The 56747-nt window shown below is 66.4% G+C and carries 51 protein-coding genes and 2 CRISPR repeat arrays (2 of these 53 running past the window's edge); of the genes, 20 read left to right on the top strand and 31 right to left on the bottom strand.

Annotated elements, in window-relative coordinates; translation table 11 throughout:
- A protein-coding gene (locus tag LQF09_RS13555; protein ID WP_270067959.1) for an ISL3-like element ISIde1 family transposase crosses the window boundary here: on the bottom strand, positions 1–97 show its 5' end (the start). The gene continues 1226 nt to the left of window position 1, outside the view; 97 of the gene's 1323 nt are visible here — the first part of the coding sequence; its start codon is at positions 95–97; the stop codon falls past the left edge of the window.
- A 55-nt stretch (positions 98–152) separates the two neighbouring features.
- Here LQF09_RS13555 and cas5e point away from each other — a divergent pair, with 55 nt between their 5' ends.
- The 6 genes from cas5e to cas2e are packed head-to-tail and all read left to right on the top strand — an operon-like array spanning position 153 to position 3694.
- On the top strand, positions 153–914 hold the full coding sequence (cas5e, locus tag LQF09_RS13550) for a type I-E CRISPR-associated protein Cas5/CasD (protein WP_270068215.1): 762 nt from the start codon (positions 153–155) through the stop codon (positions 912–914).
- 2 nt (positions 915–916) lie between these two features.
- A complete protein-coding gene (gene cas6e, locus LQF09_RS13545) occupies positions 917–1630 on the top strand; it encodes a type I-E CRISPR-associated protein Cas6/Cse3/CasE (protein ID WP_270068214.1) in 714 nt (237 codons plus the stop codon).
- Between the two features lie 43 nt (positions 1631–1673).
- The gene (locus tag LQF09_RS13540; protein WP_270068213.1) at positions 1674–1997 is read left to right on the top strand and encodes a type II toxin-antitoxin system prevent-host-death family antitoxin; all 324 of its coding nucleotides are present in this window, start codon (positions 1674–1676) and stop codon (positions 1995–1997) included.
- Positions 1981–2481, top strand: a complete 501-nt coding sequence (locus tag LQF09_RS13535; RefSeq protein ID WP_270068212.1) for a DUF3368 domain-containing protein — start codon at positions 1981–1983, stop codon at positions 2479–2481. The genes LQF09_RS13540 and LQF09_RS13535 overlap by 17 nt, the downstream gene beginning before the upstream one ends.
- Positions 2482–2529: 48 nt before the next feature.
- Positions 2530–3417: a type I-E CRISPR-associated endonuclease Cas1e gene (gene cas1e, locus LQF09_RS13530; protein WP_270068211.1), complete on the top strand. Its 888-nt coding sequence runs from the start codon at positions 2530–2532 to the stop codon at positions 3415–3417.
- On the top strand, positions 3398–3694 hold the full coding sequence (gene cas2e, locus LQF09_RS13525; RefSeq protein ID WP_270068210.1) for a type I-E CRISPR-associated endoribonuclease Cas2e: 297 nt from the start codon (positions 3398–3400) through the stop codon (positions 3692–3694). The genes cas1e and cas2e overlap by 20 nt, the downstream gene beginning before the upstream one ends.
- A gap of 87 nt (positions 3695–3781) precedes the next feature.
- Positions 3782–5276: a CRISPR direct-repeat array (repeat unit 29 nt; unit sequence GCGTTCCCCACGGGCGTGGGGATGAACCG).
- Between the two features lie 347 nt (positions 5277–5623).
- Here cas2e and LQF09_RS13520 read toward each other — a convergent pair.
- Both LQF09_RS13520 and LQF09_RS13515 read right to left on the bottom strand, forming a co-directional pair.
- Entirely contained in the window at positions 5624–6808 is a 1185-nt protein-coding gene (locus LQF09_RS13520) for an IS91 family transposase (RefSeq protein ID WP_270068209.1), read from the bottom strand.
- Positions 6809–6820: 12 nt separating this feature from the next.
- On the bottom strand, positions 6821–7669 hold the full coding sequence (locus LQF09_RS13515) for a tyrosine-type recombinase/integrase (protein ID WP_270068208.1): 849 nt from the start codon (positions 7667–7669) through the stop codon (positions 6821–6823).
- A gap of 141 nt (positions 7670–7810) precedes the next feature.
- A CRISPR array of direct repeats spans positions 7811–14860; the repeat unit is 29 nt; unit sequence GCGTTCCCCACGGGCGTGGGGATGAACCG.
- A 589-nt stretch (positions 14861–15449) separates the two neighbouring features.
- Between LQF09_RS13515 and LQF09_RS13510 the strand changes: the two genes are divergently transcribed.
- On the top strand, positions 15450–16490 hold the full coding sequence (locus LQF09_RS13510; protein ID WP_011882900.1) for an IS630 family transposase: 1041 nt from the start codon (positions 15450–15452) through the stop codon (positions 16488–16490).
- Here LQF09_RS13510 and LQF09_RS13505 read toward each other — a convergent pair.
- The 13 genes from LQF09_RS13505 to LQF09_RS13450 all read right to left on the bottom strand — a co-directional run bounded on the left by LQF09_RS13505 (position 16411) and on the right by LQF09_RS13450 (position 27117).
- Positions 16411–16890: an RES family NAD+ phosphorylase gene (locus LQF09_RS13505; RefSeq protein WP_270068207.1), complete on the bottom strand. Its 480-nt coding sequence runs from the start codon at positions 16888–16890 to the stop codon at positions 16411–16413. The two genes, LQF09_RS13510 and LQF09_RS13505, sit on opposite strands and share 80 nt — an antisense overlap.
- A complete protein-coding gene (parS, locus tag LQF09_RS13500) occupies positions 16890–17345 on the bottom strand; it encodes a type II RES/Xre toxin-antitoxin system antitoxin (RefSeq protein ID WP_002932834.1) in 456 nt (151 codons plus the stop codon). Before parS ends, LQF09_RS13505 begins: the two co-directional genes overlap by 1 nt.
- Positions 17346–17971: 626 nt before the next feature.
- Positions 17972–18304, bottom strand: a complete 333-nt coding sequence (locus tag LQF09_RS13495) for a hypothetical protein (protein ID WP_270068206.1) — start codon at positions 18302–18304, stop codon at positions 17972–17974.
- Between the two features lie 119 nt (positions 18305–18423).
- Entirely contained in the window at positions 18424–18717 is a 294-nt protein-coding gene (locus LQF09_RS13490; protein ID WP_002932828.1) for a copper-binding protein, read from the bottom strand.
- 62 nt (positions 18718–18779) lie between these two features.
- The gene (locus LQF09_RS13485; protein ID WP_270068205.1) at positions 18780–19319 is read right to left on the bottom strand and encodes a cupredoxin domain-containing protein; all 540 of its coding nucleotides are present in this window, start codon (positions 19317–19319) and stop codon (positions 18780–18782) included.
- A gap of 84 nt (positions 19320–19403) precedes the next feature.
- Entirely contained in the window at positions 19404–20810 is a 1407-nt protein-coding gene (locus tag LQF09_RS13480; protein ID WP_270068204.1) for a multicopper oxidase family protein, read from the bottom strand.
- A gap of 2 nt (positions 20811–20812) precedes the next feature.
- Positions 20813–22123, bottom strand: coding sequence for a TolC family protein (locus LQF09_RS13475; protein ID WP_002932821.1), 1311 nt, complete (start codon positions 22121–22123; stop codon positions 20813–20815).
- A 183-nt stretch (positions 22124–22306) separates the two neighbouring features.
- Positions 22307–23062 carry a methyltransferase family protein gene (locus tag LQF09_RS19640; RefSeq protein WP_333482867.1) on the bottom strand — a complete coding sequence of 252 codons (756 nt, stop codon included), beginning with the start codon at positions 23060–23062 and terminating at the stop codon, positions 22307–22309.
- Between the two features lie 128 nt (positions 23063–23190).
- Positions 23191–23394: a hypothetical protein gene (locus tag LQF09_RS19635; protein WP_332307105.1), complete on the bottom strand. Its 204-nt coding sequence runs from the start codon at positions 23392–23394 to the stop codon at positions 23191–23193.
- Positions 23391–23681 (bottom strand): DUF2933 domain-containing protein, encoded by a 291-nt coding sequence (locus tag LQF09_RS13465; RefSeq protein ID WP_002932817.1) that lies wholly within the window; start codon positions 23679–23681, stop codon positions 23391–23393. The genes LQF09_RS19635 and LQF09_RS13465 overlap by 4 nt, the downstream gene beginning before the upstream one ends.
- A gap of 35 nt (positions 23682–23716) precedes the next feature.
- Positions 23717–25990 carry a heavy metal translocating P-type ATPase gene (locus LQF09_RS13460; protein WP_002932813.1) on the bottom strand — a complete coding sequence of 758 codons (2274 nt, stop codon included), beginning with the start codon at positions 25988–25990 and terminating at the stop codon, positions 23717–23719.
- A gap of 194 nt (positions 25991–26184) precedes the next feature.
- Positions 26185–26607, bottom strand: a complete 423-nt coding sequence (locus tag LQF09_RS13455) for a c-type cytochrome (RefSeq protein WP_270068203.1) — start codon at positions 26605–26607, stop codon at positions 26185–26187.
- Between the two features lie 45 nt (positions 26608–26652).
- Positions 26653–27117, bottom strand: coding sequence for a hypothetical protein (locus LQF09_RS13450; protein WP_002932808.1), 465 nt, complete (start codon positions 27115–27117; stop codon positions 26653–26655).
- Between the two features lie 200 nt (positions 27118–27317).
- On the opposite strand from LQF09_RS13450, the gene LQF09_RS13445 reads away from it, so the two are divergent.
- Positions 27318–29846 (top strand): heavy metal translocating P-type ATPase, encoded by a 2529-nt coding sequence (locus LQF09_RS13445; RefSeq protein ID WP_270068202.1) that lies wholly within the window; start codon positions 27318–27320, stop codon positions 29844–29846.
- On the opposite strand, the gene LQF09_RS13440 is transcribed toward LQF09_RS13445, so the two are convergent.
- Both LQF09_RS13440 and LQF09_RS13435 read right to left on the bottom strand, forming a co-directional pair.
- Positions 29821–31611 (bottom strand): potassium/proton antiporter, encoded by a 1791-nt coding sequence (locus LQF09_RS13440; RefSeq protein ID WP_232433311.1) that lies wholly within the window; start codon positions 31609–31611, stop codon positions 29821–29823. The two genes, LQF09_RS13445 and LQF09_RS13440, sit on opposite strands and share 26 nt — an antisense overlap.
- A gap of 91 nt (positions 31612–31702) precedes the next feature.
- Positions 31703–32023, bottom strand: coding sequence for a hypothetical protein (locus LQF09_RS13435; protein ID WP_002932800.1), 321 nt, complete (start codon positions 32021–32023; stop codon positions 31703–31705).
- Between the two features lie 315 nt (positions 32024–32338).
- On the opposite strand from LQF09_RS13435, the gene hflX reads away from it, so the two are divergent.
- A complete protein-coding gene (hflX, locus tag LQF09_RS13430; RefSeq protein WP_270068201.1) occupies positions 32339–33691 on the top strand; it encodes a GTPase HflX in 1353 nt (450 codons plus the stop codon).
- A 46-nt stretch (positions 33692–33737) separates the two neighbouring features.
- Here the strand turns inward: hflX and LQF09_RS13425 are convergent, their stop codons facing one another.
- The 11 genes from LQF09_RS13425 to LQF09_RS13375 form a co-directional block, all read right to left on the bottom strand.
- On the bottom strand, positions 33738–34865 hold the full coding sequence (locus LQF09_RS13425) for an aminotransferase class V-fold PLP-dependent enzyme (RefSeq protein ID WP_270068200.1): 1128 nt from the start codon (positions 34863–34865) through the stop codon (positions 33738–33740).
- A 205-nt stretch (positions 34866–35070) separates the two neighbouring features.
- Complete coding sequence (locus LQF09_RS13420; protein ID WP_002945704.1) at positions 35071–35313, bottom strand: hypothetical protein; 243 nt, start codon at positions 35311–35313, stop codon at positions 35071–35073.
- Between the two features lie 246 nt (positions 35314–35559).
- Entirely contained in the window at positions 35560–35991 is a 432-nt protein-coding gene (locus LQF09_RS13415; RefSeq protein ID WP_270068199.1) for a DUF1841 family protein, read from the bottom strand.
- Between the two features lie 25 nt (positions 35992–36016).
- A complete protein-coding gene (gene nth, locus LQF09_RS13410) occupies positions 36017–36649 on the bottom strand; it encodes an endonuclease III (protein ID WP_002927763.1) in 633 nt (210 codons plus the stop codon).
- 13 nt (positions 36650–36662) lie between these two features.
- Positions 36663–37382, bottom strand: coding sequence for an electron transport complex subunit E (locus LQF09_RS13405; RefSeq protein WP_002927762.1), 720 nt, complete (start codon positions 37380–37382; stop codon positions 36663–36665).
- Positions 37379–38053: an RnfABCDGE type electron transport complex subunit G gene (locus LQF09_RS13400; protein ID WP_002944740.1), complete on the bottom strand. Its 675-nt coding sequence runs from the start codon at positions 38051–38053 to the stop codon at positions 37379–37381. Before LQF09_RS13400 ends, LQF09_RS13405 begins: the two co-directional genes overlap by 4 nt.
- The gene (locus LQF09_RS13395) at positions 38050–39084 is read right to left on the bottom strand and encodes an RnfABCDGE type electron transport complex subunit D (protein WP_270068198.1); all 1035 of its coding nucleotides are present in this window, start codon (positions 39082–39084) and stop codon (positions 38050–38052) included. Before LQF09_RS13395 ends, LQF09_RS13400 begins: the two co-directional genes overlap by 4 nt.
- A gap of 7 nt (positions 39085–39091) precedes the next feature.
- Positions 39092–40807, bottom strand: a complete 1716-nt coding sequence (gene rsxC, locus LQF09_RS13390; protein WP_270068197.1) for an electron transport complex subunit RsxC — start codon at positions 40805–40807, stop codon at positions 39092–39094.
- A complete protein-coding gene (rsxB, locus tag LQF09_RS13385; RefSeq protein WP_002927753.1) occupies positions 40804–41355 on the bottom strand; it encodes an electron transport complex subunit RsxB in 552 nt (183 codons plus the stop codon). The genes rsxC and rsxB overlap by 4 nt, the downstream gene beginning before the upstream one ends.
- Before the next feature lie 13 nt (positions 41356–41368).
- The gene (gene rsxA / locus LQF09_RS13380) at positions 41369–41953 is read right to left on the bottom strand and encodes an electron transport complex subunit RsxA (RefSeq protein ID WP_002927750.1); all 585 of its coding nucleotides are present in this window, start codon (positions 41951–41953) and stop codon (positions 41369–41371) included.
- A 105-nt stretch (positions 41954–42058) separates the two neighbouring features.
- Positions 42059–42607, bottom strand: coding sequence for an NUDIX hydrolase (locus LQF09_RS13375; protein WP_083485748.1), 549 nt, complete (start codon positions 42605–42607; stop codon positions 42059–42061).
- 155 nt (positions 42608–42762) lie between these two features.
- Here LQF09_RS13375 and LQF09_RS13370 point away from each other — a divergent pair, with 155 nt between their 5' ends.
- The 11 genes from LQF09_RS13370 to LQF09_RS13320 all read left to right on the top strand — a co-directional run bounded on the left by LQF09_RS13370 (position 42763) and on the right by LQF09_RS13320 (position 54963).
- Positions 42763–44703 (top strand): sensor domain-containing diguanylate cyclase, encoded by a 1941-nt coding sequence (locus tag LQF09_RS13370; protein ID WP_270068196.1) that lies wholly within the window; start codon positions 42763–42765, stop codon positions 44701–44703.
- Positions 44700–46454 carry a putative bifunctional diguanylate cyclase/phosphodiesterase gene (locus LQF09_RS13365; protein WP_270068195.1) on the top strand — a complete coding sequence of 585 codons (1755 nt, stop codon included), beginning with the start codon at positions 44700–44702 and terminating at the stop codon, positions 46452–46454. Before LQF09_RS13370 ends, LQF09_RS13365 begins: the two co-directional genes overlap by 4 nt.
- Positions 46455–46598: 144 nt before the next feature.
- A complete protein-coding gene (gene flhD, locus LQF09_RS13360; RefSeq protein WP_002927739.1) occupies positions 46599–46916 on the top strand; it encodes a flagellar transcriptional regulator FlhD in 318 nt (105 codons plus the stop codon).
- Between the two features lie 10 nt (positions 46917–46926).
- Positions 46927–47490, top strand: a complete 564-nt coding sequence (flhC, locus tag LQF09_RS13355) for a flagellar transcriptional regulator FlhC (RefSeq protein ID WP_270068194.1) — start codon at positions 46927–46929, stop codon at positions 47488–47490.
- Positions 47491–47680: 190 nt separating this feature from the next.
- Positions 47681–48535 (top strand): flagellar motor stator protein MotA, encoded by an 855-nt coding sequence (gene motA / locus LQF09_RS13350; RefSeq protein WP_002927734.1) that lies wholly within the window; start codon positions 47681–47683, stop codon positions 48533–48535.
- A gap of 76 nt (positions 48536–48611) precedes the next feature.
- On the top strand, positions 48612–49616 hold the full coding sequence (gene motB, locus LQF09_RS13345) for a flagellar motor protein MotB (RefSeq protein ID WP_002927731.1): 1005 nt from the start codon (positions 48612–48614) through the stop codon (positions 49614–49616).
- 93 nt (positions 49617–49709) lie between these two features.
- Positions 49710–50678 (top strand): chemotaxis protein, encoded by a 969-nt coding sequence (locus LQF09_RS13340; RefSeq protein WP_002927729.1) that lies wholly within the window; start codon positions 49710–49712, stop codon positions 50676–50678.
- A gap of 9 nt (positions 50679–50687) precedes the next feature.
- Entirely contained in the window at positions 50688–51641 is a 954-nt protein-coding gene (locus tag LQF09_RS13335; protein ID WP_002927727.1) for a chemotaxis protein, read from the top strand.
- A gap of 41 nt (positions 51642–51682) precedes the next feature.
- Complete coding sequence (cheY, locus tag LQF09_RS13330) at positions 51683–52081, top strand: chemotaxis response regulator CheY (RefSeq protein WP_002927726.1); 399 nt, start codon at positions 51683–51685, stop codon at positions 52079–52081.
- A gap of 33 nt (positions 52082–52114) precedes the next feature.
- The gene (gene cheZ / locus LQF09_RS13325; protein ID WP_270068193.1) at positions 52115–53011 is read left to right on the top strand and encodes a protein phosphatase CheZ; all 897 of its coding nucleotides are present in this window, start codon (positions 52115–52117) and stop codon (positions 53009–53011) included.
- Positions 53012–53070: 59 nt separating this feature from the next.
- On the top strand, positions 53071–54963 hold the full coding sequence (locus LQF09_RS13320) for a chemotaxis protein CheA (RefSeq protein ID WP_083491500.1): 1893 nt from the start codon (positions 53071–53073) through the stop codon (positions 54961–54963).
- Positions 54964–55014: 51 nt separating this feature from the next.
- Here the strand turns inward: LQF09_RS13320 and tal are convergent, their stop codons facing one another.
- On the bottom strand, positions 55015–56091 hold the full coding sequence (gene tal / locus LQF09_RS13315; protein WP_270068192.1) for a transaldolase: 1077 nt from the start codon (positions 56089–56091) through the stop codon (positions 55015–55017).
- Positions 56092–56233: 142 nt separating this feature from the next.
- Positions 56234–56747, bottom strand: the 3' portion of a protein-coding gene (locus LQF09_RS13310) for a pseudouridine synthase (protein WP_002927716.1). The gene runs 266 nt beyond the window's last position; the window shows 514 of its 780 coding nt (coding positions 267–780); its start codon lies beyond the right edge, outside the window — the gene reads right to left on this strand; its stop codon occupies positions 56234–56236.

The raw sequence follows: 56747 nt of genomic DNA, 5'->3' as shown, positions 1-56747 counted from the left end.
TCCGCCGCTTGGCTGTGTTGAGCTCGACCTTGGCGACGTACCAGGGCGGCTGCAGGCCAAGTGCGGTGGTGAAGAGAGCTTCGATCTGGGTGTTCATCGGGCGCGAGGTCGGCGTCAGTGTCGGGCGGTTGTACCACCGAGGGTCATGTTTGTTGAGAAGTCAATTTCCACTGGAAACGGCACAGAGCCTATCGGCGTGGGGTGACACCGCGGTTGGAGAATACCGGCCGAGCCACGATTACCCCGGCATCTCCGCCCTGGTCGGCTTGCTGGGTGCGGCGCTCGGCCTGCGGCGCGAGGATGAAGCCGCCCACGCCACGCTGCGGGATGCCTACGGCTACGCAGTAGGGGTGCAATCTTCGGGCACCCTGCTGCGCGACTATCACACCGCCCAGGTGCCCAGCCAGGCCAGCCTGAAGAAGCGCCCGCATGCCTCGCGGCGCGACGAACTGGCCATCCCCCGGCACGACCTCAACACCATTCTGTCCACCCGCGACTATCGGCAGGATGCCGGCTTTCTGGTCGCCATTCAGGCAAGCGAGGGCAGCCCCTATCCGCTGGAAATGCTCGCCGATGCACTGCGCACGCCATGTTTCGTCCTCTATCTCGGGCGCAAGGCATGCCCACCCGGCGCCCCGCTGCATCCGCAGATCATCGAGGCGGACAGCGCGGACCAGGCTTTCGACACCTACCTGGAGCGCCTGACCGAGGCAATCACCAAGCTCAACGGCACCGTGCGCGGTGAATCACTCGAACTGCCGCCTCCGGTGGAGCGCATCGCCTGGGGACAAGGCATTGCCGTCGGCCTTGCGCCCGATCTTACCGTGACCCGCAAGGATCGCCCGCTTCGTCGAAAGGGGTGGCAGTTTGGCGACCGCAGCGAGCATGTGGCACTGATCCGCAAGGAGGCCTGAACGTGTACTTCAGCTTGATTACCCCTCGCCCCGGATTCGAGCGCCGCGCTGCGCACGAATGGTTGGGTGACGCCTATGGCGAACACCAATGGCTGTGGCGCTTCTTCCCCGCGCCAGCGGGGACGGAACGGGACTTCCTGTTTCGCCGACGGGATGCCGAGGGCCTGCCCCGCTTCTACGTTGTATCGCAGCGGAAACCCCAGCTTGATTCAGGCGCCTGGCAGATTCAGTGCCGCGAGTATCGGCCGCAGGTGCCAAACGGCGCGCGGCTGAGTTTCGAATTACGCGCCAACCCGGTGGTTTCGCGTACGGGCGACAAGGGCGCAGTGCGTCACGATGTGGTCATGGATGCGAAGAAACGCTTGCTTGCGGCTCGCGACCTGCCCAACTGGAAAGCATGGAAGCCGGACCGGACCACAGCCGATGGCCAGCCGGACCCGCCACCACCGCTCTACGACCTGGCTCATGCCGCATGCACCGACTGGCTCATTAGCCGTGCCGAACAGTACGGATTCGAACTCGACAAATCGACAGTCTCAGTGGCGGCCTACGAGCAACATGGCGGCAAGCGTGGTCAGTTGCGTTTCAGCACGGTCGACCTGGCGGGCGAATTGGTCGTGACCGACGCGGAGCGGTTCGTAAGCGCACTCGCAAACGGCATCGGGCGCGCGAAGGCGTTTGGTTGTGGCTTGTTGCTCGTTCGTCCTGCGACGTGATTTGTTCTATCATTTGATAGCACAAATCAACGCGAGCACCGCCATGGAAACCTTTACCGTACGAGACCTTCGCGAGCGCACCGGTGAGCTGATCCGGGGAGCTGAGGCTGGCAAGCTGTCTGTCGTCACCAAGCACGGCACGCCGGTCTTCGTTGCCGTGCCCTTCGACGACGCCTTGCTGAAAGAAGGTGTGGGGGTCGCGCTGGCCATCCACTTGTTCGACGAAGAACGTATCTCGCTGAGCCGAGCGGCTCGCATGGCAGGCCGCTCGGTGAGGGAGATGGTGGACCTGCTCGGTCGGTACGGCATCCCGGTCATCCGGACGACTGCGGATGAACTGGAGCAGGAGCTTGCAGATTTCGGCTGAACGTTTGTCGGTGGTCGTTGCCGATGCCGGGCCCCTGATTGCGCTCGGGCGTCTGCATCGTCTGGATCTGCTGCCGTTCCTGTTTGCCGACGTTCAGGTGACCGCGACGGTGCTGGATGAATGCCTTGCCCACCCGGACCTTCCGGACGCGCAGAGGATAGCGGATGCACTTTCGTCCGGCCTCATCCGGCGCTGCCCGGACGCTGCGGCTGCGGATGACGGCCCGCTGGATCCGGGTGAGTCGAGTGCGATTGCCCGGGCGCGCGAGATCGGCGCCGGCCTGCTGATGGACGACCGGGCAGCGGTGACGCACGCGCGTGCGCTTGGACTCAAGGTCATCGGCACACTCGGCGTGCTCGTCCTTGCCAAGCGCAGAGGGCAGTTGCAGGAGATCCGTCCCTTGATCGCGCAGATGCGCAGCACCGGACATTACCTGAGCGATGCGGCCGTGCATGCGGCGTTGAGTGCCGCCGACGAGGTCTGACGTACTCACATGCTTCCACCCCTGAAGCCCATCCCGATCAAGGAGCGCATGTCCATCGTCTTCGTCGAGAAGGGCGAGATCGATGTCGTCGACGGGGCCTTTGTCGTGGTCGATCAGCAGGGTTTCCGGGTGCGGCCGGTGCTCACCCACATCCCCGTCGGCGGTGTCGCGTGCATCATGCTGGAACCCGGGACGCGGGTATCCCACATGGCGGCGGCGCTCGCAGCGCGCGTGGGTACCTTGCTGGTGTGGGTGGGCGAGGCGGGTGTTCGCCTGTACTCGGCCGGTCAGCCGGGCGGGGCTCGCGCCGACCGATTGCTCTATCAGGCTCGGCTGGCACTCGATGAAGGCCTGCGGCTCAAGGTGGTGCGGAAGATGTACGCGATGCGCTTCGGCGAGGAGCCTCCTGCGCGCAGAAGTGTCGAGCAGTTGCGTGGCATCGAGGGCGTACGGGTTCGGAAGACCTATCAACTGCTTGCACAGAAGTTCGGTGTGACATGGTCGGGGCGCAATTACAACCCCGAAGCCTGGGATGTATCCGACTTGCCCAATCGCTGTCTGTCCGCCGCAACGGCCGCGCTCTACGGCGTTACCGAGGCCGCTGTCCTCGCTGCGGGCTATGCTCCGGCGGTTGGATTCATCCACACCGGCAAGCCGCTTTCGTTTGTCTACGATGTCGCGGACATCTACAAGTTTGAGACCGTGGTCCCGGCTGCTTTCAAGATCGCGGCGAGCAGCCCGCCGAATCCCGAACGTGCTGTTCGACTTGCTTGCCGAGACATGTTCCGGCAAACACGCCTTCTGGAGCGCATCATCCCTGATATAGAGGAAGTCCTCGCCGCAGGGGAGATCGCTCGACCTGAGGCTCCTGCCGATTCGGTGGGACCCGCCTTTTCCGATGGGGAACATCTTGGCGATGCTGGTCATCGTTCTTGAGAATGCGCCGCCGAGGCTGCGGGGACGACTCGCGGTGTGGCTGCTGGAGGTTCGTGCTGGCGTGTATGTCGGCCAGTATTCCCGCCGCGTTCGCGAGCATATATGGGCACAGGTGCAGGAGGGGATCGAGGATGGGAATGCGGTTATCGCGTGGCAGATGAACAACGAGGCTGGCTTCGAGTTCGAGACGCTCGGAGCAAACAGGCGTCTTCCTGCGGATTGGGACGGCGTGCGTCTGGTGAGCTTCCACCCTGAGGCACGCTCGGAAGATCTTTAATAATCTGAAATTCTCTTGGCATTGGTTTTGGTCGGTAGAATTTGGTGGGCTTGAATTTCCATGATTTTTCATGGGGATAGAGGAAGTGCGTTCCCCACGGGCGTGGGGATGAACCGGAGGCGACCGAGTGGCACCGCATCAGCTTCTAGCGTTCCCCACGGGCGTGGGGATGAACCGGTGACGACGGCATCAAACAAACGCCCTCGGGAGCGTTCCCCACGGGCGTGGGGATGAACCGCATGGCTGCAATGTGCCAACCGATGCCGTGGCGCGTTCCCCACGGGCGTGGGGATGAACCGCCCGCATCAGCGGGCAAGTGGGTTACGCCAAGGCGTTCCCCACGGGCGTGGGGATGAACCGACGCTAACCAATCCCGTGAGATCAGCGGCGTGGCGTTCCCCACGGGCGTGGGGATGAACCGTCGTATGCAGCTTTTACCGCGCTCGGGGTTGCGCGTTCCCCACGGGCGTGGGGATGAACCGGGTCCAGAGCGTGACGGCGAGTTCGTCGGCGTGCGTTCCCCACGGGCGTGGGGATGAACCGCGATGCGCACGCGCTGACCGATGAGCCCGAGCGCGTTCCCCACGGGCGTGGGGATGAACCGGTGTCACGGAACATGAACCGCCCTTCGGTACCGCGTTCCCCACGGGCGTGGGGATGAACCGATTTTGCAGCCACTGGTGCCAGCGCATCCCGAGCGTTCCCCACGGGCGTGGGGATGAACCGGTCGCGGGCCGCGTCGGTCGGGACTTTGCCCAGCGTTCCCCACGGGCGTGGGGATGAACCGGTCTGCGGAGGAGCGCAGCACAGAGGGAGACGGCGTTCCCCACGGGCGTGGGGATGAACCGTAGACGATGCGGTCAGTCGGGCCCGCGCCGGCGCGTTCCCCACGGGCGTGGGGATGAACCGCGGATGGGAAGTCCAAGCGTGTTTCAACGAAAGCGTTCCCCACGGGCGTGGGGATGAACCGAGGAGAGGCTTTGCTGGCGTACTGCACGTACACGCGTTCCCCACGGGCGTGGGGATGAACCGGCCATCGGCTGGGACCACTGCGCAGAGATGCCGCGTTCCCCACGGGCGTGGGGATGAACCGCCCATGGCGCTGGTCGGGAGGCCAGTGCGGCTGCGTTCCCCACGGGCGTGGGGATGAACCGGCGGCCCAGGGCGCCGGCGGCCTGACCGCTGAGCGTTCCCCACGGGCGTGGGGATGAACCGCCGGTGCATGTCAGCATCCTCGACCCAAACCAGCGTTCCCCACGGGCGTGGGGATGAACCGCTGCTGCCCCAGTAGCGCACAGCCGGGCGCTGGCGTTCCCCACGGGCGTGGGGATGAACCGAGGTTCTGTCCACCCGCATCATCGTCGGTCGCGCGTTCCCCACGGGCGTGGGGATGAACCGCGTGTCTAGGGCTGGGGTTGCTGCCATCCAGGGCGTTCCCCACGGGCGTGGGGATGAACCAGCGGACCACGATCGAGCAGGTACTGCTCGCGGGGCGTTCCCCACGGGCGTGGGGATGAACCGCATCAAGCTCGTGATCGGCTACTGCAAGGCGGGCGTTCCCCACGGGCGTGGGGATGAACCGTGCCGGATAACGAATAGGGTTTATCCCTCGCGCCGCAAGCGCCGTTCAGTGCGCGGGCGCCTGCCGCGAGGGATAAGCCTTGTTGAACTGAACCGCCGCGCTGGCGGTGATACTGGGGATTCTACGCGCGGCTCATCCACATTGGATAGAGCGCGACAGGCCCCTGGCATCAGCGGGTCGCCGCTCCCGGCTCAGCGCTCGCGGCCATCGCCGTAATCGGCCGCAATCGGGTGCCGACCCTGCGTCGGGCGGGTGGTGTCGGTCGCGTTCGCCAGTCCGGGAACGTGCCACGGCCTGCCGGTGCGAGCGCCGCATCAGCGAGGATTGAGATGGGGGCGCGTGAGTGTTCATGGTGGCCCATCCCGACAGCGCGGCGCCGGTGCAGGTGGGTCGTACCGGCGAGCCATGACGATCTCGACCGTGTGCCAACGCCCGACCCCGCAGTGCGGGCAGCATCGCGGGTCCTCCCCGCTTACGCGCGCGAGGAAGTGTTCGGCCGCTTCGATAGCGACTGCTTGTGGTGCCGGCGTCTGGAGCGCCGCACGGGCGGCGGCAAGCCGGGCACGCTTGTGGCCGCAGGCGAGCAGCCCGTAGTGGCGCAGGCGCTTGAAGCCGGCCGGCAGCACGTGGCGCAGGAAGCGTCCGATGAAGGTGTCGGTCGGCAGGCTCACCGTACGTTTGCCTCCGGTCTGGTTGTCGCGCACCCGAAGGCGCACCTGGCCCGCACCGCAGCCAAGCAGGCGGTCGTTCGAGAGCGCCACGCGGTGCGTGTAGCGGGCAAGGTAGTCGAGCACCTGGGCGGGTCCGCCGGGCGGCGGCTTGGCGTAGACCACCCAGTCGTGCGCCAGTAGCGCACGACGTCGGGCTTGCCATGCACCCGGCGCAGCGCTCGGATCGTCGGCCAGCTCGCCGCTGCGGTGGGCCGCGTCGAGCCGCGCGAGGAACTTGCCGCGAAACACCTTCGAGGCGGCCTGGACGGGAAACAGGAAGCGCGTACCGCGCACCGGTGCGCGCCATCTGCCCTCGGCGTCGAGCCCGCCACAGGTGATCAGGGCGTGCACATGCAGGTGCATGCGCAGGTCCTGGCTCCAGGTGTGCAGCACGAGGCTGAAGCCAGGCACGGCGCCCAGCCAGCGCGGGTGGGCGGCGAGCTCGAGCAAGGTGGCCGCCGCACTGTCGAACAACGCACCGTAGAGCCAGCGCGGGTGCCGGATCGCCAGTGGATTGAGCGCGTGGGGCAGCGTGAACACCCAGTGCGCGTAGGGCACCGGCAGCACCTCGCGCAGGCGCGCCGCACGCCAGGCCTCCTTGGCCCGCGTCTGGCACTGCGGGCAATGCCGGTTGCGACACGAGCGCCAGACATGGCGCTCGGCGCCGCAGTTTGCGCAACGCTCGCGTACGCCGCCGAGCGCGGCGGTGCGGCAGTCGACGATGGCACGCCAGGCCCGCGCCTGGGTGGGCGACAGCGCATGGCGGCGGCGGTCGATGCTGCCGTGCGTGCGCAGGATGCCGGCCAGCGTGGGGCGGTCCATGGCCGCTCGGCCTCAGAGCCGGCGCAGCAGATCGAGCGGGCTGTCGTGGGGGATTGAACCCGGACGCGCCAGATGCAGGTAGCGCTGCGTGGTCGACAGGTGGCCGTGGCCCAGGAGCTTCGCGAGCGTGGCCAGATCGACGCCAGCCTCCAGCAGATGGGTGGCGAAGGCGTGGCGCAGCGTGTGGATGCCGCCCGTCTTGGTGATGCCGGCCCGGTCGCGGGCACGGTAGTACGCACGTTGCGCACTGCTGATGTCAAAGGGCTGGGCGGCGTCGGTGGCGCGAGGGAACAGCCAGACGCGGGGTTTGCAGATGCGCCAATAGACGCGCAGCGCTTCGAGCAGGCTCGGGCTGAGCAGCGTGTAGCGATCCTTGCCGCCCTTGCCTGCCACCACCCGGATGCACATGCGGTCCGGTGCGCTGTCGATGTCGGCGATGCGCAGCGCGCACACCTCGGACACCCGCAGTCCGGCCGCGTAGGCCGTCATCAACAGTGTGCGCGTGCGCAGATTGGCGGCCGCTTCGAACAGGCGTGCCAGTTCCTCGCGCGAGAGGATCTCCGGCTGACGCTGCGGCGTGTGCGCGTAGGGAATCGTGACGGCCTCAGCCCTGCGGCCCAGCACGGTGTCGAAGAAGAACTTCAGCGCGCACACGGCCTGGTTCACGGTCGTGTAGGCCAGGTGCCGCTCGGTGATCCGGTGCAGCAGCCAGGCCTTGACTTGCGCGCCATCGAGCCGGTCGGGGCTGCAGTGGTAGTGCGCGGCCAACTGCGCCACCACCGACAGGTAGGCCTGCTGCGTGCGCCGTGCCAATCCGCGCAGCACCATCGCGTCGATCATCTGCTGACGTAAGGGGCTCATGACACTTCTCCTTGAACGCGGGGACATCCCCCGTTTCAAGGTAGGTCAGCGGCGCAGACGTCATGAAAAAACGCGGTGGCGCTTGGGTTCGCGGCCACCGCGTCAGCGGTTTAGTTCAACATAGAGTTATGCGGCAGCAATGCGTTCCCCACGGGCGTGGGGATGAACCGCCCGAGCCGATCCCGCAGTTCGCCCAGCCGCAGCGTTCCCCACGGGCGTGGGGATGAACCGGAGTCTGTCGAGTGGCACCGCATCAGCTTCTACGCGTTCCCCACGGGCGTGGGGATGAACCGCCTTGCGGCTTTCTACCCACTCCTGAGGGGGGGCGTTCCCCACGGGCGTGGGGATGAACCGGCCGTCCTGCACCTTCCGTATGTAACTCGTACGCGTTCCCCACGGGCGTGGGGATGAACCGGCGCCGAGGCTCACGCCACATTCGCCGCCCAGGCGTTCCCCACGGGCGTGGGGATGAACCGATCACTGCGAAGGCAGCCAAGGCGCTTGGATTGCGTTCCCCACGGGCGTGGGGATGAACCGGGCGACGTGCTGTGCGCCACTGCCAGCCGCGAGCGTTCCCCACGGGCGTGGGGATGAACCGTCACGCGCGCACGCCCGCTCGTCTACTACAGCGCGTTCCCCACGGGCGTGGGGATGAACCGCACAACTGATCGCCGCCATCGCGGACGAGAACGCGTTCCCCACGGGCGTGGGGATGAACCGACATCGAGCGTGAGCTCGCCCACCCCCACAGCGCGTTCCCCACGGGCGTGGGGATGAACCGTGCCAACGCAGAACATATGCTGAATTGCCAAAGCGTTCCCCACGGGCGTGGGGATGAACCGGCGCTGAGGATCATGACCGCCTTGATGAACGGGCGTTCCCCACGGGCGTGGGGATGAACCGTATCAGAATCGATCGGCCTTCAGCCACGCCGAGCGTTCCCCACGGGCGTGGGGATGAACCGGCCGATACCATCCACATCGAGGCGGTGCTTATGCGTTCCCCACGGGCGTGGGGATGAACCGTGTTGGCGATCCGGCAAGAGCGCTTCCATGAAGCGTTCCCCACGGGCGTGGGGATGAACCGCGAATGCAGAACGCGAGAAGGACGGCAATCGGGCGTTCCCCACGGGCGTGGGGATGAACCGCCCCGGACATCCCCGACGATGTGTGGGCGCGCGCGTTCCCCACGGGCGTGGGGATGAACCGGATGTCGAGATGTTCGTCCGCGCCGATCTGGCCGCGTTCCCCACGGGCGTGGGGATGAACCGTGGCGCGTAGGGCAGGGCACGAACGGCATGCAGCGTTCCCCACGGGCGTGGGGATGAACCGCGCGCTGATCGATGTGAGCACGATGGAGGTCAGCGTTCCCCACGGGCGTGGGGATGAACCGACGTTCGCCGAGGCCAACGGCTGGACCGTGCTGCGTTCCCCACGGGCGTGGGGATGAACCGGTCATGGCAAACCTCAGCTATTACAAGCTGACGCGTTCCCCACGGGCGTGGGGATGAACCGACCCGACCACCGGCCGGCGGCGACGCACGATGGCGTTCCCCACGGGCGTGGGGATGAACCGGCGCGGATGCATCCGGGGCTGTGGGAGTTGTTGCGTTCCCCACGGGCGTGGGGATGAACCGGTCATCAACCGGGCGGGTCGGGGGTACAGCTTGCGTTCCCCACGGGCGTGGGGATGAACCGCTCTCGAACGCGCTCGACACCGGCTTGTACTCGCGTTCCCCACGGGCGTGGGGATGAACCGAACGCGGCGGAGGATATCCGGCGCCAGATCGAGCGTTCCCCACGGGCGTGGGGATGAACCGACCTGAAGCGCGATTACTACGAGGAGGTGGACGCGTTCCCCACGGGCGTGGGGATGAACCGTACGTCGCCCCCGTGGCCGCAGGCCTGGGCGTGCGTTCCCCACGGGCGTGGGGATGAACCGTGCGTCCTGGCGGCTGTCGCGAACGCACGTCCGCGTTCCCCACGGGCGTGGGGATGAACCGGACGCCCGCAATGATCTCCGTTGCCGACAACAGCGTTCCCCACGGGCGTGGGGATGAACCGCGCGGCTTGGCCCGGTGCCGGCGTACCGCGGGGGCGTTCCCCACGGGCGTGGGGATGAACCGACACGCTGGCCCTGGGTGATGCTCACGAGCGCGCGTTCCCCACGGGCGTGGGGATGAACCGGCAACACGCGCCACCTCGCCCCGGGAATCTGGGCGTTCCCCACGGGCGTGGGGATGAACCGTGGCTGCGCAGGGGCTTGGCGCGGGTGATCTGGCGTTCCCCACGGGCGTGGGGATGAACCGGCGCCGAGGCGCTGCGCGGTGGAGTAGCCGCCGCGTTCCCCACGGGCGTGGGGATGAACCGCCACCAAGCGCGCCGTCATCCGCAACAGCATCGCGTTCCCCACGGGCGTGGGGATGAACCGCGCTGGCGGCAGGAGTGCAGGTACTCGACGGAGCGTTCCCCACGGGCGTGGGGATGAACCGCGCTGGCGGCAGGAGTGCAGGTACTCGACGGAGCGTTCCCCACGGGCGTGGGGATGAACCGCGCACCAGCCGCCCTGGGTGCCGCACATGATCGCGTTCCCCACGGGCGTGGGGATGAACCGGCTTCTTCGCCGGCGATGGCCTTGAGCAGCCCGCGTTCCCCACGGGCGTGGGGATGAACCGGTGTTCAAAACCGCGCAGGATGTCTCCGTAGAGCGTTCCCCACGGGCGTGGGGATGAACCGGCGACCGCGCTCGGCAGTAGTACGAGCTACATGCGTTCCCCACGGGCGTGGGGATGAACCGCCATTTATGGCTATCTCGGCCGAAAAAAAAGCGCGTTCCCCACGGGCGTGGGGATGAACCGACGCCTACCTGTTCCACGCCCTCTCCGCAGATGCGTTCCCCACGGGCGTGGGGATGAACCGACGTCGTGCGCAGCTTCGGCTCCAACCTCGTCGCGTTCCCCACGGGCGTGGGGATGAACCGAACAGCGGCAACGAGACCTACGAGCCCCCCTTCGCGTTCCCCACGGGCGTGGGGATGAACCGGGGACGAAACGAGGGAAGGAAGGAAGGGCGGTGCGTTCCCCACGGGCGTGGGGATGAACCGACCCCTCGCGCCATTTCACCATCGTTGAAGGGGCGTTCCCCACGGGCGTGGGGATGAACCGTGTTCCTGGGGTTGCAGGATCGGCAGATGCGTGCGTTCCCCACGGGCGTGGGGATGAACCGCGTCATCCGGCTTGCCGTCTCCGCAGTGCGGACGCGTTCCCCACGGGCGTGGGGATGAACCGAAAGTTCCGGGGCTAGTCGTCGCGCGGCCAGTGCGTTCCCCACGGGCGTGGGGATGAACCGAGGAGACCGCCATCCCTGGCGATTTCTCCCTCGCGTTCCCCACGGGCGTGGGGATGAACCGCAGGACCTTCGCCACTAAAAACTTCATGGCCCGCGTTCCCCACGGGCGTGGGGATGAACCGATTGCTCAGCGGCGCGACCTGGATCACCTCGAGCGTTCCCCACGGGCGTGGGGATGAACCGGCGGATTGTCATTGCGAATTCCTTGCGCGCGCGCGTTCCCCACGGGCGTGGGGATGAACCTCGAGCACGACGCGCAGCTCCTTAAGCGAGACCGCGTTCCCCACGGGCGTGGGGATGAACCGGTGGCGGTGGGGGCGAGGAGGGCGGGGGCGTGGCGTTCCCCACGGGCGTGGGGATGAACCGACGACGTTGCGCCAGTGCGGCTCGTGCGGCTCGCGTTCCCCACGGGCGTGGGGATGAACCGGAACAATGCGATAAAACCCGTTCGGACTCGGTGCGTTCCCCACGGGCGTGGGGATGAACCGATCGCCAGTGCGATTTTGGTTGTCTGGGCGCTGCGTTCCCCACGGGCGTGGGGATGAACCGACGACGCAATCGCCGACGCAGATCGCTTACTCGCGTTCCCCACGGGCGTGGGGATGAACCGTTCGAGCGCGCGACGTTCGAGGCCCGCACGGCGCGTTCCCCACGGGCGTGGGGATGAACCGGAGGCTTTCGGCGATGTTTCCTACATCGAGTCGCGTTCCCCACGGGCGTGGGGATGAACCGCCAGTTTGTAAATTTCGGGGCTTCGCAAATAGGCGTTCCCCACGGGCGTGGGGATGAACCGTCGGCCATGTTCAGCCCCTTGCTGCGTTGATGGCGTTCCCCACGGGCGTGGGGATGAACCGCCGAGCAGTGGAGTAACGGCGACATCTTCCTGGCGTTCCCCACGGGCGTGGGGATGAACCGCGTCGACGCGGTATCGGTCATCGACTCGATCCGCGTTCCCCACGGGCGTGGGGATGAACCGCGGAGGCCGACGCCGTCGGTCTTGGTGACGCCGCGTTCCCCACGGGCGTGGGGATGAACCGCCGCCCGGATCATTTTCGTGACCTCACGAGAAGCGTTCCCCACGGGCGTGGGGATGAACCGTTCGTCATCGACTACGAGCACCAGACTTTCCTGCGTTCCCCACGGGCGTGGGGATGAACCGTATTTCCCGCTGGTCAACGCCACCCAGGCCCCGCGTTCCCCACGGGCGTGGGGATGAACCGCGCGCGCCGCAATCGCCGCACTCGGGGGCACGGCGTTCCCCACGGGCGTGGGGATGAACCGGCGGCTTTGGTCTCCAGGGGCATCTCGGCTTCGCGTTCCCCACGGGCGTGGGGATGAACCGCAGATCGCCGCCGCGACGAGCGAGCGCGACTTGCGTTCCCCACGGGCGTGGGGATGAACCCGAGCTGCCATGCATTCCGCCATGATTTCCGGCGCGTTCCCCACGGGCGTGGGGATGAACCGCTCGCATCTTCCGGTGCGGGCTCTCGATAGGTGCGTTCCCCACGGGCGTGGGGATGAACCGTGGTCACCCAGGAACTTGCGACCGCTAAGGCCGCGTTCCCCACGGGCGTGGGGATGAACCGATTTGATGCGGATGTCAGGCTCGGTAACACATGCGTTCCCCACGGGCGTGGGGATGAACCGCACACGACATGATCGGCCTCTACCGCATCACTGCGTTCCCCACGGGCGTGGGGATGAACCTTTGGGATGACGTTCGCACCTTTGACGGACAGCGCGTTCCCCACGGGCGTGGGGATGAACCGGGCGTCAACGCCGCCTGCGCGCACGATCAGGCGCGTTCCCCACGGGCGTGGGGATGAACCGTGGGTGCCCTGGGTCTTGATACTCATCTCTTTGCGTTCCCCACGGGCGTGGGGATGAACCGATTGTTTTCCCGCAAGTTGTTCGCAGCAGCAAGCGTTCCCCACGGGCGTGGGGATGAACCGACGAACTCCGCGCGCGCGCCCTCGACTACGCCGCGTTCCCCACGGGCGTGGGGATGAACCGTCGCCAAACGCGAGCGGGAATGCGTTACCGGCGCGTTCCCCACGGGCGTGGGGATGAACCGTGCTCGCGGCCGACAAGGCCCGCCGCGCTGGTGCGTTCCCCACGGGCGTGGGGATGAACCGATCGCCCGCTAGAGCTCTTCTCGTCACGGTGAGCGTTCCCCACGGGCGTGGGGATGAACCGTTCAACGCTGGGCTCAGGCTCATGGGCCCCGGGCGTTCCCCACGGGCGTGGGGATGAACCGCCACCCGCGCGCCGTCTCCGGCTGATTCCGCCGCGTTCCCCACGGGCGTGGGGATGAACCGCACCTGCTTGGTTTCAATCCACGCGCGAGGGGGCGTTCCCCACGGGCGTGGGGATGAACCGGACCGTGGAGTTTTTAACCGAGCAATTTAGCCGCGTTCCCCACGGGCGTGGGGATGAACCCAGTTCGCGCGCGACTGGGCCGCCATCGCCGACGCGTTCCCCACGGGCGTGGGGATGAACCGCGGGATGGGTCCGCCGCCAGGGTTGCGCGTAAGCGTTCCCCACGGGCGTGGGGATGAACCGCGGCTTGTCGATGCCTGGAACCCGCGGTGACTGCGTTCCCCACGGGCGTGGGGATGAACCGGGTAAATTCGTCACGCCTCATTCCCGCCTCGCGCGTTCCCCACGGGCGTGGGGATGAACCGCCTGCGCCGCGGGGATGCCTGCCTCCGTGGAGGCGTTCCCCACGGGCGTGGGGATGAACCAGGCGCGGAACTGCTCCCGCTGCGTCGGCTTCAGCGTTCCCCACGGGCGTGGGGATGAACCGGGCTCGATCGCGCGATCACGCAAGCGCAGGGCGCGTTCCCCACGGGCGTGGGGATGAACCGGTCTTCAGCTGGAAGGTGCGCGACGGGGCGTTGCGTTCCCCACGGGCGTGGGGATGAACCGCCCGCAATGAGGGTCTGATCGGCAATACAGATGCGTTCCCCACGGGCGTGGGGATGAACCGGCCAGTGCCCGACGTTGCTGCATTTGACGGGTGCGTTCCCCACGGGCGTGGGGATGAACCGCCGCATGGCGACGGTTCCAGAAGGCGATGGGCGCGTTCCCCACGGGCGTGGGGATGAACCGACGCACTCGGCCGGCTCGTCGGCGAGCCGCCGGCGTTCCCCACGGGCGTGGGGATGAACCGGAATCGAAATGACCGACCACGCAAACGAACTGGCGTTCCCCACGGGCGTGGGGATGAACCGTGGGTCGAGCGGTTCCGCGACGAGAAAGCGGACGCGTTCCCCACGGGCGTGGGGATGAACCGACAAAGATTGCGGCCAAGGTCGGCGTGGCCCGGCGTTCCCCACGGGCGTGGGGATGAACCGCCGCGAGGGCCCGCCCTTCCGTGATCCCGTTCGCGTTCCCCACGGGCGTGGGGATGAACCGTCGCCGCCGCTATCGCACACTGGATGCCATCAGCGTTCCCCACGGGCGTGGGGATGAACCGGATCTACACGCCGAGCATGCAGCGCTGCTCGAGCGTTCCCCACGGGCGTGGGGATGAACCGACCTTGATGCCGACCATCACCAGGAGGACGGCGCGTTCCCCACGGGTGTGGGGATGAACCGGCAGCCGAAACCGCCCCCGGTGGCGACGCCACGCGTTCCCCACGGGCGTGGGGATGAACCGCGATCGCTCAACTGAAACAGGAGGCCACTCATGCGTTCCCCACGGGCGTGGGGATGAACCGCGCCTCGCATCGGTCATGGAGTACGTCGAAGCGCGTTCCCCACGGGCGTGGGGATGAACCGATCACGGTTATTGATACCGCATCAAAAATTGTGCGTTCCCCACGGGCGTGGGGATCAACCAGCAGCGCAGCGTGCGTGCTCGATCTCCTCGGTGCTGGAGTGTTCAACAGTGATCCGGTCACTGGCCATGATCAGACGGTGGTCTACACTCTGCGCATGAGGCGGTTGTTTCCAATGGGAATGGTTAGAGGCAGTCCGATGCTCCTATGATCCGGTTCGAATCCGGCGCCGCCTCATCTCTGCTTGCAGTGCTCCAGGTACCGTGAGCCTTTCCGTGGGTTCCGGGCGTCGGCGGTCCAGCCAGCCTTCACGAAGTTCGACGTCTTCCTCGTGCGCATGCCGTCCGCGGCCTGTCCCGCGGGCGGAGCCGGATTCGACGCCGGTCATGACGACGGTGCTCCCCTGACCTTTCCCTTCAGGAACGACCGTCTGACGCCTTGGCTGTGGACCGGTAGCTGATCGTAGTGGGGCGCTTGAGCCGGTGGGGACGGTCCGTCAGTTATGCGCAGATCGTCCTACCTCAGATTCCTGAGCAAGCGCGTGTCGACCGCCAGCGATCGCGGCGTGCCGATCTGGATGCGCGAAAAATCGGGGTGTGCTGGGTTTATTAACCCGGCCCTTAAATAGGCTGTTTTCTCTATAATGTGTGCATGGAAAAGATCGATGCACGCAAGCTGGGTCCTGAAGGGCGCGAGACGCTGCGCAAGATGGTGCTGCGCCTGAATACGCAGTCTGGAATGAACGGCGTGGAGCTGGCGAAGATCGCCGGCGTCCATGTGCGCACGGTGCAGGCGTGGCTGAGGAAGGCGCGCAGGGACGGTGCCGGGGCGTTGGTCGAGAAGACGCGAGGCCGTCCCTATGGGGCCTGCCGGAAGCTGACGATGGCGCAGGAGGTTTGGGTACGGCAGCGCATCGTGGCTGCGGTGCCCGAACAGCTGAGCTTGCCTTTCGCCCTGTGGACTCGGCGGGCGATCCAGGCCTTGGTGGAGCAGCAATTTGGACTGCAGTTGTCCGATCGCCTCGTGGGCAAGTATCTGAAGCGCTGGGGCTACACCGCCCAGCGCCCGGTCAAGAAGGCGATGGAGCAGCGCAACGATCTGGTCCAGGCTTGGCTGCGCGAGCGCTACCCGGCCATTGCCGCGCGCGCCAAGGCCGAAGGCGCGGTCATCTACTGGGCCGATGAAACGGCGGTCAAGGAGGACACGAACTGGATTCGAGGCTTTGCGCCGGCCGGCCGCACGCCCGTGCTCGAGGCATCGGCCCGCTGGGCCAAGCTGTCGATGATCTCGGCCATCACCAATCGGGGCGAGATCGCCTTCCAGATCGTCGAGGGCACGATCAACGCCGAACGTTTCATCGAGTTTCTCGAGCGACTGATCACCAGTGCGGCGAGCAAGGTGTTCCTGATCGTCGACAACCTGCGGGTGCATCACGCCAAGCTCGTCCGGGCCTGGGTCGAGCCGCGTGCCGCGCAGATCGAGCTGTTCTACTTGCCACCCTATGCGCCCGAGTCCAATCCGGACGAATACCTGAATCACGACTTCAAGACCGCGCTGCGCCTGGAGCCGCCCAGCCGCGATGATTCGCAGCTCTTGAAGAAGGCTCACGCCATCATGGACCGCATCGCCTCGCTCCCCGAGCGTGTCCGGTCCTACTTCCAGCACCCGGCCGCTGCGTATGCTGCGCAGTGAATATATTTAAGGGCCGGGTTAATAGGAGATAGTTGCGCTCAGCCGGGACCACGACGCTTGGTACACTCAGCACGGCGGTACTGCCCTCGTTGATCCAGATCCGGCCGATCTCCTGCAGGGCGTTCCTCGCGCCAAGCGTTCGCCACTCGGCGGGCAGGTCCGCGACTTCGATGCTCCTCACTGGCAGGTCGTCAGGCCGTTGCGCCGGGATCAGCACGTAGTTCGCCCGCAAGGGATCGTCCTGCACCATGAGCTCGAGCAGGGCGAGCGACTGTGATGCCGCGGTGTAGATCAAGGGCCAGCCCTTGGGATTCCAGCGCCCTCCGAACAGCCGTGCACCTTCGCCACTGAAGGCGGAGTCTGCGAAGCGTGCGGTGGTGATGCGCCAGACCGGCTGCATCAGGCGAACACGCCGTGCTCGATACGGCCCAGGGCGTCGAGCACGCTGTCAGCGCCGATCTCAGTGTCGAGCAGCGACAACGGCGTCACGCCGCCGAGTGCGGCGTTGGGGCTCTGCATCCAGCCCAAGGCGGCGTCCGCATCCTCGAAAACCCCGTCGGCCCGTTCCACGACACGGGCAAAACGGACGAGCTTGGCCGACTCCTCGGGCGATAGCGTGCCTTCGCGCTTGCGACGCACCAGGGTGCGCTCCGGGATGTTGAGTGCATGGGCGAGCTCGCTTTGGGTGATCCGCGTGATGCGCGTCGCCGCGTCCACCGATGCCGATGGCAGGCCCTTGCGCAGCAGTGGTATCCAGTCCATCAGGACGCGGGGCCTTGCATGTAGCACGGACTCGCCGCCGAGCAGGCTGATGGCTGCCAGCGAGCTTGTCGCGGCGTTTGCGGAGGGGGGCATGGGTGTTTTCCAGTGAGGCCAAGTAAGTTCAAGTCTAGGCAAAAATGGCGTCACGGTCCATGTATGGGTAAGCGCGCGAGCCGCTGAATGGATGGTGATGCCTGCGTGGACGACGAAAAGCTCGCGGCTGGCGCCGCTCCTACCGAGAACCACCATGCGCGTCACCCGCCGTAGGAGCGGCGCCAGCCGCGAGGGGTCGAAGGCGACGGGGCGTGTCGCATGCCCTGAAAAGCTCGCGGCTGGCGCCGCTCCTACCGAGAACCACCTCGCGCGTCACCCGCCGTAGGAGCGGCGCGAGCGGTGAGCCCTTCATGGGCGTTCCCTACGGGTGGTGCCCGATTCGAAGCACGATCATGACGACCGTGCCGTCGCTGACTTTCCCATTACGAACGACCGTAAGACGCCCGGGCTGTGGACCGACCGGTAGTTGTTCGTTGGGGGCGCTTGAGCCGGTTGGGGTGATCCGTCAGGTCCGCCGTACAGGCGCGCACCCTCTCCGCTGTAGGCGGTGTCAGTGAAGCGCGTCGTGGTGATGTGCCAGACCGTCTGCATCAGTCGAATATGCCGTCGCCGATACGATCCGGGGTGTCGAGTACGCTATCGGCGTCGATCTCCGTGTCGAGCAGTCATGGCGGTGTCATGCCGCCGAGTGCGGCGTTGAGGTCTTGAATCCAGCTCGGGGTTGCGATCGTATCCTCGAAAACCGCCTCGGCCCGTTCCATGGCACGGACATAATGGACGAGCTTGGCCGGCTCCTCGGGCGAGAGCGTACCTTCGCGCTGGCGGCGTACCAGGGGGCGGTCCGGGATGTTGAGCGAGCGAGGTCGCTCTGGATGATCCGTGTCGGGCGCGTCGCCGCGTCCACCGATGCCGACGGCAGACCCTTGCGCAGCAGTGGTATCCAGTTCATCAGGACGCGGGGCCTTGGGTGTGTACGGGCTCGCCGCCGAGAAGGACAATGGCTGCTATTGATGGCGTCGCTGGTTTGGCAGAAGAAGGCACGCTAGGCTCCTGTTTGAGCCAAACGGCTTCCAATATGGGCAAATCTGGCGTTAGCGTCGATCTGCGGAAACCTTCGTCACTCTTTCGCCTTGCCAAGCGATTGAACGACATAGGCGCCATCAATCTGGTCGACCGTAACCACGACCTTATCCCCCGGCTCGACCCCATCCAGCATGGCTTGCTCCCTGACCGTGAACACCATGGTCATGGGGGGCATGTCCAGGTTGGGGATGTGGCCATGCCTCAGGGTGAGCTTGCCCGCGTTGCGATCGACGCGACGCACTTCGGCGTCCACTGCGGGCAGGTGGCTATCCGCAAGGGCCGAAGCGGTGATCAGGCTTGTCGCCAGGATGGCTATTAGATTCTTCATTGTCTTGTCTCGCTGATTGGGAGCCGCTTGGAAGCTCAGTGGGGGCGGAGTGGGGGCTTGCGCTACTGCACAGATTGGGGCCGTTCGTGCTCACGACTGGCCAGCCGTGGCGACGCGACCACCACCTTCGCGATCATGCCCGCCTGGTAGTGGCCCGGCAGCAGGCATGCAAACTCGAATTCCCCGGCGCGATTGAAGGTCCAGATGATCTCGGCGGTCTCGCCCGGCGGAACGTGGGCCATGTAGGGCTCGTCATGCTCCATGTTCGGGAAGCGCACCATCATCTCGGCGTGCTCCGCCAGCGCCTCACTGTCGCCGATGACCAGTTCGTGCATCATCTGACCGGCATTGCGCACCACGATGCGCAGCGTCTCGCCTTCGCTGACCTTGACCGCGGCGGGGGTGAAGCGCATGTCGTCGGTCATCACCACCTCCAGGTTGCGGCTGACCTGTTCGGCATCCCCGGCGACGCCCCAGCCGGTCTGCTCCTTGACGACGGCCTGGCGCGCGCCGTGCTCCTTGCTGCCGTGTGCATGCAAGCCAAGGCTGGCCATGCCGAGCATCAGGCCGGCGACGATCGGGGTGAGCATTCGTTTTTTCATTCTGTTGAGACTCCTCTCTGGGTGGGGGCGAACTCGACTGGGCCGCTCGTTGGCGACCACTTCATTCATTCAGGCGGGTACCGATCAATGCGGATGCTTGCCACTGCCCGGCTTGCGGACCTGCATCTCGAGCGCGGAGCGCCGCAGGCCGGGCACCTCGCCGGCATTCAGGCGTTCGGCGCTGAAACGGGCGGGCTCGGGCAGGCTGCCCTGCCACTCGAAGGCCTGGGTGCCAGGCGGCTGCGCATACCAGCCGGGGTCGGAGTAATCGCCGGGCTTCTGGTTGCGGCGTACCTTGAACGTGGTGAACATGCCGCCCATGCCGATCGGGCCGTGGGGGCCGAAGCCGGCCATCATCGCCAGAGTCTGCTCGGGCAGCATCATCGGCATTTCCTTCATGTCGGCCATGCCGCGCTCGCCCATCAGCATGTACTCGGGGTCGAGTTGCTGGATCCGCCCGACCAGCCCGCGGTGGTCGATGCCGATCATGGTCGGCACGTCATGGCCCATCGGGTTCATGGTGTGATGGCTCTTGTGGCAATGGAAGGCCCAGTCGCCTTCCTCGTCGGCGATGAACTCGATCTGGCGCATCTGCCCCACCGCGATATCGGTGGTGACCTCCGGCCAGCGCGAACCGGGCGGCGTGGGGCCGCCGTCGGTCCCGGTGACCTCGAACTCGTGGCCGTGGAGGTGGATCGGGTGGTTGGTCATGGTCAGGTTGCCGACGCGGATGCGCACCCGGTCGCCCAGGCGCACGTTCATCGAGTCGATGCCCGGAAACGCGCGGCTGTTGAAGGTCCACAGGTTGAAGTCGAGCATGGTGTTGATCTTCGGCACCAGGCTGCCGGGGTCGATGTCGTAGGCGTTGAGCAGGAAGCAGAAATCCCGTTGCACCTCGTTGATGAGCGGGTTGCGGGTGCGCGGATGGGTCACCCAGAAGCCCATCATGCCCATCGCCATCTGGACCATTTCGTCGGCATGGGGGTGGTACATGAAGGTGCCGGGCCGGCGCGCGATGAACTCGTAGACATAGGTCTTGCCGACCGGAATTGCGCGCTGGTTGAGCCCGACCACGCCATCCATGCCATTGGGCAGGCGCTGGCCGTGCCAGTGGATGGAGGTCGCCTCGGGCAAGCGGTTGGTCACGAACAGGCGTACGCGGTCGCCTTCCACCACCTCGATGGTGGGGCCGGGGCTCTGCCCGTTGTATCCCCACAGGCGGGCGACCATGCCGGGCGCGATCTCGCGCTCCACCGGTTCGGCGACCAGATGGAACTCCTTGACCCCGTTGTTCATGCGCCAGGGGGCGGTCCAGCCGTTGAGCGTGACCACCGGGTTGTACGGGCGGCCGCTTGGCGGCATCAGCGGCGGCGCAGTGTCGGGCGAGGTCTGGATGACCGGCTCGGGCAAGGCGGCGAGGGCGGCCTTGCTCACGCTGGCGGCGGCGACCGCCCCCACGGCGGCACGGCTGATGAATTGTCGTCTGTCCATGCTCAATGCCCTCCCGCTGCTTTCTTGCCCGCCGGCTGTGCGACCCCGTCGGCGCCCGGATAGTCTGCGCCCGCCAGCACCGCCTGCAGATTCACATGCGCCAGCCAGAAGTCGCGCAGCGCCTGCGCCGCGGTGGTTTTGGCAGCGAGCCGTTCGCGGGCGGCGTCGAGCAGATCCCAGGTGCTCTTGAGCATGCCGTTGTAGCGCAGCAGGGCCTCCTCCTGCTTTGCGACCTGCAGGCCCTGGCGGCTGAGCGCCTGGGTGGCGAGATCGTGGGCGATGCGGTAGTTGATGTAGGCCTCGCGTACCTGCGAGCGCACGCTCACGGCCAGGCTTTCGGCGTCGGCGACCCTGCCGAAGGCATGGGGCGCATCCTGCCCCACGGCGGCGCGCCGGAGGTCGATCACGGCCGCGGTGCCAGGCGGACGGCTCAATACGGCGCCATCGTCAGCGCGTCCGCCCAGCAGGCGTTCCACGGCCTCTGCGCCGAGTGTCTGCCACCGCGCCTGCGCGCCCCGTCCTTGCGACTGGAGGGCGCGCTCGGCGTCCTGCGTTGCCAAGCTCAGCATGGGATGACGCGACAAGGCCAGCGCTTCCAGCCCGGCGCCTTCGAGGGCGTCGGCCGGCAGTGCGGGCAGGCTCGCCGGCAGCGTGAAGTGCACCGCCTCTCCCCATAAGCCGGTCATCCGCGCCAGGGCTTCGCGCGCGCGGCTTGCTTCCTGGCGGGCAGCGATCAGGCCGACGCCCGCGTCCTTGAGCGAGAGCTGCTCGCTCAGCAGGCGATCCTGCGCCCAATTGCCGACACGGGTCATCCGGCTCGCCAGCTCCGCGCCGGTCTCTGCCGCGCCATAGGCCTTGCCGGCATTCGTCAGGGCCGTCTCGGCTGCGACCGCGCTCACCCAGGCGCGCAGCACATCGCGGGAGAACGCTGCGGCGGCAATGTCGGCGCGGGCGCGCTCGGCCGGGCTCATCGACGTGGTCGCCAACAGGTCGGGCCGTGCGGCAAGGGCCAGGCGGAGCGATTCGGAGGCGCCGATCAGGGCGCCTGCGGGGGTGGGCTCCGTCTGCCCGCTTGCGGGATTCTCGCTTTCCCAGCGCAGGACATCGATATGCCCTCGGGTGAACTGCCCGACGGTCTCATTGGCCTGGCGCCAATCGATCTCGCCCAGTTGCGGCGTGGTGTCGAGCAAGGGAAGCGGCACGTAGCGTGGCGCGGGAACCGGCGCAGCCGGCTCATAGGGCGGGGCGGCGTGGACGGCCATGGGCAGCAAGCCGACCGCCAGCCAGCCCGCCAGGTGGCGTTTGCGGGTCAAGTCCTGACTCCTTCTCTCTCGTTGGATGCGTCCACGCTTGTATATGCGTGGTAGGCCAGGCCCTTCGCGCGCACGCGAGAAGGCCTCGGGGCAAATGATGCTGCCAGCGTCCTTACCGGATGCTGAGCCGCGGATTACAAAGCTGTAATCCGCGATGGGTTGTGAGAAGCCGTCGTCCTGCGCTCAGCTACCGGCGTAGAGCTCCGCAAATCGGCGACGCTCTTCCTCGGTCATCTGCAGCGAGGGCCGTGGCGAGCTGTCTGCCGCCTTGCCGACCTGCGTCGGGGGCACCCAGCTGACCTCGCCACCCACGTAACGCCAGCCGTCCGCGCCGACTGGATTGGCGCGGAATGCACGCAGTTCCTGGAGGACCTCGGCGCGGCTCTTGGTCGAGGGCATGGCGTGGAAGTCGTATCCAAGCTCCCCACCAATCCAGCGCATGCCACTGTCGGCACTCGCAAACGGAACGGCGAGGACGCCGAAGGAAATGGCGATGATGGTTTTCTTGATCGTCATGGTGTTGCTCCTTGTCGTTCTTTGGACGTGATGCGCTGTGTGCGTCACGGATTCCATGATAGGGAGGCACCCATGACAGCAGCCTGATGCGGGCATTACTTCGACGTCAGCAACATGACGATGCGGACGCCTTTCCTCTTCTGAGCCGCGCGCTAACTTCTCGTCGATCATGAAGGCGGGCGTCGAGTCCATATAGGCGCGGTATGCGTCACCGAACTCGGCCAGCGAGTCTTGTTCCTCGCGCCTGGCAAGCCGTGCATAGACCGCTAGCAGGATCGGGAACATCACGACGGTGATCAGCGCCGGCCATTGCAACAGAAAGCCGAACATGATCGCGATGAAACCGACGTACTGCGGGTGGCGGATCCGGGCATAGGGTCCGGTATGCGCGACGCGGCGCGCGCGCCGGGCCTCGTACTGCACCGGCCAGGACTTCGCAAGCAACCAGAAGCCGGCGACGATGAAGGCGGTGCTGAGGAGGTGGAAGGGGCCGAAGTGCGGGTTCCCCCCCCCCATCCGAACATCATCTCGAGCAGATGGCCTGCATCGTGCTACAGCCATCCCGATAGCAGGTAGATCGTCAGCGGAAACCCGTACATCTCGGTGAATAGCGCAACGACAAACGCCGAGTAGGCCCCGAACGAGCGCCAGTCGCGTGTCGTGCGGGGCCGGGCAAAGCTGAACGCGAAGACGCTGAAGATCAGCGAGTTCAACACAACGAGCGACCACAGGCCGTAATCGGAAGGGAGCGTCATGGGTGATCTGCCCCGTCACGATGGTCGTGGTGCTGTTCATGGGTGCGGCGGTCGTGCCCGTGCTTGCCATGGCCACGATGCATGAAAAGGTGCATGACAAGGCAAGCGGCGAGCAGCAGCCAGGGAAGGAGGGCATTCAGGTGCAGGCGATGCTCGAACAGCAGCAGCCCGGCGATGAGCGCCAGAAAGGCGGGGATGGCCCACTTGAGTGGTTTAGGCAGGGGGCGCGACGCGGCTTTCGGGTCCGCCGACCTGAGCTTGCGCGGGGCTTCGTTGTGGCAGGGCATGGTGGCCTCCTTCCCTTTTTAGTCGTTACAGGCTGTCAGATACCGATGCGGGCACGCCGCAGCAACAGCGAGTTGCCGATGACCGACAGCGAACTGGCGGTCATCGCGACGACGCCGATCATCGGGTGCAGCAGTCCGAGCGCGGCGATCGGGATCACCGCGACGTTGTAGAACCAGGCCCAGAACAGGTTCTGCACGATCTTCGAGAAGGTTGCTTTCGACAGCCGGATGGCCTCGACGACCTTGGTCAGTTCGCCCTTGACCAGCGTCACCTCGGCGGCTTCGATCGCGACATCTGCCCCGGCACCGATCGCGATGCCCACGTTGGCCTGCTTGAGCGCCGGCGCGTCGTTGATGCCATCGCCGACCAGTGCGACATGATCGCCGTACCGTTGCTGAAGCCGCCGCATCGCCTCGACCTTGCCCTCCGGCAATACGCCGGCCATGACCTCATCCACGCCGACCTGGGCGGCGACATGGCGAGCGGTGCGTTCGTTGTCGCCGGTGACCATCACCACATGGATGCCGTGCGCATGAAGCGCGGCGATTGCAGATTTCGAGTCGGCCTTGACGGTATCGGCCACGGCGACGATGCCCGCGGCGCGATCGTCGATCGCGACCAGCATGGCGGTCTTGCCCTCGTTCTCGAGGCGCGTGAGCGCCGCATCGAGTGCGCCATAGGCGACTCCGGCCTCATCCAGCATGCGGCGGCTGCCGACGCGCACCAGGCGCCCATCGACCTCCCCCTGCACGCCGCGCGCCGTGACAGCCCTGAACGACTGGACCGCGGGAACGGCGATGCCACGCGCTCGCGCGCTGGCGACGATGGCCTGCCCGAGGGGATGCTCCGAACCCGCCTCGATCGCCGCGGCAGCACGCAACAGGACGGCTTCGTCGATGCCTGCAGCAGGGACGACGTCGGTCAGGGCCGGCTTGCCTTCGGTGATGGTGCCGGTCTTGTCGAGCACGACGACCTTGATGTCCTTCAGCGTCTGGATCGCCTCGCCGGAGCGGATCAGCACGCCGCGTTCGGCGCCGATGCCGGAACCGACCATCAGCGCCGTCGGCGTGGCCAGGCCCAGCGCACAGGGGCAGGCGATCACCAGCACGGCCACTGCAGACAGGGTGCCGATGATGAGCGGGGTGCGGCTCGCGTCCACCCAGGGCAGGAAGCCCGCGCCCCAGTCGAGCACCGGCTGCAGGCTCGCGCCGATCGCCAGCCACATCGCGAAGCTCGCCAGGCTGACGAGGATCACTGCCGGCACGAAGCGGCCGGTGACGCGGTCGGCGAACTCCTGGATCGGAACCTTCGAGCCCTGTGCCTGTTCGACCAGACTGATCACCTGCGACAGGAAGGTGTCAGTGCCAACCCGGGTCGCACGGACCTTGAGCAAGCCCTCCTTGTTGATCGTTGCGCCGATCACGGCCTCGCCCGGCCCCTTCTCGACCGGTACCGACTCCCCGGTAGCGATCGATTCGTCGAGGTGGCTGGTGCCTTCGACGATCTCTCCATCGGTCGGCACCTTCGCGCCGGGGCGCACGACCATCACGTCGCCGACCGCGAGCTCGGCGACCGGCACCTCCACCTCGTGGCCTTCGCGCAGTACCGACGCGGTCTTGGCGCCGAGGGTGACGAGCTTTCTGATTGCCTGCGAGGCGCGCCCCTTGGCGCGCGTCTCCAGGTAACGGCCAAGCAGGTGGAAGGTCATGATGGTCGCGGCCATCTCGATGAAGGACGTCATCGGGTAGATGAAGCCGATGAGCCCGATCAAGTAGGGCGGGATGCTGCCCAGCGAGATCAGGACGTCCATGTTGGCGGTGCGATTCTTCAGCGAGCGCCAGGCCGAACGATGCGTCGCCCACCCGCCGTGGGTGAACACCACCGGAAACGCAAGGACTGCGACGATGAGCAGATAGCCCGGAATCGGCTGCCAGAACATGTGCGGCACCATCAGCAGCATGACCAGGGATGCCGGCACAGCGGCGATCCACAGCCGCCGCGTCGCCAGTGCGAGGTAGCGTTCCTCGGCGTCGCTCGCCTGCTGTCCGCGCGAGGGAGTTTCGGGATCGACGTCAGCGACGCCATCGACCTCATAGCCGGCGCGCTCGATCGCGGCACGAATCGCATCCGGCTGCGTGCGCATCGCGTCGAAGCGCACCGTGACGCGATGGTTGGCGATGTTGGTCTCGACGCCTTCGATGCCGTCCACCCTGCGGATGGATGTCGATACCAGGCCGGCGCAGTGATTGCTGCCCATGCCCGGCACGGTGAAGAGCGCGGTTCTCGTCGCGGTGGCGGGGGCGTTCATGGCCTTGCACCTTCTGTCGATCGTGGTTGCAGCATGACCGACTGCGGCTGTCCGCCCGATGGCGGCCCGATTACGGTTTCGTCAGGATGGTTGCGGTGCGGCCGTATGCGGATCTGCTGGGAGGGCAGGCGGCACCCGAGCCCAGTCGTCAAGGGGCGTTGGCGCCCCCCAAAGCCCGTCACAAACGGGATCGCTTAGCGAATTCCGACGCGGCGCTGGTGCATGCGGATGTAGGCGGTGATGTGGGCAACGTCATCGGGCGTCAGGCCTTCGACCGGCGGCATGTCGCCGAACTGCCAGTGATGGGCGCGAACGCCCTGCGCCACCGCAATCTGAAAGGCGGCATCGCTGTGATGCGAGGGTTCGTAGATCTTGTGCAGCAGCGGGGGGGCGGAGTCGGTGCCATTGAGGCCGCCGCCGTGGCAGGACGCGCAGTGCGCCTCGTAGAGCGGCTTGCCTGCATTTGGGTTGGGCATCAACCCGGGGCTGGGCTGCGGCGGCGGCTGCCAGCTCTGTGCGGCGATGCCTGTCGTGGTCAGACACAGCAACATGGCAACACCCCATCGGGCCGCGCTCGATTCGGTCCCCCAGAGCTTCAACTCGAGATCGCGCTTCATCCTTTCTCGCTCATGGTGTCCATGCGCTTGGTGGGCCGGGGACGGTCATTGGGCACGTTTCTCGAACGCGTCCATGCGCTTTTCCATCGCCTCCATGCGCTGGTGCATGGCTTCCGGGCCGCGACCCTGGCCCCCCATCATGCCGGGCATGGCGCCGCCCATCATGCCGCCTTTCATCATGCCGGGTCCCATGGGCCGGTCGCCGGACATCATCGGACAATCCGCCGGCATCGCCTGCATCATGCCCTCCATGTCGGCCATCTGCTCCTCCATCAAGCGCATGCGCTCGGCTGGGTCACGCATCTGCCGCATTCGCTCCATGCGCTCACGCATCGCCGTGACTCGGGCCGCCGCTGGGGCTGCGGGCGCGGCCTCCGTGGCCGCGGCGTCAGCGGGGTGATGGGCTGCGTGATCTTCGGTCTGCTGTGCAAACGATGGGCCAAAGAGCAGGCTGCCTCCAATCAGGGTCGCGAACAGCAGCGGGGTGCGAGTGTGAGTCAGCGTGCTCATGGCAAACCTCCTTGGGTCAGCGGATTCGTCGTATCGAGACGCTTCCACTCTAGGTTGCCCACACCGACACTCCGCTGACGGGGGGATTACATCTTCGTAATCTCACCTGGCGTGATGGGGTCGCATGGGATCTTCTTGACCTTCCCATGTTGGCAAGGTTTAAAGTCGCCTGGTCAATACCCACTGAAGCAGGTCGCATTATGAATACCCTTACAACCAAGCCTCCGGCGGGCGCGCTGCGCAGCCTGAACATTGCCGGCATGACCTGCGCCTCGTGCGTGGCCCATGTCGAGAAGGCCTTGTTGAAGGTCGAGGGCGTGCAGGCGGCGAGCGTCAATCTGGCCACCGAGACCGCGAGCGTGACGGCGCCGGCTTCGGTGCCGCTGTCGGCGCTGATCGAGGCGGTGGCCAAGGCGGGCTACGAGGTGCGGCGCGAGGCGCTCGAGCTCGACATCGAGGGCATGAGCTGTGCGGCCTGCGTGGGCCGGGTCGAGAAGGTGCTGCAGCGCGTGCCCGGGGTAGTGACGGCAAACGTGAACCTGGCGGCGCGCAAGGCGCATGTGGAGTTCGCCGGCAGCGTACCGACGGCGGCGCTGGTCGCTGCGGTGCAAAAGGCCGGCTTTGGCGCCCGTCCGGCCAGTGAGGTGAGTGTCGGCGCCCGCGAGGCCGATGCCGCGGCCGAGGAGGCGGCGCTGCGGCGGGCGGTGTGGGTGGCGGTGGCGCTTACCCTGCCGGTGTTCGTGCTCGAGATGGGCTCGCACCTGATTCCGGGCATGCACGACTGGGTGATGGCCACGATTGGCCACCGCGATAGCTGGCTGCTGCAGTGCGTGCTCACCAGCGCGGTGATGTTCGGGCCGGGTCTGCGTTTCTTCCGCAAGGGCGTGCCGGCGCTGCTGCGCGGCGCGCCGGACATGAACGCACTGGTGGCGGTGGGCACCTCGGCGGCATGGGCGTATTCGGTGGTGGCGCTGTTCGCGCCCGCTTTGCTGCCCGAAGGTACGGTCAATGTCTATTTCGAGGCGGCGGCGGTGATCATCACGCTGATCCTGATCGGGCGCTTGCTCGAGACGCGTGCGCGCGGCCGCACCAGCGACGCCATCCGTAGCCTGATGCGCATCCAGCCGCGCAGTGCGCGCGTGCGCCGTGGCACCGAGCTGATCGAACTGCCGATCGCCGAGTTGGCGGTGGGCGACGTGGTTGAGGTGCGCCCGGGCGAGAAGGTGGCGGTCGATGGCGAGGTGGTGGAGGGTGCATCCTTCGTCGATGAGTCGATGATCACCGGCGAGCCGGTGCCGGTGGAGAAGGGCGTGGGCGCGACGGTGGTCGGTGGCACGCTGAACACCCGCGGCGCCTTCGCCTTCCGCGCCACCCGGGTGGGGGCGGATACGGTGCTGGCGCAGATCATCCGTATGGTCGAGGCGGCGCAGGGCGCCAAGTTGCCGATCCAGGCGCTGGTGGACAAGGTGACGATGGTGTTCGTGCCGGTGGTGATGGCGGTGGCGGCGCTGACCTTCCTCGCCTGGCTGGTGTTCGGTGGCGGCGCGCTGCCGGCCGACGTGTCGGTGCTCAGCTTCGCGCTGGTGTGCGCGGTGGCGGTGCTGATCGTCGCCTGCCCGTGCGCGATGGGGCTGGCGACGCCGACCTCGATCATGGTCGCTACCGGGCGCGCGGCGCAGATGGGCGTGCTGTTCCGCAAGGGCGACGCGCTGCAGCTGCTGCGCGAGGCCGAGGTGGTGGCGGTGGACAAGACCGGCACGCTCACCGTGGGCAAGCCGCAGCTCACTGACCTGGTGGTGGCTGCGGGCTTCGAGCGCGCCGGGGTGCTGGCGCGGGTGGCGGCGGTGGAGCGGGGCTCCGAGCATCCGATCGCCGAGGCGATCGTCGCCGCCGCGCGTGCGGACGGGCTGGCAGTCGCCAGCGCTGCAGGCTTCGAGGCCGAGGCCGGCTACGGCGTGCGTGCGCAGGTGGATGGACAGCGTGTCGAGGTCGGTGCCGACCGCCTGATGCGCCGCCTGGGGCTCGATGTCGACGTCTTCGCCGACATCGCTGCGCGCCTGGCCGACGAGGGCAAGTCGCCACTGTACGCGGCGATCGACGGCCGCCTGGCGGCGATCCTGGCGGTGGCCGACCCGCTCAAGCCGACCTCGGTGGCGGCTGTCAAGGCGCTCCACGGCATGGGGCTGAAGGTGGCGATGATCACCGGCGACAACGCGCGTACCGCGCGCGCGATCGCGCGCCAGGCGGGGATCGACGAGGTCATCGCCGAGGTGCTGCCCGATGGCAAGGTGGCGGCGCTGAAGCGGCTGGCAGGGGGCGAGGACGACAAGGCGAGCAGGGGTGAAGGACGCCGCCGCGTCGCCTTCGTCGGCGACGGCATCAACGACGCGCCGGCGCTTGCCGAGGCCGACGTGGGCATCGCGATCGGCACCGGCACCGATGTGGCGATCGAGAGCGCGGACGTGGTGCTGATGTCGGGCGACCTGACGGGCGTGCCGCGCGCGATCGCGCTGTCGCGTGCGACCATGCGCAACATCGGCCAGAACCTGTTCTGGGCCTTTGCCTACAACAGCGCGCTGATTCCGCTTGCCGCAGGGGTGTTCTACCCGGCCTTCGGGCTGCTGCTGTCGCCGGTGTTCGCTGCGGCGGCGATGTCGATGTCGAGCGTGTTCGTGCTCGGCAACGCGCTGCGCCTGCGCCGCTTCACTGGCGGTTCATTATCCGCCTGAGTCTCGCCCTGAAATCGCCCCGCGGCTGGCGTGCCTTGCGCACGTAGGCTGATGGCCGGGCTTCGCCGTGCAGGGCAAGGCCGACCTCGGTGACGGTCTTGCCCTGGTGCACGCGGCGTACGACGAAGTCGAAGCTGCCGAGCGGTACCCGGTCGCCGATGACGGGTTGCCCGCCAAGTTCGGTGTGCAGGAAGTCGCCCACGCTGAGCTCGGGCGGAATCTCGATGGGCAGCTGCAGATCGTAGGCGCTGACCAGGTCGGCCACGCGCGCGTCGGTATTGACCATGAACTGGCCGAAGTACTCGGTATCGCCCTGCTCGGGCGCCTTGATCTGCGAGAACAGGCGGTCGAGCAGGGTGGTGTATTCGGGCGGTGTGAAGAGGTAGACCAGGTCGCCCGCCTGCAGGTGGCCAGCCTGCTCCGGTTGCATCGAGCGGCCGTTGCGGACCACGAGCGAAGGGCGCGCCCAGCGCGGCAGGGTCGCACCACCCATGATGAGCGGGCTGTCGTCGAGCACGCGATAGATCAGCAACTCGTGCTTGGGATTGCCGGGCAGCTCGAGTTCGATGCGTTCGAGCGGGCCGATGCCTGCCGGTACGATGAGCTTGAGCCGGGCAGCCGCCGGCTTGATGGTCCAGCCCTGCACGAGCAGCGAGGTGACGACCATGATGAAGGCCGCGTTGAGGAAGAGTTCTGCACCCTCGACGCCCATCACCGCCGGCAGGATGCCGAGCAGGATGGAGACCGCGCCGCGCAGTCCGACCCAGGCCGTGAAGGTGACCGTCTCGCGGTCGTAGCGGAAGGGCAGCAGGCAGAGCACGACCGCGAGGGGACGACCAATGACGATGAGAAAGAGCCCGAGCAGAAGCGCAGGAATCAGCACCGTGCCGAACTCCGACGGCGTCACGTACAGGCCGAGCACGAGGAACATGACGATCTGTGCGAGCCAGGTCATGCCTTGCTGGTAGCGGCGCAGGGCCGAGGCCCCCTTCATGTCGCGGTTGCCGGCGACGATGCCGGCGACATAGATGGCGAGGAAGCCGCTACCACCTAGATAAGCGGTGATGCCGAACACGCAAAGGCCGCAGGACATCACCAGGATGGGGTAGAGCGCCTCCTCCAGGCGGACGCGGTTGACGATCTCGACGATGAGGTAGCCACCTGCCACGCCGAGGGCCAGGCCCAGGCCCATCTGCATGCCGAAGCCGTGCAGGAAGCTCGTCATCACGCTGCCGCGTGTCTCGGCGAGGATCATCTCGATGAACAGGATGGTAAGGAAGATCGCCATCGGGTCGTTCGAGCCGGACTCCACCTCCAGCATCGAGCGCACGCGCTTGTAGATCTTTACGCCACCCGAGCGCAGCAGGAAGAACACCGCCGCCGCATCGGTCGAGCTGATGATGGCCCCCATCAGCAAGGCGTAGAGCCAGGGCAGGTCGAACAACACGCGTGCGGCCGCGCCCACGAACAGGGTGGTCAGGAACACGCCGACCGTCGCCAGGACGAAGGCCGGTGCGGCAGCGCGGCGCAAGGTCTGCACGCGGGTGCCGAAGCCTGAATCGAACAGGATCACGGCGAGCGCCACGCTGCCGAGGAAGAAGGCGGTCTCGGCGTGGTCGAACTGCAGCCCCAGCCCATCTTCGCCCGCAATCAGGCCGATGCCGAGGAAGACCAGCAGCAGCGGCGTCCCGAAGCGGAAGGCCAGGGCACTCGTCAGGATCGACAGGGTGATGAGCCCTGCGCCGACGAGAATTGCGGTGAACATCCAGTCCATTCAGGGCCTTGGAGATGCATGAGGGTAGGGGGTTCAGCTGCGATCAAGCACGCCCAACGCCTTTGCCGAGGAGATGAACGGGTCAGTTTGCGGCTTTGCCCAGATCAAGCCCGAACAGCTGGTCGATGGTGAGTGTCAGCGCCAGGCCCTGTTGCGGCGAGTCGAGGTCGAGTTCCTCGTTCAGCCGCTGCGCAGTGCGGTTGGCGGTGTCGGTTTCGGCGATCCAGAACAGGATGGTCATGGCGCTCTGGAAGGTCAGGCCGAAGAAGGTGCGCAGCGGCGACTGGCTGATGCCGCTCGCGGGCAGGATGGTGGCGCCGCGGATGCCTTCACGCTCGGCGATGGCAAGGGCAGCGTCCGAGACTTCGTCGGTCACGATGGCGATGAGCAGTGAGTTCGTCATGGTCTTTACAGTGGGCAGTGGCGCGGGGGGCGGATACTTGGGCTTGCGGCTCGTGCTCACAACGGCAGACAACGCCCGACTCGGGACCGCAGCCGGGACACGAAGGTTCCGTGCGTGAATCTGTTCGCAGTCTAGCATCCCGCTCCCGGGGCTCTACATGCCGGGGCGTGGATCTGGCGGCATCGTTGCCGCCCAGGGGGCGAGCTGTTCGCAGGCAGACCGACGGCAGACGCGACTTCTTGCCGAGCAAGCCCGGCGGAGACGCGATTGCCGGTTACCATCACACCCCCGAATCGCTCATAGAAGCCCCCTCGAATGCAAAAAGACCTCGCCGACGAACCCCGCAACGCCATCGTCGCCTCGGTGCAACGCCCGAACGTGAGCGACGCCGAGTTCGAAGCCTCGCTGGCCGAGTTACGCGAACTGGCGAAGACGCTGGGCTACCGGGTTGTCCAAACCTTTACGCAGAAGCGCGCCGGTTTTGACACCACGGGTTACCTGGGTGTTGGCAAGCGCCAGGAAGTACGCGACTTCGTCGCTGCCCAGTCGGGCCTTGAAGCGGCGCCGCTGGCCACGGTGCCGCGCACAGGCGCGATCGAGGCGCTGTTGGTCGATCACGAGATCTCGCCCTCGCAGGCGCGCAACCTCGAGCTGGAGACGGGCTGCGAGGTCATGGACCGCACCATGGTCATCCTCGAGATCTTTCACCGTAACGCGCGCTCGCGTGCTGCCAAGGCGCAGGTTGAGATCGCCCGGCTGGGCTACATCGCACCGCGTTTGCGCGAAGCGGCCAAGCTCGCCGGGCCGCAGGGGCGACAGCGCAGCGGGGTGGGAGGCCGCGGTGCCGGCGAGTCGCACACCGAACTCGACCGCCGCAAGATTCGTGACCGCATTGCCGAGCTGCAGCTCGAGATCGTCGCGATGGAGGCCGAGCGCAAGACCCAGCGCGCGCGCCGCCAGGGGCGGCAGAGCCTCGCCAATGTGGCCTTGGTCGGCTACACCAATGCCGGCAAGTCGACGCTGATGCGTGCGCTGACCGGCAGTGAGGTGCTGGTGGCCAACAAGCTCTTCGCCACGCTGGACACCACCGTGCGTACGCTTTACCCCGAAAGCGTGCCGCGTGTGCTCGTCAGTGATACCGTCGGTTTCATCAAGAACCTGCCTCATGGCCTGGTGGCCTCGTTCAAATCCACCCTGGACGAAGCGCTCGATGCGGCCTTGCTGCTGCACGTCATCGACGCGAGTGATCCGGGCTTCGAACGCCAGCTTGAAGTCACCGATACGGTGTTGGCCGAGATCAGCGCCGACGAGGTGCCTCGCATCCGCGTCTTCAACAAGATCGATCATGTCGGTGACGCCGACGCACAGGCCGAATGCGAAGCGGCGTTGCGCGCGAAGTACCCGGGCTGCATCGTGATGAGCGCGCGCCGGCCCGAAGAGGTGGCCGCGCTACGGCGGACGATCGTGGCGTTCTTCCAGCAGCATCTGGTCGAGACCGAGCTGTTGCTGCCTTGGTCCGCCCAGCAGTTGCGCAAGGAGATCTACGCGAACTGTGAGGTGCTAGAGGAAAGGGCCGAGGACGAAGGCGCGTTCTTCAGGCTGCGCGGAGAGCCCGAGGCAGTCGAGAGACTGCGCGGCCAATGTGGCCAATGCGACCGTACGGGCTGATCAGCAGGTGGGGTACTGCGGGCGCTCTCGCGCCCGCAGCGCCTGATCAGGCGACCTCGTCGAGCGCCTTGCCCAGCGTGGCCACCGTGCGCTCGATGTTGTGCAGCTTGTCGAGCCCGAACAGGCCGATGCGGAAGGCCTTGTAGTCCGGGCGCTCGTCGCAGGCCAGCGGCACGCCTGCAGCCACCTGCAGGCCGGCGGCGGCAAATTTGGCGCCGGTCTTGATGCCGTCGTCGGTGGTGTAGCTGACCACCACGCCCGGGGCCTGGAAGCCGGGCGCGGCCACGCTCGGGAAGCCGCGCGCCTCGAGCAGGGTGCGCACGCGGGCGCCGAGCTCGAGCTGCTCGCCCTTCACCTTGTCAAAGCCGTAGGCCTCCGTCTCGCGCATCACGTCACGCAGTGTGACCAGGCCGTCGGTGGGCATGGTGGCGTGGTAGGCGTGGGCGCCACCCTCGTAGGTCTCCATGATCTGCAGCCACTTCTTGAGGTCGCAGGCGAAGCTGGTGCTGGTGGTGCCCTCGATGCGCTCGCGCGCGGCGGCGCTCAGCATCACCATTGCGCAGCAGGGGGAGGCGGTCCAGCCCTTCTGCGGCGCGCTCACCAGCACGTCGACGCCGGTGGCGGCCATGTCCACCCAGATTGCGCCCGAGGCGATGCAGTCGAGCACGAACAGGCCGCCGACCTCGTGGGTGGCATCAGCGACCGCGCGCAGGTAGTCGTCGGGCAGGATCATGCCCGCCGAGGTTTCGACGTGGGGGGCGAACACCACTTCCGGGCGCTGGTTGCGGATGGTGGCCACGACCTCGTCGATGGCGGCGGGGGCGAAGGGCGCCTGGGCTTCGTCGGCGATCTGGCGGGCCTTGAGCACCACGGCCTCGCTCGGGATGTTCCCCATCTCGAAGATCTGCGTCCAGCGGTAGCTGAACCAGCCGTTGCGGATCACCAGTGCCTTTTTGCCGGTGGCGAACTGGCGCGCGACCGCCTCCATGCCGAAGGTGCCGCTACCGGGCACGATGGCGACGGCCTGTGCGTGATAGACCTTCTTGAGCGTGGCCGACAGTTCGCGCATGACACCCTGGAAGGCCTGCGACATGTGGTTGAGCGAGCGGTCGGTATAGACCACCGAGTACTCGAGCAGGCCATCGGGATCGACGTTGGGCAACAGGGCGGGCATGGGGCCTCCAGCAATACGGGTAAGTCGGAAATCGGCTCGAACCGCTCGCGCGCACGGCCTGAGCGCCGGGCCGCCGTGGTGCGGACGAGTCGAGAAGCAAGCCGGGATTGTAACGGCTCGTTGATGCGGACGCTTCCGCAATGCAACACAACGCCCCGCGGCCACGGTGGATGGCGGCGGGGCGTGTCGTGGTGCTCGCGCAGGCTCAGTCTGCAGGCGAGGCGGTGTCGAGGCCGTCCAGGACCATCTCGTCGGGGTCGAAGCCCGGGGGCGGCGTGCGCGGCTGCAGGTTGAGCGCCTGCGCGACGAAGGCCGTCTGCGAGCGGACCACGTCGGTAGTGAGCGCGTTCTGGTGGGCGACGAAGAGCAGCGCGGTCATGAAGAAGACATGGTTGGCGATCTGCAGCAGGTCTGTCCGTTCGCCGCTGGGCTGGCGCGAGGTGATCATGGGCATCTCCCGGTGTTGCGGGCTTGTAGCATGTAGCGATGGGACGCACATTTGTGTGAATGGTTCATGCGCAGCGCGTGTCGGCCCACCCACGGTTCTCGGCAGGCGCGAGCGTTTGGTAAGGGGCCTTCAGCCATGTCGCCTTCAACCCCTCGCGGCTGGCGCCGCTCCCACGGCGGGCGATGCGCGCGGTGGTTTCCGGTAGGAGCGGCGCCAGCCGCGAGCTTTTGGTGAGGCACCCGGCATTCACTCCAGCCCGGCCTTGCGACGCAGGCTGCGTACATAGGTGGTGCCGTCGGGTGGGGTGCCTTTGCGCTGGGCCTCGAAGAGCATCTCGCCGAGCGCCTCCAGGGCGTCGTGGAGGGCGTCGTGGCGTTCGCCGCGGCGCTTGCAGGCGGCGTCGAAGGCGGTGCGGATGCCCGGCGGCTGGTCGATGGAGAGCTGCTCCTCGATCGCCAGGTGCAGCGACAGGTGCAGGAAAGGGTTGATCTGGCCGGCCTCGGGCGGGAAGTCGCGGTCGATCGCGTCCGGGTCCTCGACGATGGCGTGGTACTCGGGGTGGAGCGCGATGATGTCGGCGGCGATGGTTTCCATCGGCGTCAGCACTTCCTTGGCGCGCGCCTTGCGCCAGGTGTCGATGAAGAAGCTGCGCACCTGGTCGCGGCTGGGGTTGAACATGGCGGATCGTCTCCGGTGGGGCGGGTCAGTCGGTCTTGTCGCGGCACAGGCACAGGTCGCGCACGCTGCATTGGGCGCAGCGCGGGCTGCGCGCGGTGCATACGTAGCGGCCGTGCAGGATCAGCCAGTGGTGAGCGTCGAGCAGGTAGTCCTTTGGTACGCGCCGCATCAAGGCCTTCTCCACCTCGACGACGTCCTTGCCGGGGGCGAGTCCGGTGCGGTTGGCGAGGCGGAAGATGTGGGTATCGACCGCCATCACCGGCTGGCGGAAGACGGTGTTGAGTACCACGTTGGCGGTCTTGCGGCCGACGCCGGGCAGGGCCTCCAGTGCTTCGCGCTCGGCTGGCACCTCGCCACCGTGGCGTTCCAGCAGCAGACGCGACAGTGCGAGGGTGTTCTTCGCCTTGTTGCGGAACAGGCCGATGGTCTTGATGCAGTCGGCAATGCCTTCTTCGCCGAGCGTGACCATGGCCTCTGGCGTCGGCGCGAGCGCGAACAGCTTGCGGGTGGCGATGTTGACGCTGCGGTCGGTGGCCTGGGCGGACAGCACCACGGCCACCAGCAGCTGGTAGGGCGAGGCGTACTCGAGCTCGGTCTGTGGCTCGGGGTTGGCGGCGTGCAGGCGGCGGAAGAACTCGCGGATCGCCTCGCGCTTCATCAGCGCCATCGCTTCAGCCTGCGGCAACCGCCTCGCCGTCGCCCTCTGCCCTGGTTGCAGGCGCGGGTGCGGTGGGCGGTGGCTGGCGCCGTGCGCGGGCGGCGAGACGGGCGTTGATGACGTTGAAGACGGCGATCAGCACGCCGAGCGCGAAGAAGGCACCAGGCGGCAGGATGGCGATCAGGAAGCCGGGGTAGTCGTCGCCGAACACCGACCACGCGCTGGCGCCGGGGATGATCATCTCGATGCCCGAGAACAGGGTGCCGGCGCCGAGCAGTTCGCGCAGGCCGCCGAGCAGGGCGAGCACCCATACCAGGCCGATGCCCATCATGATGCCGTCCACCGTGGACGTGAGCGGGTCGTTCTTGGCCGCGTAGGCCTCGACGCGGGCGAGCACGATGCAGTTGGTGACGATGAGCGGGATGAAGATGCCCAGCACCAGGTAGAGGTCGTGGAAGTAGGCGTTGAAGGCGAGATCCACCATCGTCACCAGGGCGGCGATGATGAGGATGAAGACCGGGATGCGGATCTCGTAGGGTACGAAATTGCGCAGCCCCGACACCGCGAGGTTGGCGACGGTCATCACCAGCACGGTGGCGATGCCCAGGCTCACCGCGTTGACCATGGTGGTGCTGATGGCGAGGATCGGACACAGGCCGAGCAACTGGGCGAGGCCTGGGTTCTGCTTCCACAGGCCGTTCCAGGAAATGTCGCGGAACTGTTGCGGGCTCATTGCGTGTCTCCGAGCAGGCCACCTGCGGGGGCGGCGAAGAGCGCATCCATGCGCTGCGCGGCGAAGGCGGCGCTGCGGCCGGCGGCGCGCGTGACCGCACGCGCGCTGATGGTGGCGCCGGCGCGATAGTCGAAGCTGCCGCCATCCTTGCGCACCGTCCATGCCGCGGTGTCGACCTCGGCCCAGGTCGCGCCGGTGAACTGGGCGATCCAGGGCGCGTCCTTGCGGCGGTCCTTGCGCGGGTCGATGTAGTCGCCCAGGCCCGGGGTTTCCTTGTGTTCGGTGACGCGTACGCCGCTCAGGCGGCCGTCGCGATGCACCGCGACCACCAGGCCGATCCGGCCGGCGTAGCCGTCGCTTGCGGCGCCCTCGATGATCAGAGCGACCGGCTCGCCCGCCTTGCGTGCGCGCCATACCCGTCCGCCGGCGTCCATGCCGATCTGCGGCGCGGGCCCGAAGCGCACGTAGTCGTCGAGCAGGGCGTTGTCGTAGCTGCCCGGCGGCAGCACCTCGGCGAGCAGGCGCATCTGCGCCTCCTGGCGGGAGGCCTCGATCGCAGGCCGCGTGACCTGGAAGGTGGAGGCCATGAGCGCGGTGAAGGCGAGCGTAAACAGCAGCATGATGCCGCCGGTGCGCAGCGAGGTGCGGGTGGCTGTGTAGCGGCCGCTCATGGACGCCTCTCCCCGGTCCGGACGCTTTCCCCGGCCTCATTGCGGTGGCCGAACACGCGTGGTTGCGTCTTCATGTCGAGCAGCGGCACGCACATGTTCATCAGCAGCACGGCGAAGGCGATGCCGTCGGGGTAGGCGCCGAAGCTGCGGATCAGCCACACGATGAGCGCGATGCCAGCCGCGAACACGAGCTTGCCGCGCGGCGTGGTGGCGCCCGAGACGGGGTCGGTGATGATGAAGAAGGCGGCGAGCAGGGTGCCGCCGCTGGCGAGGTGGAACAGCGGCGAGGCGAACTGGCCGGGCGCGATCAGCCAGAACAGGCCGGACACCACCACCAGCGTGCCGAGGAAGGCGGCAGGCATGTGCCAGGTGATGATCCGCGTGGCGAGCAGCAGCGCGCCGCCGGCGAGGTAGCCGAGGCCGACCCATTCCCATTCGCGCCCGCCGGCCATGCCGAAGGCCGGCCCCTGCAGCACCGACTGCACGCTCGCACCATCGGCGCGCAGCCCTGTGCGGAGGGCGTCGAGCGCGGTGGCGCCGGTGATGGCGTCGAGCTCGCGCGCGCTGCCGAGGATCAGGCCCAACTGGGTGTCGAAGTCGAGCGCGCCCGCGGCCGGCCACTGCGACATCAGTGCCGGGAAGGCGACGATCATCGTGCAGTAGGCGACCATGGCCGGGTTGAACGGGTTCTGGCCGAGGCCGCCGTAGATGTGCTTGACCGCGACGATAGCCACCAGCACGGCCGCTACGGTGAGCCACCAGGGGGCGATTGCGGGCAGGCTGAGGGCGACCAGCCAGGCGGTGACCACGGCGGACAGGTCGCCCAGCGCGATGCCGACGGGCCGCTTGCGCAGCGCCAGCACGAGTGCTTCTGCCGCCAGCGCGGTAAGGGTGGCAAGCGCAAGGCTGACCAGGATGCCGGTGGCGATCTTCCAGGCGTAGAGCGCGATGGCGGGCAGCAGCGCGAGCAGTACGAGGCCCATCGTGCGCTGCACGCTGACCTGTTTGCGGACGTAAGGGGAGTGGATCATGTACGGCTCAGTTCCTGGACTCGGCGTCCACTGCCACGGTGGCGGCCGGCGTGTCCGCGCCCGGCGTCGCATCGGCGGCCGGCGCGGTGACGGCTGCCGCCAGGCGGCGGGCTTCGATGTCGGCTATCTCGGCCAGCTTGTCGGCGCTGAGATTGTCGGTGTTCTGCGGCTTGACTTCGGCCTTCTGCGCCTGGGCGCGCGCCAGTGCAGCAGCGATGAGGGCCTTCTTGGGGTCTTCGCCGGGCTCGGTCGCCGTCTTTGGCGCTGGCGCTTCGCCGCCTTCGGCAAGCTTGGCGCGCGTCTCCGCGGCCTTCGCAGCGAGCTTGGCGGCCTTCTCGGCCTTCTCGCGTTCCTGGCGGAAGTTGCGGAACTCGAAACGTTCGCGTGCCTGATCGGCTGCGGACTTGTCGCGCTCGCGCGCCCAGATTTCGCTCTTGGAGAAGCGGAAGTAGTCGACCAGCGGGATGTGCGACGGGCACACGTAGGCGCAGCAGCCGCATTCTATGCAGTCGAATAGGTTGTATTCCTGCGCCTTGCCGAAGTTCTTCGAGCGTCCGAACCAGTACAGCTCGAAGGGCTGCAGCTCGGCCGGGCAGGCCTTGGCGCACTCGGTGCAGCGGATGCAGGGCTGCTCGGGCGGCGGCGGCGGGAACAGCGTGGGCGAGGCCGAGATGATGCAGTTGCTGCCCTTGACGATGGGTACATCCAGGCGTGGCAGGGCGAAGCCCATCATGGGGCCGCCCATGATGCTGCGGTCGGTATCCGGCTTCGGGCGCGCCAGCTGGAGCAGTTCCTCGATGGGGGTGCCGATCAGCACTTCCCAGTTGCCTGCGTCCTCGACGTTGCCGGTGAGCGTGACGATGCGGCTCAGCAGCGGCTCACCATGGGCAATGGCGCGATACACGGCATGTGCGGTGCCGACGTTGAAACACTGCACGCCGTAGTCACCACCCAGCTTGCCGTAGGGGATCTCGATGCCTGTGAGTACGCGGATGAGCTGCTTCTCGCCGCCCGCCGGATACAGCGAGGGGATGGGCACGATGCGCACGCCGTGCCCCGATGCGGCGGCGGCGTCCTGCATGGCGGCGATGGCTTCGGGCTTGTTGTCCTCGATGCCGACCACCATTTCGCGCGCGCCGATGAGCTCGCGCAGGATGACGGCGCCGGCCAGGATGTCGGCGGCGCGCTCGCGCATGAGGCGGTCGTCGCAGGTGATCCAGGGTTCGCATTCGCCGCCGTTGAGGATCAGCGTCTCGATGCCTGCGCCCTTGCCGAGCTTGACGTGGCTGGGGAAGGTGGCGCCGCCCATGCCGACGATGCCGCATGCGCGCAGCCAGGCGAGCGACTCGTCGCGGCTGGCGCCGTGGTAGTCGAAGGGAGCGTGCTCGATCCAGCGCTCCTCGCCGTCGGGCTCGATGACCACGCAGCGGGTCTGCAGGGCCGAGGCGTGCGCCATGGTGTGGGGCGCGATGTCGACCACGGTACCCGAAGTCGGTGCATGCACTGCCGTGCCCAGGAAGCCTTCCGGCTCGCCGATGCACTGCCCCTTGAGCACCTTCTGGCCGATCTCGACGATACAGGTGGCGGTGGCGCGCGTGCTCTGGCGCAGGGGCACGATCAGCCGCGCAGGCAGCGGCGCACGCCGGATCGGTGCCTTGGCCGATTCATCCTTGTGGGCAGCGGGCTTGATGCCGCCATGGAACTTGAACAGGCGCCCGATCATGCCGCCTTCCTGATTTCGACCACGGGGTATTTCCATTTCCAGGTCTGCACGGTCTCGGCGATCGGCACCATGGCGATGCAGTCGACCGGGCAGGGGGCGACGCACAGCTCGCAGCCGGTGCACAGCGGTTCGACCACGGTGTGCATCTGCTTGGCTGCGCCGACGATGGCGTCTACCGGGCAGGCCTGGATGCACAGCGTGCAGCCGATGCAGGTCTGCTCGTCGATGACGGCGACAGCCTTGGGTTTCTCGATGCCATGCTCTTCGGACAGCGGTTTGAACTCGCGGCCGAGCAGGTCGGCGAGCTTGCGCACGCCTTCATCACCGCCGGGCGGGCACTGGTTGATGTCGGCCTCGCCGTTGGCGATGGCCTGGGCGTAGGGCTTGCAGCCGGGGAAGCCGCACTGGCCACACTGGGTCTGCGGCAGGATGGCGTCGATCTTCTCGACCAGCGGGTCGCCTTCGACGCGGAAACGGATCGCGGCGTAGCCGAGCGCGGCACCGAGCACGATGGCGATGCCGGCCATGACGAGGAGGGCAGTGATCATGCGTGTGCAGTCCTCAGTGGAAGCGATCGAGGCCGGCAAAGCCCATGAAGGCGAGGCTCATGAAGCCTGCAGTTATCATGGCGATGGCCGTACCCTTGAACGGCAGCGGTACGTCGGCGCCGTCCAGGCGCTCGCGGATGCCGGCGAACAGCACCAGCGCGAGGGTGAAGCCGACCGAGGAACCCAGGCCGAACAGCAGCGATTCGAGCAGGTCGTGGCGCAGGCCGACGTTGAGCAGCGGCACGCCGAGTACCGCACAGTTGGTGGTGATGAGGGGCAGATAGATGCCCAGCACCTGGTGCAGCAGCGGGCTGGTCTTCTGAATGACGAGCTCGGTGAGCTGGACGATGGCAGCGATGACGACGATGAACGATAGCGTGCGCAGGTATACGAGGTCGAGCGGCTGGAGCAGGTAGTGGTCGATCAGGTAGCTGGTGCCCGAGCCCAGGGTCAGCACGAAGGTGGTTGCGGCGCCCATGCCGATGGCGGTCTCGAGTTTCTTCGAGACACCCATGAACGGACATAGCCCGAGAATGCGGACGAAGACGACGTTGTTCACCAGAACAGCGCCGATGACGATGAAGATGTAGCTTGTCATGATCCGCAGGCGGAAAGGAATCCCGCGATTATCCTCTGCAGCGCAGGGGGGCTCAACCCTGGCGTGCGCGTAGTCTTGTGGGGCAGCGGCGCTCGGCCTGGCCGTTCATCGCCACTCGGCGGGCGGCGGCGCGAGGCTGGCAGTGTGGAGTGTCCAGGTTCCGTTGCGGCGGTCGTCGAAGAAATGGCGCAGGCTCATCGAGATGGAGCGGAAGGCGATCTGCTCCCAGGGGATGTCTTCCTCGCGGAACAGGGCCACTTCGAGCGACTCCTCGCCCGGCTTGAAGCCGAGGTCGAGCAGGCGGGCGCGGTAGACCATGTGCACCTGGCTGATGTGGGGTACGTCGATCAAGGTGTAGAGTTCGCCCACCTCGATTCGCGCGCAGGCCTCTTCCAGTGTTTCGCGGGCGGCTGCCTGGGCGGTGGTTTCCTCGTTTTCCATGAACCCGGCGGGCAGGGTCCACATGCCGTAGCGCGGCTCGATGGCGCGCCGGCAGAGGAGGACGCGATCCTCCCAGACAGGGAGGGCGCCGACCACGATCTTGGGGTTCTGGTAGTGGATGGTGCCGCACTGCTCGCACACGTGGCGGGGCAGAGAGTCCCCGGGTGGGGTGCGGAAAGTGACGGCAGCGCCGCAGTTCGAGCAGAATTTCATGGTCGGCGACCTGTGGTTTTCACGGATTCTAGCGTGCTTTCGCTTGCCCTCCGGGGCGCAGGCAAGAAAGAATCATGCTTTGGTGTGGCACGCAGAGGCAAACCGGTGGCGCGCTCGCAGGCCTCAGTAGCAGGACCATTCAAACCGGGGAGTGCATGGTACAGCCGATCGACATGAAGCGATTTGCGCAGCTCAAGGCGGCGGGGGAGTTGCCGTCGCCGCGCGGCGTTGCGATCGCCATCATCCGCCTTACCCAGTCGAACAACGTGTCGATGGCCGAGCTCGCACGCGTGATCAAGGGCGATCCCGCGTTCGTGGGGCGTCTGGTCAAGGCGGCCAATGGACTGGTGGCGGAGAACCGACGGGCGGTCGTCTCGGTCCAGGAGGCGCTGATGGTGCTCGGCCTGCCGGCGGTGCGCACGATGGCTCTCGGATTTTCGCTGCTGTCGCATTACCGCAAGGGGGGCTGCGCCGGGTTCGATTACGGACACTTCTGGTCGTCCTCCCTGCTCATGGCCATCTCGATGCAGGCGCTGATGCTGCGCGTGCGCTTGGCCGCACCTGACGATGCTTTCAGTCTGGGGCTGCTCGCCCGTGTCGGCGAGCTCGCGCTTGCCACCCTTTATCCTGATGCGTTCTCGCGCCTGCTCAACGATATCGGTAGAAATCCGGGGCTCCAGCAGGTCAGTCTCGAGGACCAGGCGTTCGCGACCAACCACCGCGAACTCGGGGCGGCCATGCTGACGGACTGGGGGGTGCCCGATGTGCTGGTACAGCCGGTGCGCTTTCACGAGTGCCCCGAGGTGCCGGGCTACGCCGAGGGCTCGCGCGAGCACGGACTGGTCCAGTGTCTGGTGCTGTCGCGTGCGATCGCGCAACTCTGCCTCGCGGCGGAGAGCGAGCACGAGCGTCTGATGGGGCCGATGCTGAGGTTGTCCAGCCGGCTGGGGATTGGGCGCAGCGATTTCATCGCGTTGTGTGAGCGCGTGGGGCGGGAATGGGGTGAGTGGGGCAAGCTGCTCCAGTTGCGTACCGAAGCCGCTCCGCGTTTTGGCGAGTTGGGCAATCGCGCTACCGTGGCTGTCGGTGACCGCGGGGAGCCTGCCGGTTCGGGCGAGGCGGAGGAGGCCAGGCCCTTGAAGGCGCTGCTGCTCGTGCCCGAAGAACAGTGCCGCCATGCCCTGCGGGCAGCCCTCGAGGCTGCGGGGCTTGCGGTGTGCGAGGCGTCGTCGGCGCGGCTCGCGATCGAGATGGCGATCGACGTCCAGCCGCAACTCGTCTTCGTGCAGTGGCAGCGTGAGGCTGGGGACGAGGGGCAGGCCTTCGTGCGTGATCTGCATGACATGCGGCTGCGGCGCAGCCTGCAGGTCGTGGCGGTGCTGCCGGACAACGATGATGATGCGCTGCGCTGGTTGTCGGAAGCCGGCGCGGACGATTATCTCCTGTTGCCCTTGGGGGGCGTGGCGCTCAAGGCGCGCCTGCAGGTATTGCTGAGAATGCTGGGCTTGCAGCTGGAACTGGAGCGCGAGCGCGAGGAATTGCGCAATTTTGCCGCTGAACTGGCGATCTCGAACCGTCGCCTCCAGGAGGCAGCGCTGACCGACCCGCTCACGGGCTTGCCGAACCGCCGCCACGCACTCGAGGCGATGCAGGTGGAGTGGGCGTCATCGATACGGCACTCGCGCAGCTTGGCGGTGATGATCGTCGATCTGGACGAGCTCAAGGCGATCAACGATACCCATGGTCATGACGTCGGTGACATCGCGCTGCGCCAGGTGTCCGAAGTGTTGCGCCGGGCCCTGCGTGCACAGGACATCCTTTGCCGGATGGGGGGGGACGAGTTTCTCGTGATCTGCCCCGACACCGACCTCGCGGCCGTCGTGGTCGTGGCGCAGCGCCTGCGGGCTGCAGTCGAGGCCTTCGAGCCCGATACGGGCGGCCCGCAGCTGCGGATGACGGTGAGCGTGGGTGTGGCGATCCGCGAGCCCGGAATGCAGGGCTTCAACAGCCTGGTCAAGCTCGCCGACCAGGGGGCTTATGCGGCCAAGGAGACCGGGCGCAACCGGGTCATTGCCTTGCAGGCGGCGGGCGCATGACGGATTCGATGGGGTTGCTGCCCGACACGCGCGCTCCCGAGCGCCAGGCGCCAAGACTGCTGATCGTCGATGACTGCGAGGACGATGCGCTACTGGTCGAGGCGGAGTTGGCGCGCCGAGGTATGCGGGTATCCTGGCGGCGCGTCGATGAGCCGGTGGACATGGCGGCTGCGCTCGCCGCCGATGAGTGGGACCTTGTGCTGTGTGATCAGGCCATGCCGGCCTTCGATTGCCGGCGTGCCTTGCAGGTGTTGCAGCGCAGCGGAAAGGATGTGCCGTTTGTCGTGCATTCGGGGAGCATGAGTGCAGGCGAGGGCGTGGGGGTGATGTACGAAGGCGCGCGTGACTTTGTGCCGAAAGGGGACTTCGCCCGCCTGCTTGCCGTCATCGAGCGTGAGCGGCAGGCGCTCTCGGACCGCAGTGCGGTCAGGCACGCGGTACGCCGGATCCGCGAGCTGAGCTTGTTCGACCACGGCAGCATGCTGCCGAACAAGGTCAATTTTCTCGCTCGCGTGGCTGACTGGATGGCGTGTCGCCGTCGTGGCGCGGGGCGGGCGGCTGCGGCCATGTTCGTCATCGATGTCGACCAGTTCATGCGCGTCAATCTGGGTTACGGCTACGGTGCCGGTTCCGAAATCCTGCTCGAGCTCGGTCGCCGCCTCGCCGCGATCGTGCCCGCGCAGGGCGTGCTCGCGCGCCTCGAGGGCGACTTGTTCGGTGTGTTCGTTCCGGGCGTCGCAGATGAGGGGCAGGCCGAGTTCACTGCGCGCTGGTTGTTGCGCGCGGTGGATCGGCCGTTCGCGTCGCCGCGGGGAGCGCTGCGACTGACGGCGAGCGTCGGGATTGTCCTGTTCGACGATGCCGCGGACCAGGCAGCGGATGTGCTCACTCAGGCCGAGCTGGCGCTCGCCGAGTGCAAGCGTGCCGGCGGTAACCAGTTGCGCATACACGCTGCAGGCATGAGTCGGTCCTCGCTCGAGGCCTTTGCCCTCGAACTGGACCTGCGGGCTGCGCTCGAGCGCGAGGAGTTCAGGCTGCACTACCAGCCGATCGTCGGCGCATCCAGTTGTCACGCGCGCGGAGCCGAAGCCCTGCTGCGCTGGCAGCATCCCGTGCACGGCTTGCTGGAGCCCGATCGCTTCGTCCCGATAGCGGACCGGACCGGACTGATCGTCGACATTGGCGGCTGGGTGCTCGCCCAGGCCTGCCTGCAGGGCGCGCGCTGGCGCAAGGAGGGGGTCGAGGGCTTCGAGATGTCGGTCAATGTGTCCGCCGTACAGTTCGCGCGTCCCGGCCTGCTCGCGCAGGTGGAGTGTGCACTTGCCCAGAGCGGGTTTCCGCCGTCCGCGCTGATCCTGGAGATTACCGAGAGCTCGCTGATGAGTGACACCGGGCACGCCGAACAATGCCTGCGGGCATTGAAGACGCTTGGTGTGCGCATCGCCATTGACGACTTCGGGACCGGTTACTCTTCGCTTGCCTACCTGCGCCGACTGCCCATTGACGTGATCAAGATCGATCGCGAGCTGATCGGCGAGGTCGATCGCGATAATGATGCTGAAGCCATTGTGCGCGCAGCACTGGCGATGGCGCATAGCCTGCGCTTGAAGGTGGTTGCCGAAGGCGTCGAGACCGCCGCGCAGGAGATTCTGCTGCAGGCCTCATGCTGTGATTCGCTTCAGGGTTTCCGCTATGGACGGCCCGCGGTGCCGGCAGCATTCAGGTTTGGCTCGCTGACGCCGGACCGGTGAGTGCGGGCTCCTTGCCTTTGCCGGTGTTGCGACGAAGCCACGATGGGGCGTGATCGAATTGGCAAAATCGCGATTTTCAGGCTTGATGTTGCTGAGAATTTACTTTAAGTTGCAAACACTCATCCCTGAAGGGGATTGGATTTCATGGATCGACCAGACTATCAGGCCGAGATCCGCGAACTGAACCTTGCCTACCTGATGCTTGCCCAGCAGATGCTGCGCGGAGATCGGGCGACGGCCTTGTTCAGGCTCGGCATCAGCGACGCGCTGGCGGACCTGATCGAATCGATGTCGGCGGCAAAACTTGTGCGAATGGCCAGCAGCCAGATGCTGTTGCCGTGTTTTCGCTTCGACGATGCGCAACTTGCCCGACTGATGGCTGGCGAGGGGCGCGACGCCGTCAGTGCTGGTTTGCACGCAGCGATCCTCGCGGCGGGCAAGGCAGCGGAAGAGGCGGCCTGAGGAGGCCTAGATGAAGAACAAGACAGTGATCGAGGAAGCCGAGGACGTCCGGCGCGCGGTCGAGATGGTCCAGCTTGGCGCGCGCATGCAGATGCTCGAGGTCGAGACTCGTCTCAGCCGCGAAAAGCTGCTTCGGATCTACAAGGAAGTGCGCGGTGTGTCGCCGCCCAAGGGCATGCTGCCGTTCTCGACGGACTGGTTCATGACCTGGCAGCCCAATGTGCACTCATCGCTGTTCATGGGCTTTCATCGCTTCTTCGTCGAGCGTGCCGGTGTGCGTGGGCTGGATGCCATCCTCAAGTCGTACAACCTCTACCTCGACCACATCGAGGGCTCGGCCATGGAGCCGGTGCTGAGCTTGACTCGGGCGTGGACGCTGGTGCGCTTCTTCGATGCCGACCTGCTGCAACTCAGTACCTGCACCTGCTGCGGTGGACGCTTCGTCGGCCATGCGCATGACCCGGTACAGGGCTATGTCTGCGGCTTGTGCAACATGCCGTCGCGGGCGGGTTCTTCGCGCAAGAAGGCCACGCGCAAGGCCGTGTCCCGCACGCGAGTGGCCGTATCGGCTTGAGACCGTGCCCGCTGGCGGGCATTCCGGATATGCTTCATGGGCCGCGCTGGTAACACGCGGCCCATGTTTTTTTGGTGCATGCCTGCCTGATCGTGCGAGCCGTTCAAGTTTCGCGAGGTCGCGCCGATAAGTCGGTCACAGGTCGCGAGCCGAAGGTCGGCAGGCGTGGCCATACGCCCTGGAGTCACTGGTGTTCCTGATCATTGGATACGTTGTCGTGCTGCTGGCGTCGCTTGGGACCTATGCGATGCATGGCGACCTGCTCGCCTTGTGGGTGCCGCTCGAGTATGTCGCGATCTTCGGCCTGATGATCGGCGGCTTCATCGCCGGCAATGGCCCGAAGGCAATCAAGGCGACGCTCAAGGGCTTGCCGATGGCGCTCAAGGGGTCGCCGTACAACAAGGCGCTTTACGTCGATCTGCTTGCCCTGTTGTTCGAGATCCTGGCCAAGGTACGCAAGGAGGGCCTGATGTCGATCGAGAACGACATCGAGAACCCTGACTCCAGCCCGATCTTTTCCAAGTATCCGAGCGTGACCGCCGACCACCATGTGGTCGAATTCATGACCGACTACCTGCGCATGATGGTGGGTGGCAACCTCAATGCGTTCGAGATCGAGAACCTGATGGACATGGAGATCGAGACTCACCACCAGGAGGCGCATACGGCGCCGCACGTGGTCGCCAAGGTTGCCGACGCGGTGCCAGCCTTCGGCATCGTGGTGGCGGTTATGGGGGTGGTCAACGTGATGGGCTCGGTGGGCCAGCCCCCTGCTGTGCTGGGCAAGATGATCGGCGGTGCGCTCGTCGGTACCTTCCTGGGGATTCTCGTGTCGTACGGCTTTGTCGCACCGCTTGCCGGCCAGCTCGAGCAGAAGGTCGAGGAAGGGGGCAAGATCTACCAGGTCATCAAGGTGGTGCTGCTGGCGAGCATGAACGGCTATGCGCCGCAGGTCGCGATCGAGTTCGGTCGCAAGGTGCTTTACTCGACCGACCGCCCGGGCTTTGTCGAGCTCGAGCAGGAAATCAAGAACCGGAAGGGTTGAGTCCTATGCCTTCATCGGGTTCCGTCCCGCCTGAGTACTCACGCCGTCTTCAGGTTGGCGTGGTCTGGAGCGCGTGATGAGCGACGATACCCAGCAGCCAATCGTCGTCAAGCGCATCAAGAAGGGGGGTGGAGGCCACCATGGCGGTGCATGGAAGATCGCCTATGCGGATTTCGTGACCGCGATGATGGCTTTCTTCCTGCTGATGTGGTTGCTCGGTTCGACGGCCCAGGGAGATCTCGAGGGCATTGCCGATCACTTCCAGAACCCGCTCAAGCTGGCCATGGCCGGGGGCGAGGGGACGGGGGACAGTTCGAGCATCATCAAGGGCGGTGGCGAGGATCTGTCGCGCAAGGTCGGCCAGGTGCGGCGCGGAGACACGCCTAGCACGCGTGCGATCAACGTCGATGCCGCGCGTGCGCGCGTGAAGACGCCGGACGAGATGCGTGCCGAGGAGGCTCTCGAGGCGGCCAAGCGCCGTGAGCGTGCGCGGATGATCGATCTGAAGGGAAAGCTGGAGGCAATCATCGAGGCCAACCCATCGTTGCGCCAGTTCAAGGAACAGATCCTGCTCGACATCATTTCGGAAGGGCTCAGGATACAGCTCGTCGATGCGCAGAACCGTCCGATGTTCACGTCGGCCAGCGCCAATCTGCGTCCATATACCCGCGAGCTGCTGCGCGAGATTGCACGCGCCCTCAATGATGTCGACAACCGCATCAGCATGTCGGGGCATACCGACTCCGCGCAGTATGCGGGCGGGGAGCGCGGGTTCTCGAACTGGGAGCTGTCGGCCGATCGTGCCAATGCAGCGCGCCGAGAGCTGGTCGCCGGCGGGCTCGAGCCGGGCAAGCTGGTGCGCGTGCTCGGACTTGCCGACACTGCGCACCTGAACCCGGATGACCCCCTGGATCCGGCCAACCGTCGCATCAGCATCGTCGTCCTGAACAAGGCAGCGGAGGAGGCGATGCGGGCGCCTGGGCGGCAGATCGAGGTCGAGGGGGCGGGTGCGCCCGGTGCTCGCGAGCCGGATGGAGGGGACGCTGTCGTCAGTGATATCTTTGGCGCGCCGCTGCGTTGATGCACTAACCTAAAGTTAATCGAGCTGTAGCCGATACATCTTTCAAGGCAGCCGGCGCGGCGGCCTAAACCCAACCGGAAAGCGGAACAAGACATGTCCGAACTGCTCAAGAATATCGACGCCCGTACCCGGCTTGCGGGAACGAACAAGCTCGAGATCCTGCTTTTTACGCTGGGTGTCGACGCGCGAACGGGCCGAAGGGAGACCTTCGGTATCAATGTCTTCAAGGTCCGCGAGGTGATGCGCACGCCGCAGATCACGGCGGCGCCGGAGATGCCCGACGCCGTTAAAGGCATGGTCAGCCTGCGTGGCGCCCTGGTGCCGGTGGTCGATCTGGGGCGATATGGCGGCATCAGTGACGACAGTCCGCGCGAGATCATGATCGTCACCGAATACAACGGCCATACCCAGGGTTTTCTGGTGGAGGCCGTGGATACCATCCTCAGGCTGGACTGGTCGCAGATGCGAGTCCCCCCGGAGATGCTCACGGCCAGGCTCGGGGGGCTCGTGACGGCTGTGACCGAGCTCGCCGATGGCCGTCTGGTCATGTTGCTCGACGTCGAGAAGGTGTTGTCCGAAACCTCGAACTATGACGACGATATCGAGTTCCGTGACATCCGTCCCTTCCCCGGGGCCGAGAATCACGTCGTGTACTTTGCCGATGACTCCTCCGTGGCGCGTCGGCAGATCACCCAGACCCTGGACGCGATGGGGGTGCGGTACGTGGGCTCCGTGAATGGCCGCCAGGCTTGGGAAGAGCTGAACAAGGCCGCCATGCAGGCCGAGGCGACCGGGCGCAAGGTATCCGACCTCGTGAGCCTGATACTGACCGACGTCGAGATGCCGGAGCTCGACGGCTACATGTTGACGCGCCAGATCAAGGCCGATAGGCGTTTCGCCGGCATTCCGGTGCTCATGCATTCGTCGCTGTCGGGGATGTCGAACCAGCAGCTCGGGCATTCCGTGGGGGTCGACGAGTACGTGCCGAAGTTCGAGCCAGTGAAGCTGGCCGAGACGCTGGTGCGTCTCATGCGGGCGGCGGACAAGGATCAGGCGGATTGAGGAGGCAACATGCGAGAGCTGCAGAACGAAGAGAACGCGCTGTTCGATACCGTCGAGAAGCGCACCAGCCTGGCGGGCTCGAACCGGATGGAGATCCTCCTGTTCTCGCTGGGCACCAATGAGCACTTCGGCATCAACGTGTTCAAGGTGCGCGAGGTTTCCCAGACGCCCTTCATCACGCGTACCCCCAACATGCCGGCCGGCGTCGAGGGCCTGATTTCGCTGCGCGGTAACGTGATTCCCGTGCTTTCCCTGGGGCGCATACTGGATCTCACCAAGCCCGGTGCCCCGCTGGGCGGGGCGATGATGGTGACCGAGTACAGCAAGCGCACGCTCGGGTTCCTGGTCGATTCGGTGGACCGCATCGTGCGGGTCGACTGGGAGAAGGTGCGGGCGCCGGAGAACGTATCGTCGTCCTCCCAGACCTTCATCACTGCGATTACCGAGCTTCCCGACGGTCGCCTGGTGTCGATCCTCGATGTCGAGACCATCCTCGCCAACACCTTTGGCGATGCGGTGGTCGGAAACATCGCGCCGATCAGCCATGGCCACGAATGCAGCGTCTTCTTCGTCGATGACTCCAGCGTGGCCCGGCGCAAGATCACCGAGGTCCTGGACAAGCTCGGTGTGCGGCACAAGCACGCGCAGAACGGTCTCGAGGCCTGGAACCGGCTGCAGGGCATCGCAACGCATGCGGACCAGGTTGGACGCCAGGTGATCGATGAGATCGACCTGATCCTGGTGGACGCAGAGATGCCGGAGATGGATGGCTACGTACTTACGCGCAACATCAAGGCGGACCACAGATTCAATGGCATTCCCGTCGTGATGCACTCGTCGCTGTCTTCGGACGCCAATCGCGCGATGGGCAAACGCGTCGGGGTCGACGCCTACGTGGCAAAATTCGACGCCGACGTGCTGGCCGAGACGATTCGGCCCATGTTGAATCGTGGCCGTCGCTGAACCAGAACGGCGCAGGCATAGAACCCCGGAGAAAACAGAACATGGCCGACCCTAAAACCAAATTCCTTGTTGTCGACGACTTCTCGACGATGCGGCGCATTGTCCGCAATCTCCTCAAGGAGCTTGGATTCGCCAACGTCGACGAGGCAGAGGACGGTGCGGTTGCGCTGCAGAAGCTCAACAGCGGCTCTTTCGATTTCGTCGTGACAGACTGGAACATGCCCAACATGGACGGGCTGACCTTGCTCCAGACCATCCGGCGCACGCCGCACCTCAAGCACCTTCCCGTGCTGATGGTCACGGCCGAAGCCAAGAAGGAGAACATCATCGCCGCGGCCCAGGCCGGTGCGAGCGGGTATGTCGTCAAGCCCTTCACGGCGGTGACCCTGGCCGAGAAGCTGGAGAAGATCTTCGAGAAGATGGGCCAGAACTCGGCGTGAGCGCCGCCTTCGGTTGGGAACGGAGCAAGACAGATGAGCAAGAAGTCGAAGATCGATGAGGCCGGGGATTCCGACGAGCTGCAGGCGCTGTTCGACAGCATTGCGGCTGAGCCGGTGGGGCGAGCTCGAAGCCCGTCGGTAGCGCGGCCGGTAGAGGCCAGTCCGCTTGGTGCGAGTGCCGATACCGGTGACAGTGACGAACTGCAGGCCTTGTTCGACGCCGTGGCCTCGCAGGCGGAGCACACCGCCGAGCCGGCTGCGCCCCAAACGGCCGCCCCGGCAGTGGCCGCCAGCACCACGCACGCCTCGGTCGCAGAACAGGTCGAACCTGCCGTGGTGTTTACCCGCCTGGGGCAATTGACCCGGCAGGTTCACGACACCTTGCGCGAGTTGGGGCTGGAGGGCACCTTGCAGGAGGCGGCCGAGGCCATTCCCGACGTGCGTCAGCGACTGGCCTACATCGCCCAGATGACCGAGCAGTCTGCCAGCCGCGTTCTGAATGCGACCGATGTTGCTGCGCCGATCCAGTCCGCGCTTGCCAGCGGTGCCAATGCCTTGGGCGCGCGCTGGGATCGACTTTATGCCGGTGAGTTGTCGCCCGGCGAGTTCCGTGACTTGAGCGGTGACACGCGACGTTTCATCGCCGAGGTCGCGGCAGGCTCGCGTTCGACCAGCAAGCAGTTGCACGAAATCATGATGGCGCAGGACTTTCAGGATCTGACTGGACAGGTGATCAAGCGCGTGCTGGAACTGGCGCAAATGCTCGAGAGCCAGCTCGTACAGGTCTTGATCGAAGCCACGCCACCGCAGGTCCGGGCCGAATGCAAGGCGAGCCTGCTCAACGGGCCGGTGATCGATGGGGTTGCGGGGGCGGACGTGCTGCATAACCAGTCCGAGGTGGACGACCTTCTCGAGAGCCTCGGGTTCTAAAGCGGACGGCCGGCTTTTATGGGCACAGGGTCCGGGTCAATGAAGAGCATAGGTGAGCCATGAGTGATTTCGCCGGAATGGAAGAGCTGCTGCAGGATTTTCTCGTCGAGGCCGAGGATCTGCTGTCCGGCGTGGACAACAAGCTGGTCGATCTGGAGCGGGCGCCGGACGATGTCGGCCTGCTCAACGAGATTTTCCGCGGTTTCCACACCATCAAGGGGGGTGCGGGTTTCCTCAACGCGGGCGAACTCGTCACGCTGTGCCATCTGACCGAGAGCCTCTTCGACAGGTTGCGCAATGGCGAACTGAAGGTGACGCCGGAACGCATGGACGTCATCCTTGCCGCGACGGCGTCGGTCCGCCAGATGTTCGGCGATCTCGAACGTGGCACCCAGCCGGCGCCGGCCGCCCCCGCGTTGATCGCGAAGCTGCGGGCCGCGGTTGACGGAGAGGACGGGGCCGAGGTGCGTGCAGCTGAGCCTGGACCTGCTGCTGCGGTGAAGGTGCCGCGGCAGGGTGAGCCTGATTGGGACGTTCTGTACGAGACCGTGACCGGCAAGGCGGTCGTGCCTGCGGCCAAGGCGCCTGCACCTGTAGCAGTGGAGACCGGCGCCGCCACGGTACGCACGGAGTCCGAGGATCCTGTCGTAAAGGCCGCGCTCGGGCGGCGTGCAACCGACGTGCCGGGGGCCAGTGGGCCGACGGGCAGGCGGGAAACGGAGCGGCAGCGCGACAACTCCATCCGCGTCGATACCGCGCGCCTCGACCAGGTGCTCAACCTGTCGGGGGAGATCGGCCTCACCAAGAACCGGCTCAATGCCTTGCGCAGCGACATCCTCAGCGGCCGTAACGACACCGAGACCCTGCATGCGCTTGACCTGGCCGTGAGCCAGCTGGACCTGCTGGTGTCGGATCTGCAGAACGCGGTCATGAAGACCCGCATGCAGCCGATTGGCCGCCTGTTCCAGAAGTATCCGCGCATTGCGCGCGATCTGGCGCGTAACCTGGGCAAGGACGTCGAACTGGTTCTGGTCGGCGAGGAGACGGAGATCGACAAGACGATGATCGAGGATCTCTCGGATCCGATCATCCACCTCGTTCGCAATGCAGTCGATCACGGTATCGAGGATGCGGAAGGGCGGGGGGCCGCCGGCAAGCCGCAGAAGTCCCTGGTCCGCCTCGAGGCACGCCAGGAAGGCGATCACATCGTCATCATGGTGGCAGATGATGGGCGCGGCATGGACGCCGAGCGACTGCGGGCCAAGGCCCTCCAGCGCGGCCTCATCACCGATGAGGAGGCGAGCACCATGGATGATCGCCAGAGTTACAACCTCATCTTCCTGCCTGGCTTTTCGATGGCCGACAAGGTGTCGGACGTTTCTGGGCGCGGCGTCGGCATGGATGTCGTGCGCACCAACATCCAGAAGCTGAACGGCACGATCGAGATCAAGTCCGAGCTAGGCAAGGGCACCACGCTCATCATCAACCTGCCGCTCACGCTGGCGATCCTGCCGGTGTTGCTGGTCCGGCTGGCCGATCAGCCTTTCGCGGTGCCACTGTCGATGGTGCGGGAGATCCTGCCGATCGTGCCCGACGCCATTCAGGATGTGGGTGGGCGTGCGACCATGGTTGTACGCGGCGAGGTTCTGCCGATCGTGCCGCTGTCGATGCTGTTGGGCTGGCCGCGTGAGCGCATACCTCAGTACGGGGTGTTGATGCAGGCTGCCGAGTGGTCCTTCATCCTTGCGGTCGACAGCTTTGCCGGGCGCGAGGATGCTGTGATCAAGTCGCTCGACGACTTCCGGCCCAAGGGCGTGGCCGGCGTCACGACGCTGTCCAACGGCCAGATCGTGCTGATCCTGGACATGAAGGAGTTGCTCGATGCGGCGGGTGACCGCCGGGGCATTTCGCGCAATGCGCTGATCGCCGACGTCGTCCCTGCGCTGACTTGAGCACGACGGGGCGCGCTTTGCAGCCGCCCCGTGCTAAGGCCTTTGAGCCTGTCAGGCGGTCAGTTCGAGCAGCGCTGAAAAAGCCTGCTCGAACTGCGCCAGGCCTTCCTGCTGCAGGCGCTCTCCGGCGGCCTCGAGGTCGATACCGGCGGCCGCCAGGGCCGCGAATTGCGCCTGAGCCTGGTCGAGTTCGAGTTCGAGGGAGGCCGCTGCCTTGCCATGGTCGCGCAGGGCGTCGAGCGTTGCATCAGGGAGCGTATTGACCGTCTCTGCACCGATCAGGGGTTCGACGTACAGCAGGTCGCTGTAGGCCGGGTTCTTCGTGCCTGTGCTCGCCCACAACATGTACTGCGGACGCGCACCGGCAGCACGCAGGTTCGCGAAACCCTCGCCGTGGAAGCGTGCGCGGTAGCGCTGGTAGGCGAGGCGGGCGAGTGCGACCGCGGTGCGTCCCGGACGGGCCGGGGTGTCCGCCGCAAGCGCTTCGAGCTGCTTGTCCACCAGCGTATCGACGCGCGACAGGAACAGGCTTGCGACCGACATGACCGACCGCAGGTCGCCCCCTTGAGCACGCAGGCGCTCGAGTCCGCGGACGTATGCCTGGGCGACCGCATCGACATGGGTGAGCGAGAACATGAGGGTCACGTTCACGCTGATGCCGGCCGCAACCAGCTCCTCGATTGCCACCAACCCGGCGCGGGTGGCTGGGACCTTGATCAACAGGTTCGGCCGGTTGACCGCAGTCTTCAGGCGCAGGCCGGCTGCCAGTGTCCCTGCCGCATCGTGTGCGAGTGCAGGCGACACCTCCAGGCTCACGTAGCCGGCCTCGCCGCCGCTGTCCCGGAAAAGGGGGGCAAGGAGATCGCAGGCACGCTGGACATCGGGAATCACGAGCCCCTCGTAGCGCGCTTCGGCGCTCATCGGCTGCTGCTTGAGCCTGGCCAGGTCGTCCTCGTAATACCGTCCCCCGGAAATCGCCTTGTGGAAAATAGCCGGATTCGTGGTGATGCCAGTGACGCCATCCTCGTTGATGAAGCGGGCAAGGTGGCCGTCGTTGAGCAGCGTGCGGGAGAGATTGTCGAGCCAGATCTGCTGGCCGAACTGACGTACCTGGAGCAGCGGATTCATCGATCTACCTGGGTGGGATGGGATTGGAGCAAGGGCCGGATTCGTGCTGCGGGCAGAGACGGCGCACGGCAGCCGGCTTAGTGAAGCGGCATTGTGCCTCGAAACGGCCGCTCGGTGGAGCCACATGGCTGCACCGAGCGCTTCAGCTTGTTGCAAGTTCCAGGGGCCAGCCCAGACCGCGCATGACGCTGTGGAAGTCATCCGCCGGCGGCGCCATGATCTCCAGCGCAGTGTCCAGCACCGGGTGGCGCAGTGCCAGGCGTGTGCACGCCAGCAGCAGGCGATGGCTGTCGAACAGTTCGGCGAACAGCCGGTTGTGCCTGCCCTTGCCATAGGTGGCGTCACCGATGATCGGATGCGAGATGTGTTTGAGGTGACGGCGGATCTGATGACGGCGTCCGGTTTCGGGCGCGAGCTCCAGCAGCGCGTAGCGGCTGCTTGCATAGCGGTCGACCCGATGGGGCAGTTCGGCACAGGCCAGGCGCCTGAAGCGCGTGCGCGCATCGAGCGCAGTGCTAGTCACCTCGTCGCGCTCGAGGTCTTCGGGGTGCCCATCGCGGTTACCTGCGCCCACGCCGCGATCGCGCTCGATGGCGTCTAGCCGGCGTGCCAGCGGGTGGTCGATCAGGCCTGCCTGTGCTGGATGGCCACGGACG

This window comes from Thauera sp. WB-2 (assembly GCF_027594845.1).
GTDB classification, from domain to species: Bacteria; Pseudomonadota; Gammaproteobacteria; order Burkholderiales; family Rhodocyclaceae; genus Thauera; species Thauera mechernichensis.
This window is presented reverse-complemented; position numbering and strand designations above follow the sequence as displayed.

Coding starts and splice junctions, on each gene's coding strand:
- LQF09_RS13540 (WP_270068213.1), top strand. CDS start 1,674: ATGGAAACCTTTACCGTACGAGACCTTCGCGAGCGCACCGGTGAGCTG.
- cas1e (WP_270068211.1), top strand. CDS start 2,530: ATGTCCATCGTCTTCGTCGAGAAGGGCGAGATCGATGTCGTCGACGGG.
- cas2e (WP_270068210.1), top strand. CDS start 3,398: ATGCTGGTCATCGTTCTTGAGAATGCGCCGCCGAGGCTGCGGGGACGA.
- LQF09_RS13520 (WP_270068209.1), bottom strand. CDS start 6,808: ATGGACCGCCCCACGCTGGCCGGCATCCTGCGCACGCACGGCAGCATC.
- LQF09_RS13515 (WP_270068208.1), bottom strand. CDS start 7,669: ATGAGCCCCTTACGTCAGCAGATGATCGACGCGATGGTGCTGCGCGGA.
- LQF09_RS13510 (WP_011882900.1), top strand. CDS start 15,450: ATGGAAAAGATCGATGCACGCAAGCTGGGTCCTGAAGGGCGCGAGACG.
- LQF09_RS13505 (WP_270068207.1), bottom strand. CDS start 16,890: ATGCAGCCGGTCTGGCGCATCACCACCGCACGCTTCGCAGACTCCGCC.
- parS (WP_002932834.1), bottom strand. CDS start 17,345: ATGCCCCCCTCCGCAAACGCCGCGACAAGCTCGCTGGCAGCCATCAGC.
- LQF09_RS13490 (WP_002932828.1), bottom strand. CDS start 18,717: ATGAAGAATCTAATAGCCATCCTGGCGACAAGCCTGATCACCGCTTCG.
- LQF09_RS13485 (WP_270068205.1), bottom strand. CDS start 19,319: ATGAAAAAACGAATGCTCACCCCGATCGTCGCCGGCCTGATGCTCGGC.
- LQF09_RS13480 (WP_270068204.1), bottom strand. CDS start 20,810: ATGGACAGACGACAATTCATCAGCCGTGCCGCCGTGGGGGCGGTCGCC.
- LQF09_RS19635 (WP_332307105.1), bottom strand. CDS start 23,394: ATGACGCTCCCTTCCGATTACGGCCTGTGGTCGCTCGTTGTGTTGAAC.
- LQF09_RS13465 (WP_002932817.1), bottom strand. CDS start 23,681: ATGCCCTGCCACAACGAAGCCCCGCGCAAGCTCAGGTCGGCGGACCCG.
- LQF09_RS13460 (WP_002932813.1), bottom strand. CDS start 25,990: ATGAACGCCCCCGCCACCGCGACGAGAACCGCGCTCTTCACCGTGCCG.
- LQF09_RS13455 (WP_270068203.1), bottom strand. CDS start 26,607: ATGAAGCGCGATCTCGAGTTGAAGCTCTGGGGGACCGAATCGAGCGCG.
- LQF09_RS13450 (WP_002932808.1), bottom strand. CDS start 27,117: ATGAGCACGCTGACTCACACTCGCACCCCGCTGCTGTTCGCGACCCTG.
- LQF09_RS13445 (WP_270068202.1), top strand. CDS start 27,318: ATGAATACCCTTACAACCAAGCCTCCGGCGGGCGCGCTGCGCAGCCTG.
- LQF09_RS13440 (WP_232433311.1), bottom strand. CDS start 31,611: ATGTTCACCGCAATTCTCGTCGGCGCAGGGCTCATCACCCTGTCGATC.
- LQF09_RS13435 (WP_002932800.1), bottom strand. CDS start 32,023: ATGACGAACTCACTGCTCATCGCCATCGTGACCGACGAAGTCTCGGAC.
- hflX (WP_270068201.1), top strand. CDS start 32,339: ATGCAAAAAGACCTCGCCGACGAACCCCGCAACGCCATCGTCGCCTCG.
- LQF09_RS13425 (WP_270068200.1), bottom strand. CDS start 34,865: ATGCCCGCCCTGTTGCCCAACGTCGATCCCGATGGCCTGCTCGAGTAC.
- LQF09_RS13420 (WP_002945704.1), bottom strand. CDS start 35,313: ATGATCACCTCGCGCCAGCCCAGCGGCGAACGGACAGACCTGCTGCAG.
- LQF09_RS13415 (WP_270068199.1), bottom strand. CDS start 35,991: ATGTTCAACCCCAGCCGCGACCAGGTGCGCAGCTTCTTCATCGACACC.
- nth (WP_002927763.1), bottom strand. CDS start 36,649: ATGAAGCGCGAGGCGATCCGCGAGTTCTTCCGCCGCCTGCACGCCGCC.
- LQF09_RS13405 (WP_002927762.1), bottom strand. CDS start 37,382: ATGAGCCCGCAACAGTTCCGCGACATTTCCTGGAACGGCCTGTGGAAG.
- LQF09_RS13400 (WP_002944740.1), bottom strand. CDS start 38,053: ATGAGCGGCCGCTACACAGCCACCCGCACCTCGCTGCGCACCGGCGGC.
- LQF09_RS13395 (WP_270068198.1), bottom strand. CDS start 39,084: ATGATCCACTCCCCTTACGTCCGCAAACAGGTCAGCGTGCAGCGCACG.
- rsxC (WP_270068197.1), bottom strand. CDS start 40,807: ATGATCGGGCGCCTGTTCAAGTTCCATGGCGGCATCAAGCCCGCTGCC.
- rsxB (WP_002927753.1), bottom strand. CDS start 41,355: ATGATCACTGCCCTCCTCGTCATGGCCGGCATCGCCATCGTGCTCGGT.
- rsxA (WP_002927750.1), bottom strand. CDS start 41,953: ATGACAAGCTACATCTTCATCGTCATCGGCGCTGTTCTGGTGAACAAC.
- LQF09_RS13375 (WP_083485748.1), bottom strand. CDS start 42,607: ATGAAATTCTGCTCGAACTGCGGCGCTGCCGTCACTTTCCGCACCCCA.
- LQF09_RS13370 (WP_270068196.1), top strand. CDS start 42,763: ATGGTACAGCCGATCGACATGAAGCGATTTGCGCAGCTCAAGGCGGCG.
- LQF09_RS13365 (WP_270068195.1), top strand. CDS start 44,700: ATGACGGATTCGATGGGGTTGCTGCCCGACACGCGCGCTCCCGAGCGC.
- flhD (WP_002927739.1), top strand. CDS start 46,599: ATGGATCGACCAGACTATCAGGCCGAGATCCGCGAACTGAACCTTGCC.
- flhC (WP_270068194.1), top strand. CDS start 46,927: ATGAAGAACAAGACAGTGATCGAGGAAGCCGAGGACGTCCGGCGCGCG.
- motB (WP_002927731.1), top strand. CDS start 48,612: ATGAGCGACGATACCCAGCAGCCAATCGTCGTCAAGCGCATCAAGAAG.
- LQF09_RS13340 (WP_002927729.1), top strand. CDS start 49,710: ATGTCCGAACTGCTCAAGAATATCGACGCCCGTACCCGGCTTGCGGGA.
- LQF09_RS13335 (WP_002927727.1), top strand. CDS start 50,688: ATGCGAGAGCTGCAGAACGAAGAGAACGCGCTGTTCGATACCGTCGAG.
- cheY (WP_002927726.1), top strand. CDS start 51,683: ATGGCCGACCCTAAAACCAAATTCCTTGTTGTCGACGACTTCTCGACG.
- cheZ (WP_270068193.1), top strand. CDS start 52,115: ATGAGCAAGAAGTCGAAGATCGATGAGGCCGGGGATTCCGACGAGCTG.
- LQF09_RS13320 (WP_083491500.1), top strand. CDS start 53,071: ATGAGTGATTTCGCCGGAATGGAAGAGCTGCTGCAGGATTTTCTCGTC.
- tal (WP_270068192.1), bottom strand. CDS start 56,091: ATGAATCCGCTGCTCCAGGTACGTCAGTTCGGCCAGCAGATCTGGCTC.